This window comes from Neobacillus sp. SM06, assembly GCF_050496765.1.
Lineage (GTDB): Bacteria > Bacillota > Bacilli > Bacillales > Cytobacillaceae > JAEVLT01.
Window position 1 is genome coordinate 115,344 of the sequence record NZ_JBNWEO010000009.1, and the last position, 48,966, is coordinate 164,309.

The following is a 48,966-nucleotide window of genomic DNA, read 5'->3' on the forward strand; positions in this document are numbered from 1 at the left end:
TTTTTCAACGATCCAGTGGCTCTCTACAGGCTACATGCTTGTGAGCGGCGTGTTAATTCCAGCATCAGCCTTTTTAATTACACGCTTTTCTAATCGCGGTTTGTTTATGACATCAATGACGATTTTTACAATAGGGACTGCATTGTCAGCCTTTTCTCCAAACTTTGGGATGTTGCTTACAGGGCGTATGATCCAAGCGGCAGGTTCTTCAGTCATGGGACCTTTATTGATGAATATTATGCTAGTCAGCTTCCCTCGCGAAAAACGAGGCACTGCGTTGGGGATTTTTGGATTAGTAATGATTACAGCTCCAGCTATTGGACCGACATTATCAGGCTACATTGTGGAGCATTATGACTGGCGTTTACTTTTCGAAATGATTTTACCATTAGCAGTCATTACTTTATTATTAGCTTTTTGGAAACTTGAGAACGTCATGAAACAAAGCAAAAATGCTAAACTCGATTACACCTCAGTGGTGTTATCTTCGATGGGTTTTGGCGGATTGCTATATGGTTTCAGTTCTGCAAGCTCAGATGGCTGGACCGATCCAATTGTGATAACCGCTTTACTCGTTGGCGCTGTTGCCTTAATCATCTTCATTTTCCGCCAACTAAAATCGGATGAACCCTTGTTGGATTTACGTGTGTACAAATATCCAATGTTTGCGCTAGCATCTGTTATTGCCATCGTCAACGCAGTTGCGATGTTTTCTGGGATGATTTTAACACCGGCATATGTACAAAATGTAAGAGGAATCTCACCGCTTGACTCAGGTTTAATGATGTTGCCCGGCGCCATTTTGATGGGAATTATGTCGCCCATTACAGGGAGGTTATTCGATAAATTTGGTCCGCGCATTCTTGCTGTATCAGGACTTACAGTAACCGCTGTTTCGACTTATATGTTAGCAAACTTACAAATTGACTCTAGTTATACTTATATAATTCTTGTTTACACGCTTCGTATGCTTGGCTTGTCAATGGTTATGATGCCAATCATGACAAATGGTTTAAATCAATTGCCAACACGATTAAATCCACACGGTACAGCAGTCAACAATACGGCGCAGCAGGTCTCCGGTTCAATTGGTACCGCTGTTCTTGTTACCATTATGAACTCTGCTGCCAAAACAGAAGCTGGACGTCTCATGATGAGTGCTGACCCAACAAGCCTGACACCAGCCGCACAAGCTTTATTAACGCAAAAAGCGTTATTGGTGGGTATTCAATATTCATTCTATGTGGCATTAGGCATTAATATTGTTGCCCTTCTACTAGCCCTATTTGTTAAACGTGTTGATACAAGTAAAGAGGCAGTTAGGGAGTTAAATCGGGCTGGAAATGTACACCGTAAGCCTGCTGAGGCGAACTTAAACATCTTCAAAAATTAAGCAGCGCTGACTGGGGTACGGTACATTTAGTTCTGTTCGAGACAGCGTCAGGAAAATACAGATTTCCACCAATAGTTTTCATTGATAAAAAAGTCGATTTCCTGTTAAGGAGTCGACTTTTTTGGCTAATCAGACAAACTTTGTCCAAAGTAATGGGTTGTCCTTGTCCCCGCTACTGCTTTTTCATTTCGCTTTTAACCGGCTGATGTATGCCTTTTTGGCTAGCGTGCTTTTTTTAATTACAAAATCTATAAAAATGCAAACGAAGATACTAAGATAGAAATAGACAATCAAGAACATATTACACAAAAAATGAAAACGATTACTTATAGTGGTCATTCCAAAATTCCGTTTGCACAACCCACGAAAAGCGAACGTTTCACTAGATTACGATTCCATCAATTAACCACTCTATTGGTTTATAATTGAAAGAAAATGGGGGATTATCAAATGACAACTTTACGGGATGAAGCATTAAAAATGCATAAAGAACATCAAGGGAAAGTGGGGATTTATTCCAAAGTTTCGGTGCGTAATGCAAAGGAGTTAAGCTTGGCCTATTCACCTGGTGTGGCCGAGCCTTGCCTGGACATTCAAGCGGATGAGAGCAAGGTCTATGATTACACTTCAAAGGGAAATCTAGTCGCTGTTGTTTCAAACGGAACCGCCGTACTTGGCCTTGGGAACATCGGTCCAAAAGCGGCGATGCCTGTTATGGAAGGAAAGGCAGTTTTATTCAAATCTTTCGCAGATGTTGATGCGTTTCCGATTTGCTTGGCTACCACTGATACAGATCAAATTGTCCAGACCGTCAAACTTTTGGAACCAACCTTTGGCGGGGTTAATTTAGAAGATATTGCCGCGCCAAACTGTTTTGAAATTGAAGACCGTCTGCGCAAAACTTGTGATATTCCTGTATTCCATGATGACCAGCACGGCACGGCGATCGTAACAGCAGCGGGTTTATTGAACGCGTTAAAATTAGCAGATAAAAAAATAAATGAAATCCGTGTAGTCGTCAATGGTGCTGGTGCAGCCGGAGTGGCGATTGTTAAGCTCTTGCTGCGAATGGGCGTAAAAGATGTTATTTTATGTGATACAAAAGGTATTCTTTATGAGGGCAGGCCGGTTGGAATGAATCCTTTTAAAGAAGAAATGGCAAAGATGACAAACCGGGAACAAAAACAAGGTATCCTTGCCGACGCTCTTGTTGGTGCGGATGTATTTATTGGTGTATCAGTTGCCGGGGCAGTGACAAAAGAAATGATTCGTTCCATGCATCGCGATCCAATTATTTTTGCGATGGCTAACCCGGTACCGGAGATCATGCCGGATGAGGCAAAAGCAGCGGGTGCTCTTGTAGTGGGTACCGGTCGTTCCGATTTCCCGAATCAAGTGAATAATGTATTGGCTTTTCCTGGCATCTTCCGGGGTGCTCTCGATGTTCACGCCAAAGAAATTAATGAGGAAATGAAGTTAGCTGCTGTAAAAGCAATTGCTGGCTTAATTTTAGATGAAGAACTTCATGCAGACTATGTGATTCCGGATCCATTTGATCCTCGGGTTGCAGCACATGTAGCGGCTGCAGTTGCCCTTGCCGCAATGGAAACAGAGGCTGCTCGAAGGATTGTCAATGTAGAGGAAATAAAACAGAGACTCTTGGGACTTTATAAAGAAAACTCGCCGACTGTCGAGCCTTTGGCGGTTCCTAAGGCGTAGTTGCCCGTCGCCACGCTCAAAACGGCACGTCCTGTGCCTTCGCCTGACTAGGGCATCCATGCCCGTCGTGCGTTCAGAATTTATGGTTCTAAATTCTGATTAGCTGAGAAAAGCTACCATTTAATATAAAGGTGTAGACTCCCCACACTTCATTTTTGGGTCGTTCCCCAATTCATAAAAGTTAGGAATTTCTTGATCCATCTAGTATACTAGATGGGGATAAACGACTTTGTTGTTTGCTGAAGAAAAATAATTTTTAGCAATTTAACTAGATATAATGAATCATCAGGAGATTGTGCAGGAGGGGATGGAGTTGGCTATTGCGGTAACAATGGTCGTGTTGGGGATGTTATTAGGATTTGTCGGGGCAGGGGGCTCCGGATTTATTATTGCTATTTTAACTGTTCTTTATAATGTCCCCATTCACACCGCTTTAGGGACTTCATTAGCAGCGATGGTTTTTACTACTATGTCCGGTGCCTTGAGCCATTTTCGGCAAGGAACTATTTCGGTGAAGACCGGATTGCTTGTGGGCGGATTCGGTGCGATTGCCTCTTATTTTGGTTCAAAGCTTGCCGGTTTGATTCCCGTCCAATCCATGCACTGGTTAACAGGGGGAATGTTATTTTTATCGGCTGTTATCTTGGTCGTTCGGTTGTTTATTTTTCAAAAAATAACCGCAAACCATACTACTAAGCAGCAAGGAAAAGGACTTCTTATTCAAAAAGCGGCTGTTGTTGGGATTGTTACGGGATTATTGTCAGGAACGTTTGGGATCGGTTCGGCTCCATTTATTCAAATTGGCTTGCTTGTGATTATGGGTCTTTCGCTTCAAAAATCAGTGGGGACAACCATGCTTGTAATTTTGCCGATTGCTGTCGCGGGAGGTGTCGGCTACTATTTTCAGGGGTTCTTGGATGTTGCTCTGTTATTCGAAGTGGTGGCAGGTACGATGATCGGCTCTTATGTGGGAGCAAAGTTTACTGCACTTGCTCCACAACTGCTTTTAAAAAGTGCAATGGTTCTAACACCTATTGCGGCAGGCGTGATTCTGTTTATAAGTTAAAGAAATTTCAAGACTGCAAAGGCTTTTCTTTAGAAAGCTTTGCGGCCTTTTTGTTTTTGTGTTGACTGAATCTACATGTCCGAATGACAAGGTGAAGAGGAGAATCATGTCTGTCGCCTTCTTAAAAATGGAGGGGAATATGAAAAAGGGAAAATGGAGCCTGCAGTCAGTTATTATTGTTTTTGTATGTGTTGTGGTCACTGGTTCGTTGTTGATAACAGATTTACTAATAAGTTCGAGGGTAGCCTCACAAACTGAAGAGAATCAAGCTGAAAATGCGGCAAACATCGCCCGGATGGTAGCGCACAATCCGCTTGTGATCGAGGCAATGAGTGGACAACGGAATCAAAAAGATATCCAAACATTTGCCAACGAGATGAAAAAAGTTACCAACGTTTACTTTATCGTGGTAATGGATATGAACGGGATCCGCAAATCCCATCCTGATCCGAAAATGGTAGGAAAGCGATTCATAGGCGGAGATGAAGGAACGGTTCTAAAAGGGAAAGAGTATGCATCCATTTCGAAAGGCTCGCTTGGCCCTTCACTACGATATTTTACACCCATAAAGGATAAATCAGGGAAACAGATTGGGGCAGTAGCGGTCGGGATTTCATTAGACAATGTGAAAATAGCCGTTAATAAGAGCCGGATGGGGATTTTTATTGGGACGATAATTGGGCTTTTAATTGGCGTGCTCGGGGCAGTTATTTTAGCAAGGTATTTAAAAAAAATCTTACTTGGACTTGAGCCGTTTGCAATAGCAAAATTATTGGAAGAGCGAAGCGCCATGCTGCAATCTGTGCATGAGGGAATTGTTGCGGTTGACCAGGAATCAAAAATTACACTTGTCAACCGGGCTGCCATAAAGCTGTTTGAACGAGCTGGCCTGCGTGGCAATCCGATTGGGATTAAAATTGATCAATACATACCCTCCACTCGTTTAAGTGATTTACTCAAAACGGGTAAAGTCGACCTTGACGAAGAACAGAATTTAAATGGGTTGACGATTTTAACCAATCGGGTGCCTGTTATTGTAAAAAGTAAAGTAGTTGGAGCAATTGCAACCTTTCGCGATAAAACGGAAATTCAGGTGCTGGCAGAACAGCTAACAGGGGTGCGAACGTATGCGGATGCCCTTCGTGCTCAGACACACGAGTTTATGAATAAGCTCCACGTTATTATGGGGATGATTCACATGGGAAATGACGAGAAATTGATCGAGTACATTAATAAAATGGTGGATCATCGAAAAAATGAAATTGGCTTCGTGACAAAAAAATTTAAGGATCCAGTGCTGGCTGGTTTTTTAATTGGAAAGATGAGCTATGCAAGGGAAGCAGGGGCAGAATGTTTGATTTCTTGTGATCAACCGATCCCTCTACCAGACCATACAGATGTAACACATGAAATGATTACGATTATTGGGAATTTAATTGATAATGCAATCGCTGCGGTGGCCAATTGTGATGTTAAAAAAATAGCTGTAAATTTCGATTTTGCCGATGATATATTAACAATCGAGGTAAAAGATTCCGGAGAAGGGATAAGTGAAGGGCTGCAAAATCAAATTTTTGAAAAAGGATTCTCTACAAATGGTGAAAATCGGGGAATAGGACTCTATCTAGTCTCACAGTCGCTTAAAAAACTGGCGGGGGAAATCATTCTTTCCTCCAAGCCTGGAAAGGGAACAGTTTTTACTGTGTTTTTACCATATAATAAGGCTGAGGGGGGAGAGCATGATCCGGGTAATGATTGTTGAAGATGATCCAATGGTCGCCGATCTTAATAAACGTTATCTTGAGCAAGTAAAAGGATTTACGTTGATGGCGATGGCTGCGTCGGTAGATAAGGCGATAGAGATTCTGGACAAACTTGACATCGATCTAATTCTCTTGGATCTATTCATGCCGGGAAAACAAGGGCTGGTTCTGCTCTCTTATCTGCGGGAAAATGAGAAAGAAACAGATGTGATTGTGATATCAGCCGCATCGGATATGGAGCGAATTAAAAAAGCATTGAGATTCGGTGTGGTTGATTATTTAATTAAACCTTTTGAATTTGAACGCTTTAACATGGCATTAGCTGCATATAAAGAGCAATCAAAGTTTATTCAAACACAACCTGTTATCAGCCAAGAGGAACTCGACCAGCAGCTTTTGCATCGAGAGGATAAGCCGCAGATGGAGGAGCTTCCCAAGGGGTTAACAAAAGATACATTAAACCAAATTTGGAAAGCAATTCAACAATTAAAAGGTGCTCCGTTTTCAACAGAGGATGTCGTACAATTAGTTGGGATTTCACGCGTGTCCGTTCGCAAATATTTAAATTTTTTAAAGGAATTAGGTATTTTAGACGTTAAAGTGATTTATGGTTCTGTTGGAAGGCCTGTCTATCAGCATGAATTTAATCGGTTTAAGGAACATCTGATTAAAAACTTTTTGTAAGCAGCTTAAAACTGCTTACTTTTTTTATTTACAAAACTGCTTATTAAATTTTCATATTCTATGAAAGCGTTTAAATTCAGAATATGATTAATCTATCAAATTGATAAGGGGATGAATCGATGGAAGCAACAAATTTGAAACCGCTTACCCGGGTGGCAGAAGATAGTGAAGAGAAGAAAGGTTTTATAGCCAAATTAGCAAGTAGCAAAATAGGTGTTATTCCTCTTCCGCTTTATATCATTATTGCAGTGGTTGTTTATGCGGCTGCAGTTTATAAGCAGCTCCCTGCAGATATGCTCGGCGGTTTTGCTGTTATTATGGTCATGGGAATTTTTTTAGGCGATATGGGCATGAAAATTCCAATTTTAAAAGATATCGGTGGTCCGGCCATTTTATCTTTATTGGTTCCTTCCATTTTAGTCTTTTTTAATGTTATTAACACATCAGGAATGAACGCTGTTACCCAGCTGATGAAAACATCAAACTTTCTCTATCTTTACATCTCGGTTTTGGTTGTAGGCAGTATTCTTGGTATGAATCGAAGAGTGTTGATTCAAGGGTTTACGCGTATGTTTGTTCCACTTATTGCTGGAACGATTGCATCCGTAGTGGTTGGCGCTTTGGTTGGTTTGCTTTTTGGATATGACATCAAATATACAATCTTTTATATCGTTGTTCCAATTATTGGCGGTGGAATCGGGGAGGGAATTTTGCCCCTGTCATTAGGTTATGGACAGGTGCTTGGAAAAGCGTCCGAAACCTTTGTAGGTCAACTAATTCCGGCTGCCGTTATTGGTAACACAGTCGCCATTATTTGTGCCGGTATTCTTGCACGCCTTGGTGAGAAAAAGCCAGAGCTTACCGGCAACGGCGTTTTAGTAAAAACAAAAGGCGGCGATGGAATTAAAGAAGCAACAACGATTGACAAACCGATTGATTTCCGCTTGATGGGTGCTGGCCTGTTAATTGCTTGTAGTTTCTTTATTTTAGGTGCTCTCGGAAATAAATTCCTTGGCATTCCTGGCCCGGTGTTGATGATTATTGCTGCCGCTGTTGTAAAAAGTATCAAGGTTATGCCGGAAAAAATGGAACAAGGTGCTTTTCATCTATATAAATTTGTATCAGGCAGTTTGACTTGGCCATTAATGGTTGGATTAGGGATGCTTTATATCCCGCTTAAAGATGTTGTTAAAATCGTTACACCTGCCTACGTGATTATTTGTGCCGCTGTTGTTCTAGCGATGATCACTTCCGGTTACTTTGTTGGCAAGCTAATGAAGATGTTTCCTGTTGACTCAGCGATTGTTACCGGCTGTCACAGCGGTTTAGGGGGGACGGGCGATGTTGCGATTCTTTCTGCTTCCGGACGGATGTCATTGATGCCATTTGCCCAAGTTTCCACAAGGATTGGCGGCGCTTCGACTGTAATTTTAGCAATCCTATTGCTAAAGTTTTTTAGCTAAATGAAAGCTCGGGTGGCGTCAGATGTCATAGACCAAGATCCGGCGCTGTTTCGATAGCATCCATCGATTCAGGAGCAGCAAGAAAAAGCCACATCAGAGAAACTATCTAATGCCTTTAAAAAGTACCATCCGACTGTGGATGGTGCTTTTTTTCTTACGTCAAAAACGATCATTGTTGAAGCATTTTTTTATAAAAACCCCCCAACTTTGCATCCCAAAATTCATTTGTTGAAATAATTTATTCCTATGCGAAATATTTTTATACAAATGTTAAATCTAAAAGTGCCAAAGAACTCAAAAAAAGATAGAATAAACAGTGTACTTTTGAAGTTGGACTGCAGTCTATCCTGCCCTTTTTAATTCAAAATGCAAGGAGGACAACCGAGAATCATATTCTGCGAATATTCGAGACAGAGGTATCAAATTACTGGTGGAGAAACTTTTGTCCATCATAGGAAAACCAAAAGGAGCGTCTAAACATGCTAAGGTTGTTTAAGGACTTAAAACCGTTTACCTTAATGATCATCGCCGTACTGGTATTTGTATTTTTGCAGACATTAAGTGATCTTTATCTGCCGACCTTAATGTCAGATATTATCAACAAGGGAGTGATGCAGGGGGATACTGGAAAAATTATCAATATTGGCGGTTTCATGCTATTGATTGCTGCAGGTGGGGCAGTTTGTGCCATTATCGCCAGTTTCTTATCTGCAAAAACCGCAATGGGTTTAGGGACAATCCTGCGCAGCAAGATTTTTGAAAGAGTCGAAAGTTATTCGCTGCAAGAAATTGATCAGTTTGGTACAGCAACACTGATTACAAGAACGACGAATGATATTAATCAAATTCAGATAGTATTAATCATGATTATGCGCATGATGATTAGTGCTCCGATGATGGCCATTGGCGGTATTATTATGGCCTTACGCGAAGACAAGCAGCTCACGTGGGTGCTGGCGATCGCAATCCCGGTATTGGCAGGTGTTATTGCCCTGATTGCCTCCCGGATGATCCCGCTTTTTAAAAAAATCCAAGGAAAGATTGATCGCATAAACCTTGTTTTACGGGAAAAGCTTGTTGGCATTCGTGTTATTCGTGCATTTAATATGGTGGAACATGAAGAAAAACGATTTGAACAGGCAAATATTGACCTAACCGATAATTATATCAAAGTGAATAAAATCATGGCTTTCATGATGCCATCGATTCTGTTGGTTATGAATTTAACCTCTCTAGCTGTTTTATGGTTTGGGGGAATCTTCATTAGTAAGGGCAATATGGACCTCGGGGCATTGTCAGCATTTACTCAATATGCGATGCAAATCATGTTCTCGATGCTAATGCTTTCCTTGATGTTTATCATGGTTCCACGTGCCCAAGCTGCAGCAGTCAGAGTAAATGAAGTTCTGGAAACTCTTCCGGGAATAACCGACAAAACGGAAGTGGAAGACAATGTTACTCAAAAAGGCTATGTTGAGTTTAAAGATGTTACCTTCACATACCAGGGTGCAGAGCAACCCGCTTTGCGGAATATTACATTTGCGGCGAAGCCTGGTGAAGTAACGGCCATTATTGGAGGAACTGGAGCAGGGAAGTCGACTCTGATTCATTTAATTCCAAGATTCTATGATGTGGACAGTGGCAGTGTTTTGATCGACGGGGTAGATGTCAGGAACATGTCGCAGGAGACCCTTCGTGCGAAAATCGGGTTTGTCCCACAAAAGGCTGTCTTGTTTTCTGAAACAATCAGTGAGAACATTCGGTTTGGCAATAAACAGGCTACAGATGCAGAAATAAGACATGCCGCTGATATTGCCCAAGCTACTGAATTTATTGAATCCATGGATGGTGGCTTTGAACACGAAATCGCACAGGGCGGTACAAATGTTTCAGGGGGACAAAAGCAGCGCCTGTCCATTGCCCGAGCATTGGTGAGAAAACCTGAAGTATATGTGTTTGATGATAGTTTTTCGGCCCTTGATTTTAAAACGGACGCACGATTAAGGGCAGCTCTCAAACAGGAAACCAAAGATGCTACAGTCATTCTGGTTGCCCAGCGGGTAGGAACGGTAAAAGATGCGGATCGAATTATCGTTCTGAATGAAGGTCAGATTGCCGGAATGGGAACGCATGAAGAACTAGTAGAAACGAGCCAGGTATACCGGGAAATTGTTTCCTCACAACTGTCTGAGGAGGAGATTGCATGAGTGAGCAAAACAAACATCATAATCGGGAAAGAGGCAAAGGAGCGGGCGGCTTTGGCGGCGGAGGCCACTTTGGTGCACCAGTGCAAAAAGCCAAGGATTTTAAAGGAACGCTTAAAAGGTTGATCAACTATCTGAAACCACATACGTTAAATTTAATCATTGTTTTGATATTTGCGATTGCAAGTACGTCATTTACGATTGCAGCACCAAAAGTCATGAGCAAAGCGATCAACAAATTACAAGATGCATATATGGCAAAAACCTTACTGCAAAAAATGACGGAAGCACAAAAAATAGCAGTTGATCAACTTACCTTGCAAATGAAGCAGATGCAAAAATCTACAAACGCTCAGTCTGCAACTCCACAGCAGCAGGAAAAAGTCAATCCGGAAACAGCCAAAGCGGTACAAGAATTCATCAAACTTCCGATGCTGAATTCGGTAAAAGATGCCAATCAAAAGGCCGATATTGTCCGAAAGATGTTGGACTTAAGCAAAAAAATGCCGAACCAGTCACAATCTGGAGCAAAGAATGTTAAATTGACTCAGGATCAAATCAATGGGGCGATTAAAGCAATTAAGGAAACAAATGGAGAATATGACTTCCGTTCTATTGGCAACATTGCCCTTATTCTTTTAGGAATGTATGTGGTTAGTTCTTTGTTCAGTTTAGTCATGGGGTTAGTGATGTCTGGAGTAGCGCAGAAAACGGTTCGAGATCTGCGCGGGGAGGTTGATCAAAAACTTTCCAAATTGCCGTTGAAATACTTTGATAATCATGCACATGGGGATCTATTAAGCCGCGTAACAAATGATTTGGACACGGTAGCAAACACCTTGCAGCAAAGCTTGACCCAAATTATTACTTCAGTGATCACAATAATTGGTTACATTGTTATGATGCTGACAATCAGTCCAATCCTTACATTGATCATGCTGGTAACGCTGCCTTTGTATGTTGTCTCTACTGCTTTTATTGCCAAAAAATCACAAAAATACTTTGCTTCCCAGCAGAAAGAGTTGGGAGATCTTAGTGGCCATGTGGAAGAAATGTATACGGGACATAAAATTGTAAAGGCATTTGGGAAAGAAAAGGATTCAATTAAACACTTTAATGAAATCAACGAAAATCTATATCGTGCAGGTTGGAAAGCGCAATTTATCTCGGGTATGATGTTTCCACTGATGAATTTTATTAGTAATTTGGGATACGTCGGCATTAGCATTGTCGGAGGCGTATGGATTACAAAAAATCTCCTCGGTTTAGGGGACATCCTGGCTTTTATCCAATACTCACGTTCCTTTACAATGCCAATTGCACAAACAGCCCAAATTGCCAATATCATTCAATCAACGGTTGCTTGTGCCGAACGTGTCTTTGAAATTCTTGATGAACCGGAAGAAATTCAAGATTCTGCAGCTGCAAAAGTAATCGAATTTCCTAAGGGAGAAGTACGGTTTGAACACGTAGATTTCCGCTATAAAGAAGAGGTGCCGCTAATTGAAGACATGAACCTTCATGTAAAACCAGGTCACACAATTGCCATTGTTGGACCTACAGGTGCCGGTAAAACTACCCTTGTAAACTTGTTGATGCGCTTCTATGAACTAAATTCTGGAAAAATCAGTATCGACAATGTGGATATCCGGGATCTAAAACGCAGTGATTTGCGGAAAATGTTTGGGATGGTGCTGCAGGACACCTGGTTATTCAATGGAACGATTAAGGAAAATATTGCCTATGCCAAACAAGGAGCAACAATGGAGGAAATCGTTCGGGCTGCCAAAGCGGCTCATGCCGATCATTTTATCCGAACACTGCCTGAAGGCTATGAAACTGTTGTAAATGAAGAGGGAACCAATATTTCTCAAGGACAAAAGCAGTTGCTTACGATTGCCCGTGCCATTCTTGCTAATCCAACCATTTTGATTCTAGATGAAGCCACGAGCAGTGTTGATACGAGGACGGAAGTGCTGATTCAAAAGGCGATGTCTACTCTAATGGAAGGCCGCACAAGTTTCGTGATTGCCCACAGGCTTTCCACGATTCGTGATGCCGAGCTGATCCTCGTCATGAACAAAGGCAAAATTATTGAAATGGGCAACCATAAAGAGTTGCTGGCTAAAGACGGTTTCTACGCCGACTTGTACAATAGTCAATTTTCCGGACAAAACCTGGATTCGGAAATTGTATAGGGGAATAACAATAGATGATGGTTAAAGTGAAAGTAGCTAAGAATTGAATAAATTCGCATGGAGTTTTCAAAAACGTCCCAATACGATAAACGAATTGGGGCGTTTTTTATTTTGTGAAAAGCCTGCCATTATAACAGCTTAAAGGATAAAGAAGGAAAAGTATGATTGAAAAAAGCGGACTGCTACTAAAACTGTGGCATTCATTTTATCCCTCGTTTTGAAAAGTTAACAAAAAGGTCATAAAAATGCTAGAAAAGTAGATTGATTTTTTTGAACGAGTAAGTTTTAATAAAGTTGTTGATAGCCTCTCGTATTCTCCTAAATTCCCCGAAAGGATGGACCCACATGACAAAAGAATATCTTGATTTAAAAATGGATTTTATGTTTAAACAATTGTTTGGAGATCCACGCCGTAAGTCGATTACCATTGCCTTCTTAAATGATTTGCTTCACCGAAAAGACAATGACCGGATTACAGATGTTGAATATGAAAATACCGAACTCATTAAAGAGGCCCTTGATGGAAAAACGAGCAGATTGGACGTACTTGTGCACACCTCCAATGGCGAAAGAATCAATATTGAGATTCAATTGTCCCATCAGCATGACATGCCAGAACGAGTGCTTTACTACTGGTCCAAGTTGTTTTCTGCATCCTTAGCAAGTGGTGAAGATTATCAACTGCTGCCCCCCACGATCATGATCAACATAGTAAATTACCCGCTTTTTCCTCACGAAACCGATAGCTTTCATACTGTTTTTCACATAAAAGAAGATACTGAACATTTTAGTTGGAGCCCCCACCTTGAATTCCATGCGATCAATCTGTCACAATTTATGGTAAAATGGAAAAAATACAAACGAGAAATGAAGCAGAATCCGCCGAAAGAATTACCGTGGTTGATGATGCTCTCAGCAGCCAATTATCAAAAGAAAATCCTTGACGAAGAGATTTTTCAGGAATTGGAGGTCTTGGCAATGAATGAACAGGAAATTCGAGAAGCCCTAGTCGAGTGGGAAAATTTAAGCGCAAATAAGGAAAATAAGGAACTATACGAAGCCAGGCTGAAATTTTTGCGAGATCAATTATCAAACATACGAGGAGAACGCCGGGAAGGGATAAAAGAAGGAATAAAACAAGGATTAGAACAGGGAAAAGAACAAGCGAGAAAGGAAATCATTCAAAAAATGCTGCGAAAAGGGATGGATGTTGAAACGATCGCCAATATTCTTGATTGCAGCAGGGAAGAGGTTGAACAATATCAAGAGTAGTCAAGTTTCTCTCGTTTTGAAAAATTTCTTATTTGCTTTTCAAAAATAATGTATTGAAGGATGGTTTTTTCCCATGCTTTAGGTATTAGTCGAAAACCCTCGTGACTTCAGTCATGAGATGAATCGACTTCGGACAAGGGTTAGCTTATGCTAACTCAATTGTCCGACATCTCTTTCGTGGCTAAAACCACATATGATATGATAGACATGAGGTGATAGCTGTGTCAAAAGTTATCCACGGTAGAGGGTGTCTATTCGCTTCAATATCATCTAGTGTGATGTGTAAAGTACAGATGAAAGGTACTTGTCAACGAGATTGAGCAATCGTTGAAAGACATTCTTATTGAACTATGCAAAGACCACCAGATAACGATCGAAGAAATGGAAACGGATAAAGACCATATTCATATGTTGATTTCCCTAAAGCCTCAGCATTATATTAGTGAAAATACCGAAGAACAGGTTCGTGGATATATCCAAAACCAAAAAGAAAAATGACTGGAGGTGAACCGAATGCTTGAATTAGTAAATCGTGGCTATGTGTATCGAGCTACCCCTATTTCACAAGAAGTAGAAACTTATTTAAGACAGTGTTTTGGTGCACGCAGAAAGATGTATAACCTCCATGTTGCTCATCTATATCATTATTTGGAAAAGAGTAACTATCAGGCTGGCGATCCATTACCTTCTTTAAAGAAGATGGATATGCCGACTGTTTCTGAATTCAAAAAACAGTGTATAAATGAGGATAATGTAGCCTATCTGTATCTTGTTGACGCATTTGCTTCTAATGAGGCAAAGCAAAATTTCAACAAGGCGATAACTGCCTTTAACAAAATTGCCAATAAGAAACAATACAAGAAATCTGCCTTAAAACGTCAAAAGACACTAGGGGTAGAACCGACATTTCGTGATTTAAAAGGAATGCCAAAATTCCATTCTCGTAAAGGCAACAAAGCTAGCTACACAACATTTAACCAAAACGGAAATATCTACATGGAAGATGGAATAATATATCTTCCCTCAGCACAAAAGTCTTCTGTGAAAGCAGTAGGGTTAAAGCTACATACACATAGACCCTTGCCACAAGGCAGTAAAATTAAAAATGTCACGGTTACTATGAACATAAAAGGACAATTTGGCGTGTCAATTTGTGTTGAATTCCCAAAGGAAATCACAAGCATTGGTACACCTATTCGCATTTTGGGGCTAGATTATTCTCAATCTCACTTTTTCGTAGATAGCGAGGGTAAGAAAGCCAACTACCCTCAATATTATCGAAAAATGAAAGAACGTCTAGCTAAAGAACAACGAGTGTTGGCACGAAGAATAAAAGGCTCTAATCGTTGGGAGGAACAGCGGCTAGTCGTTTCAAGACTTCAAACCAAAGTAGCCAACCAACGAAAAGATTGGATTCACAAGAAAGCATATGCCCTTGCGAATCGCTATGACATGGTTGTAGTAGAAGACTTAGACCTGCGTGTGATTGGACAAAACAAGCATTATGCAAAAAACCAGCAAGATAATGGTTTTGGCAACTTCCGCTTGTATATAAAATACAAACTGGAACAACAAGGGAAATATTTTGTCAAAGCACCGAAAAATTTTGCATCTACACAATTGTGTTCGACTTGCGGTCATAAGAATACGGCATTAAAAGGAAATGTAGATGTTCGTGAATGGGAGTGCCCTTCTTGTGGCGCGCATCATGACCGAGATCGTAACTCTGCGTTCAACCTTAAACAATATGGAGAACGCTATACTAAAGATGAAATTCTACCAAAAATAGTTGGGGCTTAAATGATATAAAAAAGGTTGCTTGGAGCCTAAACAGTACCTCTAGCGTGGTTTAAAGGGCAAGACACTGGTCTTGTTGTCCACTGTAAAATCTAAAGGTCGTAAGACCTTACAAGCCCGTGACTTCAGTCATGGGTTGTTGACTATCAACAGAAAACAAAAAGATGATCCCTGCTTTAACGGGATCATCCTCTACTAAAAAACCTCTTTTTTCGGGTTCATGACCCTAAATAGTTTTGAAACCAATCTCTTATATACCCAAGCCTTTTGATCCGCAGTTCGGGTTTTCCGCTTCTTGAAAGCTCATGATTGGATTCAGGGAACCGGATAAACTTCGCCGGTTTCTTTTGCCTTTTTAAAGAAACAAACAGCTGCTCCGCTTGTTCAATCGGGCACCGGTAATCCTTTTCGCTTTGAAGAATGAGCAATGGGGTTTCGATTTTCTCCGCATACGCCAACGGAGAGTGCTTCCACAGTTTTTCGATATCCTTTAGGTCAGAAAGAATTTGCCACTCCGTGAAAAAATAACCAATATCGCTCACCCCATAAAAGCTGATCCAGTTTGAAATGGATCGTTGTGTTACTGCTGCCTTGAAGCGGTTCGTATGACCAACGATCCAGTTTGTCATAAATCCGCCATAGCTTCCTCCTGTCACGCCCAAACGCTCTTTGTCAATAAAGTGGTAGTTTTCAAGTGCATAGTCCAATGCATCCATTAAATCTTTGTAATCATGGCCGCCATAATCGCCGCGAACGGCATCGACAAATTTTTGGCCATACCCATGACTCCCGCGCGGATTTGCATACAAAACAGCAAACCCTGCAGCAGCGAGAATTTGAAATTCATTCATATACGTATTGGCATACATCGCATGTGGACCGCCATGAATCTCCAATACAAGCGGATATTTCTTTCCTTCTTCAAAATCGGCTGGTTTCATGATCCATCCTTGTACCATAAACCCGTCAGCACCCTGAAATTTGAATGTCTCAGGTTTTGAAAGTGTACGGCCAGCCAGAATGGGATCATTCACATGGGTGAGCTGCTCCTTTTCTCCTGTTTGAAGATTTACCTTGAATAATTCCCCAGGAAGCGTTGGAGTGCTGATTGCACAGATCGCGATGTGGTCTTTTTTGTTTAAAGAAAAGCCGTAAACATGCTGATTCTCATGAATGGCAGGATAAATTTCACCGGAAAGATTTCCGTAATACACAATCGTGTTGCCATGATCCGAAACGGTGAAGTAAAAGCTTTGGCTATCTTCGGCCCAAACAATGCCCGGAAGCGCGGCACCTTGCTGGAAATCTGCAACGACATAGTCTCCGACCGGCGCATCCAAATCGCTTGTGAAGCAATGCAATTGTTCGGTTTTGACTTCATAAATCCAGACTTTGCTTTGAGTCGCGTTTTTAAATTCCTGCTGGCTTCCTAAAAATGAAAAATAGTTGCTATCTGGTGACCATGAGCCTTGATAATAGTCATTCTCTCCGCTTGTAATCGCTTGGACTTTTTTTGTTTTAACATGATAAAAATAGAAATTTGAGTTAAACGAGAAGTCGAGATCTTCCGATAAATCTGCATGGTATGCAATATAGTTTCCATCTGGGGACCAGGAATCAAGTTCAACATCATTTCTCCCGCTCGTTAATTGCTTTAGTTCATTTGTTTCCAAATCCAGTATCGCAATATGGGTAAATTTTTCATTCTCTAAAAATCCACCGCTATCCGACTTGTATTTCATCTGATCAACTTCAAGCGGCTGCAGTTCTTTTTTCTCCGTTTCTTTTACTGCCCGATCGTTGATAGACTCCTCTTTTCCAATTGCGGTTGAAAAAGCGACCTTCTTCCCGCACGGAGACCAGATGAAATTTTTCACCCCGTTTTTGCAGTTGGTCAGTTGTTTTGCTTCACCGCCATTCGCGGATAGTGCAAACAGTTGGGGAAGACCGCTGCGCGTAGAAATAAATGCAAGACGGCGACCATCCGGCGACCATCTTGGCGAGAAGTTGCGGTGATTTCCATACGTCCATTGCCATGTCTTGTTATCTTCTAGGTTGATGTAATGAAGATTGGATACATAATCCTTTTTTTCTTGGTCTATGTATGTTTGTACATAAATGACTCCTGTACCGTCAGGCGAGAGCTGCGGGTCGGTCAGCGACTTCAATTCATATAAATCTTCCGGTTTGAGTTTTCCTTTATTTTCCATAATTAGCCACCTTCTACCTTGTTTTGTCCTAACAATGTCAAATTTGTCATCGGAAGTGTCGGAATGAATTCCTTTATTGAAAATAATTCGATATCCGAAGGAATTATTCCTCTTTTTCTACTATTTTTTCATCAAGAGGGAGGTGATGTTCGTAGTCTGGCTAAATTCAACTCCTAGCATCAAAGAAGTAATTCGTTTTCATACAGAATATCCTCAACCGCCTCTTTCATCAATTCGGGAAAATTGCTTGGGAAAAAGTGGCCTAAACCTTCTAGTACAATAAATTTGCATGGTATGTTGTGTACTTTGAAAATCGGGCGCAGTTCAAGTGTTTTTTGATAAAATGGGTCTTGATCTCCTGTAATGATGCAGCCTTTAACGTTTTCAAACCGCTTTTCTTTTAAAAGACTTTCAATTGAAGATACATCTTTAATCGCTGGAATGACGGCAATAAATCCTTTTATATTTGAAAGTGTATTGCTAAGGCTTAATTCAATCGATAATTTCCCTCCTTGGGAAGCTCCAGCAAGAATCGTGTGTTTTGCGTTATTTTTTTTCTGAAACTCTTTAAATGCTAGGGCGATTTCCTTATAGGCAATTACTTGATTATCCCAGCAATAGGAATGGTACCCATAGACCTGTGATGATTGAGGGAAACCGAAAAAATAGTTTTTTACCATATGATCGTTTAACCAATATGGAGCAAAATCTTTCACATTCGATGCCTTCCAATGCAATGAAAAGATCGCTGTTTCTGAATGGTTGTTCCCAAAGATAAAAAGGTGTGACTTGGAACTTTTTTTCTCTCTTTCGAATAGGGCCTCACATTTTTTCACGATCATTTGGAATTCTTTACGATTTTGTAAGCCTTTTAAATCAGGATCCTGAATGAATGTAGTAGGATGCCACCACACCCCTTGTTGGATCCCCTCGTTCAAAACTTTAATTGCAGTTTCCGCTTGGTCTTGACTGGCAAAAAAGCAGGCTTTCCAAAAAGTGGTTTGAGCTAATTTTTCAGGAAATTCTTGCTGTGCTTTTTCCAAAAGTGAATAAGCAGCGGCCAAATTTTCATTTTCAACCAAACGAAAAAGCGCTTTTTGCAGTTCGACAAATTTCAATTCCACCCAAAGACACCTCCTAACATATTTTTTTGAAATTATACCATTCCCTTGACTACTTGGATTCATGATAGGTGCAAAAATTTCAGTCTATTTAAAAAAGCAGGCACCTGAAAAAAAGATACCTGCTTCATTGTTGGTGCTGGGAAAATCGATTTTGATTTTTTTCAGGCTTTACTTTCCTTCACCTCCGGATCCATTTCCGCTAATTGTTCAAAATTCTTTTTAAAACGGTCTGCCAATTCATTTGCTTGAAGGTCATAGGCCAATTTATCTTCCCACGTGCTGCGAGGATTTAAAACATTCCAAGGTACCCCCGGACAAAATTCAGGTATAAAGAGGCCGAATATCGGATCAGGGTTAAACGCAAACTTTTCCAATTCACCCGTGATCGCAGCTGTGATCATGGCACGCGTAAACGATAAGTTCATCCGCTTCCCAATGCCATATGGCCCGCCGCTCCATCCAGTGTTCACGAGATAAACTCTCGTATTGTGCTGGTCAATTTTTTCACCGAGAAGTTTGGCGTATACACTTGGCTTTAATGGTAAGAAAGGGGCTCCAAAGCAGGTGGAAAAAGTCGCTTCAGGCTTTGTGACGCCTCTTTCGGTTCCAGCGAGCTTGCTTGTATAGCCGGAAAGAAAATGATACATGGCTTGCTCTTTCGTCAGTTTGGAAATCGGCGGCAGCACACCAAATGCATCTGCCGTTAGAAAAATGATAACGTTCGGATGACCGGCGAAACTTGGAATTATAGCATTTTCAATATGATGGATTGGATAGGCGACACGCGTATTTTCGGTTAAACTCGTATCATCGTAATCGGGTTCCCGTGTTTCGTCATTAATGGGAACATTTTCAAGTACCGCGCCAAAACGAACGCTATTGTAGATTTGCGGCTCCCTTTCCGCTGTTAGGTGGATGCACTTCGCATAACAGCCGCCTTCGATGTTGAATACCCCCGCATCACACCAACCGTGTTCATCATCGCCAATCAAATAGCGATTTGGATCAGCAGATAAGGTAGTTTTTCCGGTACCCGAAAGACCAAAAAACAGGGCGACATCGCCTTTTTTGCCAACGTTTGCCGAGCAATGCATTGAAAGAACGTTTTTTTCAGGTAGTATCGTATTCATCACGCTAAAAATCGATTTTTTCATTTCACCCGCATATTCTGTACCGCCAATTAACACGAGTCTTTTTTCAAAATTAACAATAATAAACGTTTCGGATTTCGTTCCATGCACGGAGGGATCCGCATGGAAACCTGGAGCAGATACAATCGTAAATTTGGGTTGATGATGCTTTATGTCTTCTTCAGTTGGCCGAATGAAGAGCTGATGGGCAAATAAATTATGCCAAGCGTATTCATTCACAACCGTAATCGGCAGCCGGAACAGAGTGTCAGCACCTGCAAAGCCGTCAAAGACAAAAATTTCTCTTTCTGATAAATAATTGAGGACATCGCTGTAGAGGAGATTGAATTTGGCCGGATCGAAGGGTTGATTGACGTTTCCCCAGGCGATTTTGTCGGCAAATAGTGATCCAGGTACAATAAATTTATCCTTTGGCGACCTTCCTGTATATTTCCCGGTTACCACTCTTAATGCACCTGTGTTTGTGAGTGTTCCTTCGCCGCGTTTAATTGCAGCTTCAATCAGCTTTGGTACAGACACGTTCCGATAGACAGTAGAGCTCTCCAATACTTTCTCAAGCGTTAACCCTGTTTTGGTTTTCATAAAAACTCCACCTCTTTGATTGAGTTAAAAAACCTTTCTTGAGAAAATTATATGCCAAAAGCGGGAAAATTTGTGAAGTGTTTCACAAATATTCACAAACACTTCAAAAAAATTAGTCTTTAAAATTACAAAAATCAAAACTAATGAAAGGAACTCATTCAAGAGGATCATTTTCATGGTAGTATTAATCGAAATAATGAGTATGTTTTTGGAGATAATTCCCAGATGTTTAAAAAAGGCTGAAAAGAGAAAGCTTTTCCTCTTTTCAGTCAGTGTATTATGCGGTTTTCGAAATGATTTGTTTACTTTCTAGTAATCTTCTTGATTCTTCATTAGCAGGTTGATATCCTTTTTCAATCAATTCCTTGATATAAATTTTATTGTAAACAAAGGAAAATACTACACCGCTTACCCAAGCTCCAATGCCAAGGGTAAATGACCCCAACACAAGCTCAATTACAACCAATATTGCAGCCCATTTTAAGTCACCGCGGAATAAGGCTGGAAAAAAGCCGAAGAAGAAAGTTGTCCAGCTGAATCCTACTTTTACTTCTTTTGTTACACCACCAGAATTTTTTAACAAAGCTTTCATTACCGAAACCTCCTTTATCAATTATTAGGAAAAGCGTGTAAAGATTATTGAAAGGAATAAGACCTATGTATAAATTTTCGCTTTTCCACTTTAATAGAATACCACAAATTATCCATAATGGTAATAATATCAAAGGGAAACAATGGGTTAAGTGTTTATAAATTCATGAATTTTTAACATTTTCTTGGATATTGTTTGATACTCAAGTAATCGTTGTGAAAGAGATTTGGCCTCATAAATGATATAATATGTTGTAGAAAAACATTGTTTCAGCGAAGCGGGTGAACGATTTGGACAGGCTCCTATTTAAAGTGAATAGAGAATTGTTTGATTTAAATGCGATGGAAATGGATCCGGTGTTGATCCACTTTTTTAAAAAAATCGATATTGCCGGGCAGTCGTTTGAAATGGAAAATGACAAAGGCGTACGCCGGAAGTTCTCAATTGATTGGAATGAATTGCTGCTGCAAGGAAGAGGAATCAAAGGTTTTTTCTCTCCGTATTCATCAGAAGTGTTAGCCATTGAATGTACAGATGACGGCAGAATCTACGTAACACCTCCTGTTCGCATAACTAGCGACTCTCTTGGCAAAGAAATAGTTAATAAAGAACACAGCAAAGAGGTGTTAGGCGCGCTAGCCGGTTTTTCGAATCATCCCGACAAATGGTTTCAATTGTACCAAATCTCCAAAACGTTCAAAGTCGCTGCCAGTCAAGAAGAGTTGATTTGTCTGCCCTATGTCCGGGAAATTGAGGCGTTTGACTACCAAATTAATACCGCAAAAGCAGTTATTAACCGCTTTAAAGGGCGTGTATTATTAAGTGATGAAGTGGGACTTGGCAAAACAGTCGAGGCCGGGCTAACGATGCTTGAATATATTATGCGTGGCTTGGTCAAGAAAGTTTTAATTCTCGTTCCTCCCTCACTCGTTGGTCAATGGGAAAATGAAATGAAAAGGAAGTTTAACCAAGACTTTATCCGGGCAGATCATGCCGATTTTAAAAACATGGGAGAAAAAGCATGGGCATACTTCCCAAAAGTAATTGCATCCATCGACATGGCGAAACGCAAAAATCACCGCGAAGCCATTTTTGCGCAGCATTATGATTTAGTGATCGTCGATGAAGCTCACCATCTAAAAAACAGGGCGACACAGAAATGGCAGTTTGTAAACGGAATTAACAAAAAATATATTTTCCTGCTAACGGCAACCCCTGTACAAAACCATCTCGAGGAACTGTACAATTTAATCACACTGTTAAAACCTGGGCAATTACGAACGTATAGCTATTTTAAAAAGAATTTCGTTGAAAGCAAGGATGGAATAGAGGTCAAGAATGCCGATAAATTGAAGAACTTGCTGGCGGATGTGATGATCCGCAACAAACGCAGCAATGTCGATGTCAAGTTTACCAAACGATTTGCCTATACGAAAACCGTTGCTCTTTCAACAGAAGAAAAGCTTCTCTATGATGACATGAGCAACTTTATTCGCCAGTATTACAACAAGCAGCATCCTGTCTTCAACCGTTTTTTGCTTAAAACGCTTCAAGAGCAAATCGGCAGTTCCATGGTTGCCGTTGTTCCTTCCTTAGAGAGGCTTGTAGTGAACGGCAAATTATCTGAATTTGATCGCAAAAAAATTGACCGATTTCTTCACCAAGCCACTGCCATTGTTCAAAACAACGGTGAAAAGAACAGCAAACTTGATGAACTTGTCGCGATCCTCGAACGTTTTAACGATAAAATGCTTATTTTTACAAAATTTGCTTCAACACAGGCCTATTTAAGTAAAATGCTCAAAGAACGTGGCTTTCAAGTGGCAGAGTTTCATGGCGGCTTGCGCCGAAAGGAAAAAGAAGAGCAAATTGCTTACTTTCGCGAAAAGGCAGATGTGCTCGTTAGTACGGAGGTAGGCGGAGAAGGGCGGAATTTACAATTTTGTCACGGGATGATTAATTTTGACTTGCCATGGAATCCAATGGCGATTGAACAGCGAATTGGGCGGATTCACCGGATTGGCCAAGAACGCGATGTGTATGTCTACAACCTCGCATCCAGCGACACGATTGAGTACTATATATTGGATTTATTGGATCGAAAAATTAACATGTTTGAACTGGTCGTTGGTGAGGTCGATGCGATTCTCGGTGACATTGAAGAAAAGGAAGATTTTTCGGAACTGGTGATGAATGCCTGGGTAAATGCTGAATCAATGGAAGAAGTGGAATCTGAACTGGATCAAATTGGCCAAGTGCTTCTTGAAAATAAACAAAAGCTGGCAAAGCAAAAGCAGTTAGATCAGGATTTGTTCTAAGATGGAGGTGTTACGATGCAATTGCAGCAATTTGTTACGGAAGTGATGGAGGAAATCGGCGGGATCGTCGAGCCCCTAGAATATGCGTTGTGCAGTGTGCTCATTCCTGAACCTTATACATCTTACTTTCAAAACCGGTCGGAAATGTTACTAGCCTTTGATTTTGAAGTGGCTCAAGAAAATCCGGAGGCTGAATTTGTGACATTTGGAAGTTATATATTGGAGCAAGTCCTCGTCATTTTGGAAAAACAGGCAGTGAGCACGCTCCGCTTTGCGGAGGTCGAGCGCTTAGAGGTCGGTAACTCTTTGAAAAAAATTTCGGAGTTCCTGCTAAATGAGCATGGCCGGATCAAGATTGAAGAGGAAAGGCCAGTTTTGGGAATTTGGGCGGTGTTCAATTATCAACTATCCTACATTTCAGATGAAAAAATGGAAAAGACCGATCAAGTTTGGGTGAATTTACTGACAGGTGAAATTAGCTTGACAATGAAGGAAGAGCAAAATCGCATTGTCTATAAGCAAAAGCCGCTGTATACCTATCCGGTACCCGTTCAAATAGATCTCTCCAAAGCATTGAGCATCGCTACCGATTTTTTGAAAGAACAGGCAGAACAAGAAAAGAATACTGAATCACAATCAGTTGCCTACAAAAAAGATGTCATGAGAATTACAAACTATTATATGGATCTACTAGCGGAAAATGAAAAGCGGGGAAGACGAGCAGGACTTAGCGAGGAGAAGCAAAAAGAAATAAAAGCAAAGTCTGCTGCGATTGAACTTGAACGGGACAAGCAGCTGCAGGATATTTACAACAAATACCATGAACAAACGGAAATACGGCTGGATAATGGAATTTTGTATTTTATTCCGCTGTTAGAATTTAAAGTGGCTATTGAATTCAGGAGCGACCACACGCAAAGAATACTTTACTATAATCCAATTACAAAGCAGTTTTTTGAAAGGCGTGTCGAAACGGCAATGGTTTAAGTTTGACAAGATGATGGATTGAATCTGTAAATTCGCCATATGGTAAAATAAATGACAAATCTGCAGGTAAAAGGGGATGGAAAAATGGGATTAGCTGAGAAGCACATGGTCTCATTCGACGAGTTTCTAAAGATGCGGGAAACAAGCGAAAACAGGTTCGAATATATTGATGGGACTGTTTATATGTCACCATCTCCCTCAACAAAGCATCAAAGGGTATCGGAAAACCTGCAATTAAAGCTCGGAATATTTCTTGAATTTTCTAAGCGGAAAATGTAGCGGGTTGGAACATCTTCACCAATGTGGAGGTGTTTTTTGTTCAATCCAATTACCCTTTAATCCCTTTAACACGAACATTACGATAAAATTTCTAATAAATGTTCATATTTTGCTTGATTCTCGATTGTAAATTTGTTATATTAGCAAAGTAATAATCTTAAATATCATAACTCGTATATGCTCGGTAATATGGTCTGAGCGTCTCTACCTGGTTCCCAATGAAAGAACCGGACTACGGGGTGAAGTATTTGGCTGTCTGTTTTTTGGAAACAGCCAGTTCATAATTGGCATATCATTTTGCCCAATTATCAATACTTTAACTTTCGTAGGTCTAGAGGGGTAGAAACGATTTCTACATTTCTGGACTTTTTTATTTGGGAAAAATTCATCGAGTGACGAACAACAGTGGGAGGAGTGGTTATTTTGAAAAAGAAAATGCGATGGAATTCTGTCTTGCTCGCAGCAGTTGTTGTCCTTTTGCTATCGTTTGCAGTGGAAAAATCCGCTTTTCAACAGCCAACGAAAGCTGAAGGCGCCCAATGGCCGATCATCATTGAAGGGGCCATGCCAATCGAAGCTGAAAATTTTGCTCAACGGTTAGAAAAAGTAAAGCAAGAACAATCGGGGAATTTTGTGTTTTACAAAGGAACTTTAAATAAATACCCTGTCATTGTCGTTAAAACAGGGAAAGGGATGGAGAATACAGCAGCTGCAACAACGCTTGCGATTGAAAAATACAACCCGGTTGCCATCATCGACCAAGGGACGGCCGGAGGGCACGATCCGAATTTAAACGTATTTGATATTGTTTTAGGAAAAAGGGTAACCAATATCGGTTCATTAAAAACTGAACCGAAAGATAAAAACCAAGGAATGGATCCGTCTCAATGGATTCCAATGGACTTAATGGCTTCTGAAGGAAGCGGGTCCGATGCCAATGCTGAAAAAATCCGTTACTATGATGGTGATAGCGGCCTGCTTGCAGCTGCAAATGCGGTGAAAGAGAAATACACAAAGGGGAAAGTGGTAGAAGGGACAATCGGTTCTGCAGACGTTTGGAACAATGAAGTGGACCGGATTAACTGGTTCCATACCACATATGGTACTTCTGCTGAAGAGATGGAAGGGGCTGCAGCCGCGCAAATGGCTAAAGCGTATAATGTGCCGTTTTTGGATATTCGGATTCTGTCCAATAATAAAACAAACGGTGGCAAGTACAACCCGAACACCGCAGTAGCTAACCAAGAATTTGTTTACGAAGTCGTGAAAAAATATATCGCTTCAATAAAAAAAGAAAAATAGGGTCCAGACTTCCGTATGGGAGCAAATGGGTTTGACCCGTTGAACAAATATGCTAGAATTTAAAATTATCGTACAATGATTTAAACATGCAATGATCGTTATGGGGAAAAACTATAGCGGGAGCAATTTCTGGAGAGTCCGCAAATTTTGCGGCGCCGAAGGGTTCACAATCTCAGGCAAAAGGACAGAAGTATAAGAAGATTGTTTTGCTATTCTTCCGGATAGTATAAGACGATTTTCTATTCTGACGTCGAAAGAGATTGGAGCATACCAATCTCTTTTTTTTTTTACACTATCATTAAGGGGGAATGAAACGTGGCACAGCAAGAGCTAAAAAGAGATCTAAAAAATCGGCATGTTCAACTAATAGCGATTGGGGGCACGATCGGGACAGGCTTATTTTTAGGATCAGGTAAAGCAATTCAATTGGCAGGGCCTTCTATTTTATTCGCTTATCTGATTGTCGGAATTGCGGTCTTCTTCGTCATGAGGGCTTTAGGTGAATTGCTTCTATCAAATGCCGGCTATCAATCGTTTACGGATTTTGCCACCGATTATATCGGGCCGTGGGCTGGTTTTGTAACAGGATGGACGTATTGGTTTTGCTGGATTATGACGGCAATGGCGGATATTATCGCTGTTGGGGTGTACGTACGATATTGGTTTAATATTCCGCAATGGATTCCCGCGTTGGTCATTTTAATTATTTTGCTGGGCTTTAATTTATTGACAGTCAAACTTTTTGGAGAGTTAGAGTTTTGGTTCGCTATCATTAAAGTCATTACGATTCTTGTTTTGATTAGTATTGGTGTTGTTTTGCTTATTGCCGGCTTTAAAACAGAAGCAGGATCGGTTTCGGTGAAAAATCTTTGGTCTTATGGGGGCATGTTTCCGAATGGGGTATCCGGGTTTTTATATTCCTTCCAAATGGTTGTCTTTGCGTTTGTGGGGGTTGAATTAGTCGGTGTATCAGCTGCGGAAACTTCCAATCCGAAAAAGAACATCCCATCTGCCATTAATAAGATTCCGGTAAGAATCCTGTTTTTCTATGTGGGAGCACTTTTCATTCTCTTAACGATTAACCCATGGAACGAATTAAATGCAGCAACAAGCCCGTTTGTCAAAACATTCAGTTTAGTCGGGATTCCGATTGCCGCAGGTATTATTAATTTTGTTGTCTTAACATCTGCAGCATCGGCATGCAATAGCGGTTTGTTTTCGACGAGCCGGATTTTATATAACTTAAGCATCCATCAAGAAGGGCCGGCCAATTTTGCCAAATTAAATAAGAATAAAGTCCCGAGCAACGCTTTGGTGACTTCCGCTATCGTCCTTTCTGTTGGCGCCCTTTTGAGCAAAATCATTCCGGAGCAGGCTTTCGGAATTGTGACAACGATTAGCGCCATTTGTTTTATTTGGGTCTGGGGAATCATTTTGGTTTCACATTTACGCTATACAAAAACACGCCCGGATTTACGAAAAAAATCGATTTTCAAAGCGCCTTTAACACCATTTATGAACTATGTTGTCCTTGCGTTGTTTGTTTTTATCTTAGCGATCATGCTGTTTGCTGAATCAACTCGTGCCGCCTTATTGCTGACACCTGTATGGTTTATCGTATTGTTTATTTTGTATTTTGCAAAAAGAAAAATGGTTGCTAGTTTAGAATAAGTAGTGTGTAGGTCGAATTCTTCTTGAAATGCGTCGAATTCATCTGAAAGTGCGTCGAATTCATCGGAAAGTGCGTCGAATTCCATCGGAAGTGCGTCGAATTCATCGGAAAGTGCGTCGAATTCATCGGAAAGTGCGTCGAATTCATCTGAAAGTGCGTCGAATTCATCGGAAAGTGCGTCGAATTCCATCGGAAAGTGCGTCGAATTCATCGGGAAGTGCGTCGAATTCCACCGGAAAGTGCGTCGAATTCATTGGAAAGTGCGTCGAATTCATCGGGAAGTGCGTCGAATTCCACCGGAAAGTGCGTCGAATTCATTGGAAAGTGCGTCGAATTCATCGGAAATGCGTCGAATTCCATCGGAAGTGCGTCGAATTCATCGGAAAGTGCGTCGAATTCATCGGGAAGTGCGTCGAATTCATCGGGAAGTGCGTCGAATTCCACCGGAAAGTGCGTCGAATTCATTGGAAAGTGCGTCGAATTCATCGGAAAGGAAGTCGAATTCCTGTCATCCCGTAAGGTTGACGCAAGTAAAAAGAAAAAGCTCAGCTGATTTTTAATACAGCCGAGCTTTTTTTATCTTTTTAGAAGGCGATAATCATCCCGTTTTTCCCAGCATAGGTTCCCATGGTCGCTCCCATCTCATTTACGATGACTTCTTTTGGCTGAAACCGGTTCAGGAGTTCCTGCTTCATTACTTCGGCTTCATCTAAATTGCCAGTGTGAGTAATCCCAAAAGTGACAGTGGAAAAGTCCATCCCTCTTTCTTCAATGATTTCAATGACTCTACTAAGCAATTTACGCTTTCCGCGAACTTTTTCAAGGATTTCCACTTTTCCTCCATTCACTCGCTCTAAAATAACCTTAATATTGAGGATTTTGGCTAATGAACCTTGAAACCTGCTAAGGCGCCCTCCTTTTACGATATTTTCCAATGTGTCCAGCAAAACAAGAATATTCATCTTTTCTCTGTAAACGGTTAAGTCTGCAATGATTTCTTGAATGGAATACCCTTTTTCTGCAAGGTCAGCCGCACGGATCACTTGCATTCCATGACCAATTGATCCGGCCAGTGTATCAAAAATGGTGACATTTGCATTGGATAACTCTTTTCCAATGCATGCGGATTGATAGGTTCCACTCAATCCGGACGAAATGGTGAAACATAACAGTTCTGTATCTTTCTCGAATTTACTAAAAGTATCAGCAAAAACAGCCGGTGATGGCTGGGAAGTTTTCGGGAGTTCATCCGCAGCAAACATTTTTGTAAAAAATTGTTCCGGCGTCAAATCGATTTTTTCCAAATAGTCCTGCCCCTCAATTGTAACCGTCAACGGGACGATTGTTAGATCATAACGTCTTACCAATTCCCATGGTATATCTGCCGAACTGTCAGTAATGATTTTAATCATTCTCACAAAACCCCCTTGAATTCAGTATAACAGTTCAAAGTGTAATGTAGCTATGTGGGTTGGAACGGAGAATAATTTGTAAACAACTTGAGATTAAGGGAAAAATAAATAGGAATACTGCTAAAATAGGATTAAAACAAGGAGCTGTTACAGTGGATAAAATAACATGGTAGAAAAAGACTTCAACGATGGGGAACTCTTAATTGCAGAACGGGATATAGCTCAGCTGAAAGTTCCTAATTATATTGAAAATGCATACATATACAGAGTTCAATAAAGTTGCAAACTACTGGTTATACTAAAAAATTGTCCAGTTTTCTCTTGTGATTATCGGGTTTTATGGCGGAGTGGGTGCGGTGTTTAAAAAGAATAAAAAATTTAATCACTCATATTAGCTGTATTGCATTGATTGGAATCCTAGCGGAAATGGCTAGGATTCTGCATTTTTAAATAAATTGAATCCCCTCTATACAAAGGAAGGTCTAGATCATTTGTAGCAATTCTTCAATTATTATTTGTTCGTTAGTTGCTTTCGACTTTTTTTTATACGCCATCAATAAACCGTATAGCCATTCATATACGTCATCTGAAATATGTTCAATGATTTCAGAATTACTTTCATTCAAAAATGTTTGGACTCCTTTCAAAAATCCCAATCCAAACAATTTAAATTCTGTTAACATATGTAAACCTTTAAATCGATCCATTTGGGTTGCAAAAGGTTTAAGCGTCTCTTCAATTACCTCATAGGCAGCTTCTGCTGGTTCGACATATTTAAAGCGGCGGGATCCAGGCCGTTCATAAATATCATCTAGCGTCAATTTATCTAATGCCTGGTATACTTCCGCAGCAAGCGAATCAACATTGATTTTGAGTAGGTGTTTTTGTACCTTTTCCTCAAGTTTTTTTGCAAGAGAGAGGTCTTCTTCAGCAATAATATGTAATAATTGCCTCGATTCTTTCTCTGTTAACATGGTTAAAAGTGAATTCATCTAGTTTTATCCTTTCGTTTTTTGCTACAAAGTTTATCGATAATTCCAAAACCAGTCATTATAGTCATCCAATAAAGTAAAATTCGAATCATTTTCTCTAAGCTCTAATTCTGCTATAGAGATGTACAGCTTTTTTCTACCTTGTTTGGCTTCGCAAATTATTCCGTAAAAATCATCGTAATCTTCCGTTAGCTTGATCACCTTTACGTGGTTCTCCTTTGTTGCAAAAGGTCCAACTTCACGGCTATAAGTTGCTTCGAAGGGAAACACTAATTGGGTTTTTAAATAATGAAAGTATAGTTATAGTGTTGTATCTGTAACTTGGGGAAGATTCTCTTCACTGTAATTTTCTTCAATCCCTAGAATTGCACCGACTCTTTTTTTCCAGTCTTCAGCCACTTTATGGCACCTCATCCAAATTAATAGCATTGTCATTTAACGGTTTCCACATAGACTTCCCTATTCATTATATCAGCAATGTCAAAAGGTAGCAGTTAAAAATTCATTTTAACTAATTGCTGTTATTCACTTAAGGATTTACAAAAGTTTACTTGCATTTAATATTCTATTAATAATTCGTGATTATCATAAAACCATAAACTGAATAGATACGGTTACAAATTGAGAGATCTTAAATCGAATGGATGAAGGGAATTTGATTTAAGATTTTTCTATTTCTTTTCATTCAGTGCAAGCATACAAAGAATTAGATACTGTACGAAGTTCTGAAAAATAAAAAAACAGGGTGATGACGTATGAAAAAAGAAATTTGTTATTCGGATTTACCGCTGATTACGAATGATGTTTTCGAAAACATGAATAAACTAATTGCTATGGACGCGGATAAAGTTGAATTGTTAATGGATGGCGATAAATGGGATGAAATGGAGCGGCTGTTTGCTGATTTTGCCCCGAAGTTAAAAGCATTGCCTGTCGGCTATACCGTTCATCCGCCAGCATGGGATACGAATCTAACAAGTGAAAATCAAGCGATTCGCGAAGCATCTTTTAGCGAATATAAGAAAGCCATTGAGTTTGCGTCGATGATTGAAGCAGACCATGTTGTCATTCATCCTGGCTTTTGTTTCTCACCTGTTTTTAATAAGGAGCTTGCAAAAGAACGGGCAATCGTATCAATTCAGCGGTTAGCCGAAGTCGCCAAACCTTTAAATGTGAAACTTGTGATCGAAAATGTCGGATATAATGGGAGCTCCTTATTCACTCAAGAGGAATTCACCAGATTTCTAGATTCCTTTGATGAGACGGTTGGGTACTTAATTGATGTGGGACACGCCCATTTAAATCATTGGGATATTCCCAAGCTGATAAGGGAAACAAAAGGTCGACTTCTGGCGCTGCATCTACACGATAATAACGGAGAAGCAGACGAACACTTACCAATTGGCGAAGGAACCATTCAATGGGAAGGAATTTTTTCCGCAATGAAAGAGGTGCCAGACCATTGTCAGTTAATTTTAGAATATGCTCCAAAAACATCATTAGAAAAACTGCGAGATGGGAAAGAACTTCTATTAAAAGAGGTTTTGCAACAAAAGGTGGAGTAATCGTTTGGTAAATATTCATGATTTTGATGCATTCTGCTTTGATTTAGACGGGACGATTTATGTAGGGGATCAACTTTTGCCCGGTGTAAAGGAAACAATTGATCACTTAAGAGAAGCGAACAAAAAAATTCTATTTATTACAAATTCGCCGACATTAACGAGAGCGGATTGCCAAAAGCGGTTAATTCGAATGGGGATTGCGGCTGATCTTGAAGAAGTGCTGACAGCGACTTTTCTATCAGCTCTCTATTTTCAGGAAAACCATCCGCAGGCCTCTATTTTTGTCGTTGGCGAAAAAGCGCTTGAGGAAGAGCTGAGTCATATAGGACTTCATGCGACGAAGGATCCTATGAAGGCAACACATGTCCTTGTCGGTATGGATCGTGATTTTACGTACGAGAAGCTGAATCTGGCAATGAATGCGGTTCGCAATGGCGCAAGCCTCGTTTTGACCAATCCCGATCCAGCTTGCCCAGTTCCCGGCGGATATATCTCCGACACGATGGCGATTGCACGAGCTATTGAAGCTGCATCCGGCAGGCCAATTGATCATGTCGTTGGGAAACCATCACCTTTTTATGCCAAAAAAGTGCTTGAACGATTGCAGCTTCCGGCCGATCGCTGCCTGATTATTGGCGACCGCCTCGAAACAGATATTATGCTGGGAAAAGCCGATAATTTCCGAACTTGCCTTGTTTTAACAGGATCATCTTGTAAAGAAGATGTTGGAAGGGTAAAAATCTTTCCCGATTATATTGTAGAAAACTTGGAAATCTTTTTTTCAAAAAGAAGGAGAAGGCGTTCGATTTCCATTTAAAAATTGCTTATTTTCTCCTGAAAAAGGGTATGAAACTAAACAACCTTTCGAAAGGAGGGAGTGCGCAAACCAGTGGTACAACAACATTCATGAGGGAGGTGGCACTTCGTGAAATTGGAAGTAAAATGTGATGTTGAAAACTGCAAATACTGGGCACACGGGGACCAATGTGTTGCGGATTCCATCTATATCATCGGCCTCCACGGCGAAAAAGCAGCAAATGTCGGAGAAACAGCTTGCAAAACATTTGAACATCGAGAATAAATAGGGAACTTTCTTTTGAGCTGGACGTAAAGAAATCGTCCAGTTTTTTTCTGCCGTTATTTGGCTTCAAATTCTTTTAAAAAAACTTATACTAATAGAAAACAAACTATTTTTGCGGAGGAACGGTATGGGAAAAACATTCGCTAATTTAAAATCAAAAGCAAGAAAGCTCAAGCAGGATCTTTTTGTTTTAGTAGAGGCATATAAACATCCGGCGACGCCGTTATATGTTAAAATACTGGCGGTCATGATTGTGGCATATGCTTTCAGCCCGATTGATTTAATCCCGGATTTTATTCCAGTGCTTGGCTATTTGGATGATCTGATACTTTTGCCACTCGGAATCATGCTCGTATTAAAATTAATTCCGAAAGAGATCCTGGAGGACTGTCGGGAAAAAGTGGAAAAGTCTGAAAAAGTGAAAAAGAAAAATTGGGTTGCAGGAGCAATCATTTTGCTGCTTTGGGCAGGGATCCTTTATTGGATCGTTGTACTGATTTTAAACAAGACAACTTGATTAAGTCTACAAAGATTGGAAATAATTATACTATGAACAGAACAAAATGGGAGTTGAATCCTCCTTTGAACTGTGTTTCTATTTAATTATGGAAAAAAGAGTGAAGAGCCGGAAACGCACGAACCATCCCCGTGTTTCCAATGGAGGGTAAGAAGTGGGAAACTTATTAACGGAGAGAACGATTAAGGATTTGGTTACGGATGCAATTTATCGCCGCGGCAATTCTTATTTTAGACAGGGTCGTGTACGAGATTTGTTTTTTGATTTTTCGAGGGGAATTTGGCATGCAAAAGTAAAGGGATCCAAGACCTATAAGGTTGAGGTTCGAATTAATGAAGATGGGATCGAGGGGGATTGCAATTGTCCGGCGTTTGATCAATATTGGCATCCATGCAAACATATTACGGCCGTGCTCCTTGAAATCCTGGATAGTGAGTCAAGTAATTCGGAAGATTCCGAGACTTATTCAATGTATGTTCGGCAACAGGAAAGGGATCAAGAACGGCAACGGGAATTGATGAAAGAAAGGCAGCGGGAACTAATAAAGCAGCAACAAGAAAGGCAAAATCAATATGTCAAACAACTGACAGAGCAGTTTATCCAAAGTTTTGCCCTTTCCCGGCAAGAAACGGTGGATTCAGCGCCCAATCGACCGAAAGAACCACTGCTGGTGGAATGGATTTGTAAGATCACCAAACCATATTATACCGGGAAGCCGATGATTTCCATTGAAATGAAAGTTGGCTTAAAACGCCCGTATGTGGTGAAAAAAATAAAAGAGTTTTTAAAAACTATTCAAGCGCAAAACCAGTACGTTTTTACGAAAAATTTTACGTATGATCCGACGGAGCACAAATTTATCGAGGAAGACGAAGAAATCATTCAATTGCTGCAAAATGCATTGAAGCAGGAAGAAATTTATCAGGAATTGCAATCTTCCCATTTCTATTATGCTTCGTCGACCGATGAGCGCTATCTGATTCTTTCGCCAATGATTGCCGACGAAGTGTTGCGATTGCTAGAAAAAGGAAATGTTCGGTTTGAAAATCGCGATAATGCGTTTGATCAAATCGAGCTAAGGGATAGCGAATTACCTTTAGCACTTCAACTTGATAAAGGAAAACAAGCTGGATTTCAACTCGATTTATCCGAATTTCTCTTTCTTGATTATTTAGAGCATTATGGATATGTCCTTAAGGACAATGTTTTCAACAAACTTACCATCAAGCAGCAAGCCATCATTAAAGAAGTAACCCAATTAGTGGCCAAAACGAATAATCCGCTGTTGCCAATTGATCAGAACCAAATTGAGCCCTTTCTTACGCATGTGGCACCGAAGATCAATACGGTAGGAAATTTAAAGATTGCCAGCTCCATTTCAAACCAAATCATGAAGTTTCCTTTAGAAGCAAAGGTATTTGTGGATCATGTGGATGGTTTGCTTCATGTCTCGCTAGAATACCATTACGGTGAGAACAAAATCGATCCGTTTGAGCCTTCCAATGAAAACAACGGAAAAAGCACGATTATCGTGCGTGATGCTGAAAAAGAACAGGCGATTATGGATCTAATGGAGTCGGCTGATCTAAAATTCAACGGAGAACTGCTCTATGTTAACGAGGAAGAAGGAATGTTTGATTTCCTATTTGAAACACTCCCGCAGCTGGAGGACAAGGCAGAGATTTACTTAACGAATCGGGTAAAATCGGTTATTTTTCCAAAAGAGCACGCACCCGTTACGACTGTTGATGTTGATTCATCGGGCAACTGGTTGGATATAAGTTTTACAATGGATGGAATTGGCGAAGAAGATATCCAAAACATTTTGCAAAACGCGGTGGAGAAGAAAAAGTTTTATCGCCTGCCGAATGGTGCGTTCGTATCGTTGGAAACAGAGGAATTCCAAACGATTCAAAACATAATGGCTGAATTTCATCTTAAACCATCACACTTGAAAAAAGATTCCCTCAAGCTCCCATTATATCGAGGGATGCAGTTGGAAGAGCTGGCTGGTCAAAATCAAGGCAATGTCAAATATGGAAAGCAGTTCCGTCGCCTGTTGAACCGGATCAAAAACCCGGAAGAACTCGAATTCGAGGTGCCTGAATCGCTTCATGCCGAGCTAAGAGACTACCAGAATTATGGTTTCCAATGGTTAAGCATGCTGAAATTTTACCAGTTTGGGGGGATTTTAGCAGATGATATGGGGCTTGGTAAAACGCTGCAAAGCATTGCGTTTCTTTTATCGGAAAAAGAAAGAACGAAGCAAGTGAAGCCAGCGTTAATCGTGGCGCCAGCATCGCTGATCTATAACTGGAAAAATGAATTTCAAAAGTTTGCCCCATCATTAAGTGTGGAGGTAGTGGCGGGCGCACCGCAAGAAAGAATGGACATGCTGCAGCAAGCTGCCGTACCGGATGTTTGGATTACCTCCTATCCTACTTTAAGGCAGGACATTGAGCATTATGCGAAGCACGCATTTCATACAATGATTTTGGATGAGGCGCAAACGATTAAAAATTATGCAACAAAGGCCGCGAAGGCGGTAAGAGACATTCAAACCGAAACGTGCTTTGCTTTGAGCGGCACACCGATTGAAAATTCGGTGGATGAGCTGTGGTCGATTTTTCAAACAATCATGCCGGACTTTTTCCCAAGCCAAAAAGTTTTCCGCCAGCTGGAGCCGGAAAAGATTGCAAAAATGATACGGCCATTTTTGCTGCGGCGGGTGAAAAAGGATGTACTGAAGGAATTGCCGGATAAAATTGAAACAGTCGATTATTCCGAGCTTTCGAAAGAGCAAAAAGCATTATACCTTGCTTATTTGGAAAGAATCCAAGCGGAAACAAAAGAATCGCTGCAAGGAGAAGGATTCCAAAAAAGCCGGATCAAAATTTTAGCTGGTTTAACACGCTTGCGGCAATTATGCTGTCACCCTTCATTGTTTTTGGAAAATTACCAAGGAGACTCGGGGAAGCTGGAGCAATTAATGGAGATCGTTGGGAATGCTGTGGAAAACGGGCGCCGCTTGCTGATTTTCTCACAATTCACCAGCATGCTTTCGATCATCCGTTTGGCCTTGGCGGATGCTGGCCTAAGTTTCTTTTACCTGGACGGTCAGACCCCGTCAAAAGAACGGGTTCAAATGGTGGATCAATTCAATCAAGGGGAAGCAACTGTTTTTCTTTTATCGTTAAAAGCAGGCAATACCGGTTTGAATTTAACCGGAGCCGACACGGTCATCTTGTATGATCTTTGGTGGAATCCGGCTGTTGAAGAACAGGCGGCAGGACGCGCCCACCGCATGGGTCAGAAAAATGTCGTCCAAGTGATTCGCATGATTGCCCAAGGAACGATTGAAGAAAAAATCTACGAATTGCAACAAAACAAACGGGAACTGATCGAAACACTGATCCAGCCTGGCGACCAGGCGCTCTCAAGGCTCACCGAAGAAGACATCCGGGAGATTTTGAGTATCTAACAGCTTGCATATGGCGAGTGACAAAGGCAATGCCCTTAAGCGGGTATTGCCTTTTGTACTACGATCCGAATTGATATCGTAATTTACCATCCTCTTTTCCGTTCACAAACCCTTCACAAAGAAAACGGTTTAAGTGGATATTCAAATTTTAGTCACAAATTATGTGAAAATATTCACATTCTTGGTGCTATACTTTCAATATCAACACAGTAACAGTAATAACTGTTTACGTATGAAATACATGAAAAAATGGTTATTTGAGAGGAGAATGTCATCATGAATTACGGAAAAGTCAATCGGGTTGTATTAGTTGGAACGGGTGCAGTCGGCTGCAGCTACGCTTACTCCATGATCAACCAAGGTGTAGCAGAAGAACTGGTACTTATTGATGTAAATGAAGCAAAGGCTGAAGGCGAAGCAATGGACCTAAACCACGGAATGCCGTTTGCTCCATCGCCGATTAAAGTTTGGAGCGGAACGTATCAGGACTGTGAAACGGCCGACTTGATTGTCATTACTGCAGGATTGGCACAAAAGCCTGGCGAAACACGGCTACAGTTAGTGGAAAAAAACACAAAAATCTTTAAAGACATTGTTAAAAACATTATGGCAAACGGATTTAACGGAATTTTCCTTGTCGCAACCAATCCGGTTGACATTTTAACCTATGTAACCTGGAAAGAATCAGGACTGCCAAAAGAACGGGTCATTGGTTCTGGAACGGTACTTGACTCAGCGCGCCTCCGCTTTGGACTGGGTAAGTACTTCAACGTCGATACACGAAATGTACATGCCTACATTATTGGTGAGCACGGAGATACCGAACTTCCTGTCTGGAGCAAAGCATCGATTGGCGTTGAGCAGCTTGAATCCCTTTTAGCAGAAAAAAATGAACTGAAAAAGGAAAGCCTTGAAGATATTTTCATCAATGTCCGCGATGCCGCTTATCACATCATTGAGCGCAAAGGAGCAACATTCTATGGAATTGGAATGTCCCTCGTCCGGATCACAAAAGCAATTTTAAACAATGAAAATAGCATTTTAACGGTTTCTTCTTATTTAGATGGACAATACGGACACGAAGATGTGTATATCGGCGTTCCAGCCATCATCAACCGAAACGGCATCCGCGAAGTCATTGAAATCGACTTAAATGAAAAAGAAAAAGAGCAATTTGACCGATCTGTCGCTGTATTAAAAGAAACAATGCAGCCTGTTATTTAAAAATGACCTTAAGTCATAATGGCAAATTATAAACAGAAGGTGACACCATGGAAACAATGAATCAGACAAAAAAAGGGTATTTTATGATGGCCGTGCTGTGGCTGGCATATGTAACCTTTGCGATGAACTGGGTTGCTGGTTCCTCGCTCACACCGCAAATCACAAAAACCTTTTTCGGCGGGTCAGTTGATCCCCTTATTTCACAATTGGTCAACTATTCGATTACAACTGCCCGGGTATTTGCCAATATCTTAGCTGCGGTCATCCTGATGAAATTAGGACCAAAAAAAGCCGCTGGAACTGCGATTGGCCTTCTCATGATGGGTCTTGTCGCCATCTATCTTCCAAATTATTGGGCCTATACAGCGGCTCGAATGGTCATGGCAGTAGGGGGATCAATGGTCATTGTCTACATGAATCCAGTTGTCGCCCACTATATTACAAACTCAAAAGTCAAATTGCGCATCAATGCAGCCAATACCGTTGCCTATAACGCAGGAGCTTTCATCGTCGCAATTCTTTTTACACTTTTCGCAAACCAAATGGTGGCAAACTGGCGCTTAACCTTAACCGCCTTTGCCTCCTTAACACTCTTGTTTTTCATCGGCTGGCTTTGGAAAGCGGACAATTTTGAAACAAAAGAAGCAAACAGCAACCGAACCGAAACCTACGGATATAAAGACGCCCTTAAAGATGGATTCCTATGGCGTTACGGCTTGGCCTTTGCATCATTCCTAACGCTCTACGTCTTATCACTTGTCAGCTTTAAAGCGATTTTCGATCAATATACCTTATTAAATGGCTCAGTCACAAACCTTTTAATCTCAGGATTCGGCATCGTTGGAACCTTTGCCGGAATCGCAATCGGCAACAAAGGCGTACCGCGCAAACCAACACTTATGGCTTCAGGCATCGTCATGGTCGGAACCTTTGCGCTCGCCCTGGTTTTTGCCAATAAACAGCCGCTGCTTTCCTATATCCTGATCGCCATATCCGGCTTTGCCATGTACATTCAATACCCAATCTTCCTGAACCTCCCGCACGAACTAAAAGGGATGACACCGCAAAAGTTGACGATCCTGTTCGGCCTCTTCTGGGCACTTGCCTATGCCGGCCAAACGATCGCAACCATTATCTGGAGCTATCTCCTGGGCGCAGCAGGCTACACCCCGGCCATGATCTTCTTCATCGCCGCATCAAGCCTCTACATTTTCATGGTCGCCACCTTCCCCGAAACCCGGGAACGAAAAGCCGCCAGCAGCAAAGCCGCCTAAAACACAAGTCCTCGAACCCCCGAGGGCTTTTTTTATGGAAAAATGTACACCATTTTGCCCCCTCTACCCGTTGAAATTAACATAGAGAGGAATTCACATTTTACTAAGTTCCCATACTGCATACCTCGCAAACATCATCGAAATTCATCTGGTTTTGTTGAAAAAAAGTTCATCAAACGTTTGATGAACTAACAGGCAGCGCCGGAAAAACGGAGCCTATTTCGATTCGACAAAAACCGCCTGGAATCATTCCCTACCACCGTTAAAGGTTTCAATTTTGCAAAAGGAGCATTCCTGTTAGAAGGATTTTCGGGGACTTGAACAAAAAGAGCCCTCTTGGTATGATGCGGGGTGTCAAATCTCGACGAATTAACCCCTAATTTGTTAACCAAGGAGGACTCCATAATGGATTTTAAACAAAATCAAAAAATAAATCAAGTTACCGAGAAAACACTTGTTGTCGGAATCGACATTGCTAAGCGTACACATTACGCTTGCTTTGTAGATGACCGCGGCCGAGTGCTCCAAAAGTCATTTGCAGTTTCGCAGTCTTTTAACGGTTTCGAGTTTTTCTATCAACGTATTTTGAGTGCGATGAAAGAACATGAAAAAACAGAAGTCATTGTAGGGATTGAACCTACAGGACATTACTGGCTCAATTTAGCCTACTTCCTTGAGGAACGAGGCATTCCCTTAGTCATGACGAATCCTATGCACGTCAAACGATCAAAAGAGTTGGACGACAATCTGCCAACCAAGCATGACCGCAAAGATGCGCTGGTGATCGCTCGTCTTGTAAAGGACGGACGCTTTAGTTATCCACGGATACTTAAAGAGATGGAGGCCGAACTTCGTGTTGGCTCAACCTTCCGAGGCAAGTTGACAGAGGAATTAGGCACTGTCAAAAACATGATGATTCGCTGGCTAGATCGCTATTTCCCTGAGTTCACTCAAGTATTTCCATCCTTCGGAAAAATGGCCATGGCTGTACTAGAATGTACCCCATTTCCAAGTGATCTTCACGAGAAACAACCCGATGAAGTTTTAACCCTTTATCGAGAGGTTGAGGGGCTCAAATCCCCCCAAAGACCAAAAGCAATACGTCTTATAGAATTAGCAGCTAACTCTATCGGAGTAACAGAAGGACGTGAGATGGCCCGTATTGAAATTGCCACACTCGTCAGCCGTTACCATCAGTTAGAAGAAGATATCGAAAACATTACCGGGCACTTGGTTGAGCTAGTAAAAACGTCTGTAGAGTACGAATGGTTATCAACTGTACCAGGGCTTGGAGATACAACGATAGTTGATCTATTAGCGGAAATCGGAAGCTTTTCACACTACGAAGACCCACGCCAAATAATCAAACTTGCGGGATTAACGTTACGTGAAAATTCCTCCGGTCTGCATAAAGGACAAAAGCGAATCTCCAAACGGGGCAGAAGGAAGCTGCGCGCCCTCCTGTTCCGAGTGATGATGCCAATGATTCGCCATAACGAAGCTTTTAGAAAGCTACATGAGTATTACACGAACCGTCAGGTTAACCCGTTACGTAAGAAGCAATCCATTGTGGTCCTATGCGGTAAGCTATTAAAAGTATTACATGGAATTAGCACGAAGCACAAAGCGTTCGACGCACAGCGAATGATGAGGGATATTCCTAGTCTCGCAGAGGCTATGTAAAGCCCTACATCCCCTTTAATAGACCTAGACAACAGGATGACACGGAGAAGCTGGCATTATATTTTCCATTCGACCTCGAGTCCCTAAAGGAGCTTCGCTAGCCTCTGCCTTATGACTAGACCGAACGAAGGAATGTAGGCACACTGATGCCCAGAGACATGGGAGGGTACGTCATCATAAGCTACGCAGAGATCCATTGTGCATCACATAAATTCCTTTCACTACTTTCCACTAATATCCAGTAGTGACCGCGTAGCGTACCCATATGGTGGAATAGTTTCACATATAATGAAAATACTGTAGGGGACTTTGTCGAAAAATATTTTTTTGACACCGTACCAATGGCTCAAACCCTTGGTACATCAACATTTATAGAGGGAGGGCAAAGAAACGTACGTACAAGGTACATACCAAAACAAAAGGAAGAAAGGGGAAGGTTTATGGCTCAAAATGAAGCACGCCAGCTGGACTTGCCAGCTGCCGCACCAGATCCGGAAAAAATCACACTGAAAGAAAAAATCGCCTACGGAATTGGCGATGTCGGCAACAACTTTTTATTCGACCTCGGTCAGATTTATTTGCTGAAATTTTACACCGACTCTTTAGGAATCCCATCGACCATTGCGGGACTGGTCTTTTTGATCACAAAAATATGGGATGCTTTTGCCGACATTTCGGTCGGCACGTGGATCGACAATCGTAAGAACATTGGACCAAAAGGGAAATTTCGGCCGTTTATTTTATACGCAGCGATTCCGCTCGCTTTAATGGATATAGCCAGTTTTATCAATCCAGGCTTTTCGCTTACGGGAAAAATTGTCTGGGCATTCGCAACCTATATGATTTTTAGTACAGTCTACAGCATTTCCAATGTGCCATTTGGCTCAATGGTTCCAGCAATGACAAAGGATCCGCATGAACGCGCCCAATTGGCATCGTTTAGACAAGCTGGCTCGAACCTTGGGCTCCTGATTAGTACAGTCGGTTTCATGCCCATTGTTTTGATGATGAATAACAAAACAACAGGCTATTTGATGGCAGTTGCCATTTTTTCTGTAATGGGCGTCTTCCTTCAATGGTATTCCTATAAAAATATCAACGAACGATATGTCGAAGCCAAACCGAAAGCAACAAAAGATTCGATAAAGGCAGGGCTGAAGAATATTTTTAAAAATACGCCGCTCTTGATCCTTTGTACCGCAAACTTGCTGACTTTTACGGCTTTCAGCGTCAAGCTTGCCGTCCAGGTTTATTATGCACAGTACGTTTTGAAGGATGTTTCAATTGTTCCATACATGGGCTTTTTCAGCATTGGAAGCGTGTTTGTCGGAGTCGCTCTTGTTCCATATCTTGTGAAAAAAATCGGCAAAAAGGGAACCTTTATCCTCGGGGCAGCGATCTGGACTGCTGCCGATCTAATCGCCTACATGGTGGCCAAGGATGCTGTCGTCTTTATGATCTTCGCCTGCTTTGCGTTTTTTGGAAGTGCCTTTATTAACAGTTTAAACTGGGCGCTCGTTTCCGATGCTGTGGAATATGGGGAATGGAAAACGGGCAGCCGCTCGGAAGGGGTCGTTTATTCGTTCTTCACCTTTTTCCGCAAATTGTCCCAAGCCTTGGCCGGCTTTATTCCCGGACTTGTCCTAGGCCTTGTCGGCTACGTGCCAAACGCCCAGCAAAGCGCGAAGGTAATCGCCGGCATCAAAGATCTGATGTTCATTTATCCAGGCTTACTGGCCTTCATCACCATTATCGTCATGGGCCTTTTCTACAAATTATCGGATGACCGGTTTAACGAAATTGTCGCAGAACTCGGCAAACGGAAAAAGTTTACCGGCAACCGGCCTGTCGTGGTCGAGACGGGGAAGTAATCGATTATAACTATAGAGAAAAACCGAGCAAGAGTCTTCTGCTCGGTTTTTACGCTAAAAATGCCAGTACGTTTTGTACGGCAGCTTCCCCTTGTTCAATGCAGTCAGGTACCCCTATGCCATCATATGAACTCCCTGAAAGGAAGATCCCTGGTAATTCTTGAGCGAGGGAATCCCTTACATTCTTCATCCGCTGCAAGTGCCCAACCGTGTATTGCGGCATCTTCTTGTTCCAGCGGGAGATTACGTGAAAGAGCGGCTGCTCCGTAATATTCATTGTTTTATTTAAATCCCGTAACACGATTTGAATGATTTCATCATCCGCTAAATGGACGGCGTCCTGGTCATTTGGCTTTCCCACATAGCAGCGCAAAAGCGCCATGTCTTCAGGAGTCGTTCCCGGCCATTTTTTATGTGTCCATGTGCAGGCCGTAATGCGAAAATCACTGTTGCGGGAAACCAAAAATCCGGTTCCATCAATATCCTGCTTAATGGCTGCCTTTGGAAAGGCCATAGCAACGTTTGCAACAGAATAGGCCATCATGCCGCCAACTACTTTCATTAATGGATAATCGGAAAGCATTTGTTGGGCAGCGTAAGATTCTGTTGTGATGATAACACTTTCGGCTTGTTCAACACTTCCGTCCGCCAGCGCAACATTATAGTGGTTTCCGTCTTTTGTGATTTTTTCGACAGGGGCATTTTTCATCACGGTACTTGAATCAAGCTTTTTTAACACTGCTTCAATCAATGTTTCAAGCCCGCCCGCTAAAGAAATGAACATGCCTTTTTTGGCCGGCAGTTTTTTCGCGGCTGTTTTTGACCGAGACGGCATCGTTTTTTTCAAACCGAGAACAAGGCTTCGGTGGGTCTGTTCCAGCTGATAAAACATGGGGAACAAAGACATTAAGCTCAATTCGTCGATGTCACCGGCATAAATGCCGGATAACAGTGGATCAATCAAGTTGTCGACGACTTCATTTCCAAGTCTCCTTCTAAAAAATTCGCCAAGCGATTGGTCCGCTTTTTCTTTCCCTTTTGGTAAAATAAAATCGCCTGCAGCCCGCAACTTTCCGAATGGTGAAAAAAGACCTGAAAATAAAAAAGGAGTGACTTCGGTAGGGATGCCCATAAACGCGCCTTCTGGCATTGTATGAAGTTTTCCTCTTGCAACTATGTATGATTTCCCTGCAGTATTGGAAACGACTTGATCTTCCAAACCAACTTCTTTGATCAATTTCAGTGCGCTCGCTTTGCGCGCAAGCATCGAGTCAGGCCCTTTTTCAATGATGAATCCCTCTTTTTTCAAGGTGTGAATCGCTCCGCCAAAACGGTTGCTTGCTTCAAAAAGCATGACCTGATAGGGAAGCTGCTTTTCTTTTATTTCTTTTTGAAGATAATAAGCTGCTGATAACCCGGTGATTCCTCCACCAATGATAACAATTTTTTTCCTCTCCATTCAGCATCAGCTCCGGCCACTACTTGTTCATATTTTCACAATCTGAATTTTAAAACAAAGTTTTTAGTTTTTCCCCACCTCTATTGTATACTTTTAAAATAAAAAAAATGAAAATTTAAACATTTGTAAGAGAAAGTTCATGAAATGCCGCTTCTATATGGAACGGAAAGAAAGATTTTTACCATGATTAGGGCTAAAATAAAAATAGTACATAGCAGAGGAGAGGTTCAAATGGATTTGCAATTAAATGGGAAAAATATCTTGATTACCGGCGGTTCGAAAGGAATTGGCAAAGCGATTGCCCAAGCTTTTTTGGCAGAAGGAGCAAATGTCGGAATCGCAGCGCGCGACAGAGAAATTTTACAACTAGCAAAAGAAGAACTCGGTGGAAATGTCACTATTTTTCAAGCGGATATATCGAAAGCAGCTGAACGGGAAAGTTTGATTCAAGCATTCACTCAAACCCAGGGTGGTTTGGATGTTTTAGTTAATAACGCGGGCGGCAGCAATGGAGCCGGAGCAACCGAAACGGAAATGGCGTTATTTTACGAAGCGATGGAACTGAATTATTTTTCCGCAGTGCATTTAAGCAAATTGGCTGTTGAGCAAATGAAACAGACCGGCAGCGGCTCGATCATTAATATCACCTCGGTCTTCGGCAGGGAAAGCGGCGGCAAAGTGACCTACAACAATGCCAAATCAGCCTTGATCAGCTTTACAAAATCGCTCGCAGATGAAGTGATTCCGTACGGGATTCGCGTCAACAGCGTCGCCCCCGGCAGCATCCTTCACGAAACAGGCAACTGGAAAAAGCGCCTTGAGGCCAACCCCGAAGAAATCAACGCCTTTGTCAAAAATGAAATTCCGGCCGGCCGCTTCGGCACCCCAGAGGAGATCGCCAACGTCGTTGCCTTCCTCGCCTCAACCAAAGCCTCCTGGATCATCGGCGCCAGCATGAACGTTGATGGCGGGCAATCTAGGATGAATTTTTAGGGGGGGTAGACAAAATAGATGCTGAAAACTAAAAATGCATAAATGAAGTTCTTAAAAAATTATTTTATGATAATTATTGACAATTTTAGTTAAAAAATTCAAAATGAAGGTAGATAAAATTTTGGAGCTTGTCGAACTTAACCATCATGTGAAGCAGAAGAATAACACCTGAATTACGGGTGACTTCTGCTTTTTTCATTAATCTTATGAGTTTTCCTAATGGAGGGATTGGATGAATTTTATCGCTCACATTCGTGAAAGTGACAAGACAATACAAACTGTTGAAGAACATTTGTTGGCAGCTAAAGAATTAGCAGAAACGTATGGAGATAAGTTGGGGGTGAAGCATTTAACTGGTCTAGCCGGAATGCTTCATGATCTTGGTAAATATTCAAAGGAATTTAGAGAATACATATTACAAGCCGTCAATAATCCGGAAGCACCTCCCAAAAGAGGAAGTGTAGATCATTCGACAGCAGGAGGAAAATTATTATACGAATTATTTCATAAAAAAATTACTTCACGATATAAGGGAATAGTTGCTGAAGTTGTCGGAAACGCCATCCTTTCACATCATTCGTATTTGCTAGATTTTTTGAATACGGAATTCGAATCTAATTATTTAAGTAGAGTGCGAGATAAGGATCTAAAAAACTTTGAGATAACAAAAAGAATATTTTTGAAAAGGTAATGAGCGAAGAATATTTTCATGACTATGTGGATCAAGCGGCATCAGAATTAGAAACGTTTTTGGCAAAAAAAAAGTTCGGAAAACAATGAAAAACAATTAATGTTTTTAACAAAATTTGTTTTTAGTTCTTTGATTGATGCAGATCGAACGAATAGAGATTATTTGAAGAAAATAAAACTGGCGAAGAAGCTGTTGACCATGAAGAATTAGTTTCAGCGTATTACGAAAAAATTATAAATAAAATCAATTCTTTCAAAAATCACCCGAATGCTGATCATCCGATTAATATTTTAAGATCAGAAATGTCAGACCAATGTGATGAATTTGCGAAGAAACCCTCAGGGATTTACACATTATCGATACCGACGGGTGGGGGGAAAACGCTAGCAAGTTTACGATATGCTCTTAAACATGCCAAACTTTTCAAATAAAAAAGGATTTTCTATGTTGTTCCCTACACCACTATTATTGAACAAAATGCGGAAGAAGTTCGTAATATTTTAAAAGATGATGGGAATATTCTGGAACATCATTCCAATGTGATTGGTGATGAAAATGATAACGATGAAATGCAAGATGGAGTTATGAGTGTTCAGCAAAAGTTGAAGCTTGCAAAAGATAACTGGGATTCACCAATTATATTTACAACAATGGTTCAATTTTTAAATGTTTTTTATGCAAAAGGAAGCAGAAACATAAGGAGGTTGCATAATCTAGCTGAATCGGTAATTATCTTTGATGAAGTACAAAAAGTTCCAATTTCCTGTGTTTCTTTATTTAATCAGGCTTTAAACTTTTTAAAAACTTATGGACAGTCTAGTATTGTTTTATGTACTGCAACTCAACCAGCCTTGGATTTTGGAAAATAAGTTGGAAATAAATCCAATGCCGAGATTATTGGTAATCTTGATCAGGTAATTGAAGCTTTTAAGCTAGAGTAGAGATTATCGACATGGCAACAAATCAAACTTTTAATAATGAGAAACTAGCAGATTTTATTGAAGATAAAATTGAGGATGTACAAAGTATTTTAGTCATTTTAAACACGAAAACTGTAGTCAAAAATCTATACAATCTTTTAAAAGAAAGAAATTTCAATGTTCCTGTTTATCATCTTAGTACATCGATGTGTGCAGCCCATCGAAATAATATATTAAATGAAATCAGACAGCATCTTCTTACCAAGAATAAAATCATTTGTATCAGTACCCAACTGATCGAAGCTGGAGTCGATGTAAGTTTTGAATGTGTCATTCGTTCTTTAGCCGGTTTAGATTCTATTGCTCAGGCTGCTGGAAGGTGCAATCGTCATGGTGAAAAAGATATTCAAAATGTTTATGTTATTGATCATGAAGAAGAAAACTTAAAGTACTTAAAAGAAATTAAAGGTGGGAAACAGATTTCAAAAAGAATTTTAGTCGACATAAAACAAGATGCATCAAGCCACGGAGGACATATCTTATCAAAACAGGCAATGGAAAGGTATTTCAAAGAGTTTTACACTAAGTTTTCATCTGATTTAAATTATTTTATTCCTGGTTTAAATAAAACTATGACCGAACTATTGGCAGCTAAGAAAAGTAAAAATGGATTTTATTGTGCTTACAAGGCGAGAAATGATGAGGTTCCTCCTTTATTTATTGCCAATAGCTATAAAACAGCAGCAGAAAACTTTCACGTTATTGAAGATTTGACGACATCAGTGATTGTACCTTATGAAGATGGCAAAGAAATCATTACAAAACTAAACAGTGATGGTTCCATTGATCGACCTTACTCGATTGCTGCGCAAAGCCCAGCAGTATACAATCAATTTTTTAAATATGAACTTGACCAATTATCGAAAAATGACGGATTGGTGAGTTATCTAGATGGGAAAATTTTTGCGTTAGAAGAAGGGGCTTATGACAATGAATTTGGGCTTAATTTAGACAATGATAGTCAGTTTACCTTGAGTATATATTGAAAAACCTATCTTTAAATGAAGATAGGTTTTCAAATAATATACTATATATTTCAATCCGCGCTAAAAAAGCGACAACTAATTATATCATGTAAAAGAATGTTTACAAAAAGTTCATATAATATATTATTTACAATACTCCTAAAGAGATGTATTGTTTAATTGTAAAAAATATTTTGAATTTTTGGAGGTGAATTTATGAGGAATGAGATTGAGTTTGAAGTCTTTGGAAAATATGCCTTATTTACAGATCCTTTAACTAAGATGGGTGGAGAAAAACTTTCCTATCAAATCCCGACATACCAGGCACTTAAAGGAATTGTAGAATCAATCTATTGGAAACCCACGCTGCTTATGATAATAGATGAAGTCCGAATAATGAATCCAATTCAGATGGAGTCAAAGGGTATTCGACCGATTGAATATGGCGGAGGAAATACGCTTGCCAACTATACATACCTAAAAGATGTTCGCTATCAAGTACGTGCCCATTTTATCTTTAACCCTTATCGACCAGACATGTCATTTGATCGAAACGAGAATAAACATCATAACATCCTTAAACGATCTCTCCAAGCTGGAGGGAGAAGGGATATTTTCTTAGGCACAAGGGAATGTCAAGCATATGTGGAACCATGTGTTTTTGGTGAGGGTGAAGGTTTTTATGATCAGGGTGAAATCCATTATGGAACGATGATACATGGGATTAACTATCCTGATGAAACTGGAAAAAATGAAATGGAAGTTCGCCTCTGGAATCCTGTGATGAAAAAGGGAATTATCAAGTTTCCGCGTCCTGACCAATGTACTCAAATAAGAAAAATTACAGAAATGTATCCAAAGAGTTTTACAAATATCCAGTCACAGATGGCTCTTCAGTCAATTAGAGGAGGGAGGGAATCAATGAGCTGGCTATTGAACTTATATGAAACATACGAATCAAATTTGGATCAAGTTGGAGTAGTAGAAAAGAAATCGAATGAC

General features: G+C 40.7%; 33 protein-coding genes, 4 pseudogenes and 2 riboswitches (1 of these 39 cut by a window edge). Of the genes and pseudogenes, 28 read left to right on the forward strand and 9 right to left on the reverse strand.

Features of this window, described 5'->3' with window-relative positions; genetic code table 11:
* The 11 genes and pseudogenes from ACQYAD_RS03070 to ACQYAD_RS03120 all read left to right on the forward strand — a co-directional run.
* Positions 1–1,393, forward strand: partial view of a DHA2 family efflux MFS transporter permease subunit gene (locus tag ACQYAD_RS03070; RefSeq protein ID WP_430235418.1) — the 3' portion only. It extends 140 nt beyond the left edge of the window; the window shows 1,393 of its 1,533 coding nt (coding positions 141–1,533); its start codon lies beyond the left edge, outside the window; its stop codon occupies positions 1,391–1,393.
* Positions 1,394–1,843: 450 nt separating this feature from the next.
* Positions 1,844–3,112 carry an NAD(P)-dependent malic enzyme gene (locus ACQYAD_RS03075; protein WP_430235421.1) on the forward strand — a complete coding sequence of 423 codons (1,269 nt, stop codon included), beginning with the start codon at positions 1,844–1,846 and terminating at the stop codon, positions 3,110–3,112.
* A 313-nt stretch (positions 3,113–3,425) separates the two neighbouring features.
* Entirely contained in the window at positions 3,426–4,178 is a 753-nt protein-coding gene (locus tag ACQYAD_RS03080; RefSeq protein WP_430235423.1) for a sulfite exporter TauE/SafE family protein, read from the forward strand.
* Positions 4,179–4,317: 139 nt separating this feature from the next.
* Entirely contained in the window at positions 4,318–5,940 is a 1,623-nt protein-coding gene (gene dcuS / locus ACQYAD_RS03085; protein ID WP_430235426.1) for a DcuS/MalK family sensor histidine kinase, read from the forward strand.
* Complete coding sequence (locus ACQYAD_RS03090) at positions 5,918–6,625, forward strand: response regulator (RefSeq protein WP_430235428.1); 708 nt, start codon at positions 5,918–5,920, stop codon at positions 6,623–6,625. The genes dcuS and ACQYAD_RS03090 overlap by 23 nt, the downstream gene beginning before the upstream one ends.
* A 119-nt stretch (positions 6,626–6,744) precedes the next feature.
* Positions 6,745–8,088: a 2-hydroxycarboxylate transporter family protein gene (locus ACQYAD_RS03095; protein ID WP_430235431.1), complete on the forward strand. Its 1,344-nt coding sequence runs from the start codon at positions 6,745–6,747 to the stop codon at positions 8,086–8,088.
* A gap of 479 nt (positions 8,089–8,567) precedes the next feature.
* A complete protein-coding gene (locus ACQYAD_RS03100) occupies positions 8,568–10,295 on the forward strand; it encodes an ABC transporter ATP-binding protein (RefSeq protein ID WP_430235433.1) in 1,728 nt (575 codons plus the stop codon).
* Positions 10,292–12,490, forward strand: a complete 2,199-nt coding sequence (locus ACQYAD_RS03105; protein WP_430235435.1) for an ABC transporter ATP-binding protein — start codon at positions 10,292–10,294, stop codon at positions 12,488–12,490. Before ACQYAD_RS03100 ends, ACQYAD_RS03105 begins: the two co-directional genes overlap by 4 nt.
* 345 nt (positions 12,491–12,835) lie before the next feature.
* On the forward strand, positions 12,836–13,762 hold the full coding sequence (locus tag ACQYAD_RS03110) for an Rpn family recombination-promoting nuclease/putative transposase (protein WP_430235438.1): 927 nt from the start codon (positions 12,836–12,838) through the stop codon (positions 13,760–13,762).
* Between the two features lie 221 nt (positions 13,763–13,983).
* A pseudogene (tnpA, locus tag ACQYAD_RS03115) lies at positions 13,984–14,260 on the forward strand (IS200/IS605 family transposase).
* Positions 14,261–14,275: 15 nt separating this feature from the next.
* A complete protein-coding gene (locus ACQYAD_RS03120) occupies positions 14,276–15,562 on the forward strand; it encodes an RNA-guided endonuclease InsQ/TnpB family protein (protein ID WP_430235440.1) in 1,287 nt (428 codons plus the stop codon).
* 215 nt (positions 15,563–15,777) lie between these two features.
* Here the strand turns inward: ACQYAD_RS03120 and ACQYAD_RS03125 are convergent, their stop codons facing one another.
* From ACQYAD_RS03125 to ACQYAD_RS03140, 4 genes are all read right to left on the reverse strand, one after another.
* Complete coding sequence (locus ACQYAD_RS03125) at positions 15,778–17,769, reverse strand: S9 family peptidase (protein WP_430235444.1); 1,992 nt, start codon at positions 17,767–17,769, stop codon at positions 15,778–15,780.
* A gap of 179 nt (positions 17,770–17,948) precedes the next feature.
* Positions 17,949–18,893, reverse strand: coding sequence for a DUF3089 domain-containing protein (locus ACQYAD_RS03130; RefSeq protein WP_430235447.1), 945 nt, complete (start codon positions 18,891–18,893; stop codon positions 17,949–17,951).
* A 161-nt stretch (positions 18,894–19,054) separates the two neighbouring features.
* Positions 19,055–20,626 (reverse strand): phosphoenolpyruvate carboxykinase (ATP), encoded by a 1,572-nt coding sequence (pckA, locus tag ACQYAD_RS03135; RefSeq protein ID WP_430235450.1) that lies wholly within the window; start codon positions 20,624–20,626, stop codon positions 19,055–19,057.
* A gap of 277 nt (positions 20,627–20,903) precedes the next feature.
* Positions 20,904–21,218, reverse strand: a complete 315-nt coding sequence (locus tag ACQYAD_RS03140) for a DUF2628 domain-containing protein (RefSeq protein ID WP_430235453.1) — start codon at positions 21,216–21,218, stop codon at positions 20,904–20,906.
* Positions 21,219–21,541: 323 nt separating this feature from the next.
* On the opposite strand from ACQYAD_RS03140, the gene ACQYAD_RS03145 reads away from it, so the two are divergent.
* The 5 genes and pseudogenes from ACQYAD_RS03145 to ACQYAD_RS03165 all read left to right on the forward strand — a co-directional run bounded on the left by ACQYAD_RS03145 (position 21,542) and on the right by ACQYAD_RS03165 (position 27,775).
* The gene (locus ACQYAD_RS03145) at positions 21,542–23,536 is read left to right on the forward strand and encodes a DEAD/DEAH box helicase (protein WP_430235456.1); all 1,995 of its coding nucleotides are present in this window, start codon (positions 21,542–21,544) and stop codon (positions 23,534–23,536) included.
* 15 nt (positions 23,537–23,551) lie between these two features.
* Positions 23,552–24,523, forward strand: coding sequence for a hypothetical protein (locus ACQYAD_RS03150; RefSeq protein ID WP_430235459.1), 972 nt, complete (start codon positions 23,552–23,554; stop codon positions 24,521–24,523).
* Between the two features lie 105 nt (positions 24,524–24,628).
* Positions 24,629–24,802 (forward strand): Uma2 family endonuclease, encoded by a 174-nt coding sequence (locus ACQYAD_RS03155; protein WP_430235515.1) that lies wholly within the window; start codon positions 24,629–24,631, stop codon positions 24,800–24,802.
* Between the two features lie 151 nt (positions 24,803–24,953).
* Positions 24,954–25,057, forward strand: a riboswitch (purine riboswitch).
* A 279-nt stretch (positions 25,058–25,336) separates the two neighbouring features.
* Positions 25,337–26,104, forward strand: a pseudogene (locus tag ACQYAD_RS03160) (5'-methylthioadenosine/S-adenosylhomocysteine nucleosidase); the annotation flags it as partial.
* Positions 26,105–26,223: 119 nt separating this feature from the next.
* A riboswitch (glycine riboswitch) is annotated at positions 26,224–26,302 on the forward strand.
* Positions 26,303–26,419: 117 nt separating this feature from the next.
* Entirely contained in the window at positions 26,420–27,775 is a 1,356-nt protein-coding gene (locus tag ACQYAD_RS03165) for an amino acid permease (protein ID WP_430235463.1), read from the forward strand.
* A 208-nt stretch (positions 27,776–27,983) separates the two neighbouring features.
* Here ACQYAD_RS03165 and ACQYAD_RS03170 read toward each other — a convergent pair whose 3' ends face one another.
* The 4 genes and pseudogenes from ACQYAD_RS03170 to ACQYAD_RS03185 all read right to left on the reverse strand — a co-directional run.
* Positions 27,984–28,241: a hypothetical protein gene (locus ACQYAD_RS03170; RefSeq protein WP_430235467.1), complete on the reverse strand. Its 258-nt coding sequence runs from the start codon at positions 28,239–28,241 to the stop codon at positions 27,984–27,986.
* Positions 28,242–28,360: 119 nt separating this feature from the next.
* Positions 28,361–29,188, reverse strand: a complete 828-nt coding sequence (locus ACQYAD_RS03175; protein ID WP_430235469.1) for a DegV family protein — start codon at positions 29,186–29,188, stop codon at positions 28,361–28,363.
* Positions 29,189–29,670: 482 nt separating this feature from the next.
* Complete coding sequence (locus tag ACQYAD_RS03180) at positions 29,671–30,180, reverse strand: hypothetical protein (protein ID WP_430235470.1); 510 nt, start codon at positions 30,178–30,180, stop codon at positions 29,671–29,673.
* Positions 30,181–30,213: 33 nt separating this feature from the next.
* Positions 30,214–30,459, reverse strand: a pseudogene (locus ACQYAD_RS03185) (calcium-binding protein); the annotation flags it as partial.
* Between the two features lie 476 nt (positions 30,460–30,935).
* On the opposite strand from ACQYAD_RS03185, the gene ACQYAD_RS03190 reads away from it, so the two are divergent.
* From ACQYAD_RS03190 to ACQYAD_RS03230, 9 genes are all read left to right on the forward strand, one after another.
* A complete protein-coding gene (locus tag ACQYAD_RS03190; protein ID WP_430235473.1) occupies positions 30,936–31,745 on the forward strand; it encodes a sugar phosphate isomerase/epimerase family protein in 810 nt (269 codons plus the stop codon).
* A gap of 4 nt (positions 31,746–31,749) precedes the next feature.
* On the forward strand, positions 31,750–32,562 hold the full coding sequence (locus tag ACQYAD_RS03195) for an HAD-IIA family hydrolase (RefSeq protein WP_430235476.1): 813 nt from the start codon (positions 31,750–31,752) through the stop codon (positions 32,560–32,562).
* 108 nt (positions 32,563–32,670) lie between these two features.
* Positions 32,671–32,826, forward strand: a complete 156-nt coding sequence (locus tag ACQYAD_RS03200; protein ID WP_430235478.1) for a DUF1540 domain-containing protein — start codon at positions 32,671–32,673, stop codon at positions 32,824–32,826.
* Positions 32,827–32,953: 127 nt separating this feature from the next.
* Positions 32,954–33,343 (forward strand): YkvA family protein, encoded by a 390-nt coding sequence (locus ACQYAD_RS03205; RefSeq protein ID WP_430235481.1) that lies wholly within the window; start codon positions 32,954–32,956, stop codon positions 33,341–33,343.
* A gap of 154 nt (positions 33,344–33,497) precedes the next feature.
* Positions 33,498–36,824 carry an SNF2 helicase associated domain-containing protein gene (locus ACQYAD_RS03210; protein WP_430235483.1) on the forward strand — a complete coding sequence of 1,109 codons (3,327 nt, stop codon included), beginning with the start codon at positions 33,498–33,500 and terminating at the stop codon, positions 36,822–36,824.
* Positions 36,825–37,100: 276 nt separating this feature from the next.
* The gene (locus tag ACQYAD_RS03215) at positions 37,101–38,048 is read left to right on the forward strand and encodes an L-lactate dehydrogenase (protein ID WP_430235486.1); all 948 of its coding nucleotides are present in this window, start codon (positions 37,101–37,103) and stop codon (positions 38,046–38,048) included.
* 47 nt (positions 38,049–38,095) lie between these two features.
* Positions 38,096–39,322 (forward strand): MFS transporter, encoded by a 1,227-nt coding sequence (locus ACQYAD_RS03220; protein ID WP_430235489.1) that lies wholly within the window; start codon positions 38,096–38,098, stop codon positions 39,320–39,322.
* A gap of 405 nt (positions 39,323–39,727) precedes the next feature.
* Complete coding sequence (locus ACQYAD_RS03225; RefSeq protein ID WP_430235492.1) at positions 39,728–41,005, forward strand: IS110 family transposase; 1,278 nt, start codon at positions 39,728–39,730, stop codon at positions 41,003–41,005.
* Between the two features lie 440 nt (positions 41,006–41,445).
* Positions 41,446–42,876: a glycoside-pentoside-hexuronide (GPH):cation symporter gene (locus tag ACQYAD_RS03230; RefSeq protein ID WP_430234335.1), complete on the forward strand. Its 1,431-nt coding sequence runs from the start codon at positions 41,446–41,448 to the stop codon at positions 42,874–42,876.
* A gap of 49 nt (positions 42,877–42,925) precedes the next feature.
* Here ACQYAD_RS03230 and hemY read toward each other — a convergent pair whose 3' ends face one another.
* Positions 42,926–44,335, reverse strand: a complete 1,410-nt coding sequence (gene hemY / locus ACQYAD_RS03235; protein ID WP_430234333.1) for a protoporphyrinogen oxidase — start codon at positions 44,333–44,335, stop codon at positions 42,926–42,928.
* A 231-nt stretch (positions 44,336–44,566) separates the two neighbouring features.
* Here hemY and ACQYAD_RS03240 point away from each other — a divergent pair, with 231 nt between their 5' ends.
* The 3 genes and pseudogenes from ACQYAD_RS03240 to cas5c form a co-directional block, all read left to right on the forward strand.
* Positions 44,567–45,328, forward strand: a complete 762-nt coding sequence (locus ACQYAD_RS03240) for an SDR family NAD(P)-dependent oxidoreductase (RefSeq protein ID WP_430234331.1) — start codon at positions 44,567–44,569, stop codon at positions 45,326–45,328.
* Between the two features lie 232 nt (positions 45,329–45,560).
* Positions 45,561–47,985 (forward strand): annotated as a pseudogene (gene cas3, locus ACQYAD_RS03245) (CRISPR-associated helicase Cas3').
* Between the two features lie 195 nt (positions 47,986–48,180).
* Positions 48,181–48,966 (forward strand): type I-C CRISPR-associated protein Cas5c (gene cas5c, locus ACQYAD_RS03250; RefSeq protein ID WP_430235495.1); only part of this gene is annotated, 786 nt, incomplete at its 3' end.

Coding starts and splice junctions, on each gene's coding strand:
- ACQYAD_RS03075 (WP_430235421.1), top strand. CDS start 1,844: ATGACAACTTTACGGGATGAAGCATTAAAAATGCATAAAGAACATCAA.
- dcuS (WP_430235426.1), top strand. CDS start 4,318: ATGAAAAAGGGAAAATGGAGCCTGCAGTCAGTTATTATTGTTTTTGTA.
- ACQYAD_RS03090 (WP_430235428.1), top strand. CDS start 5,918: ATGATCCGGGTAATGATTGTTGAAGATGATCCAATGGTCGCCGATCTT.
- ACQYAD_RS03095 (WP_430235431.1), top strand. CDS start 6,745: ATGGAAGCAACAAATTTGAAACCGCTTACCCGGGTGGCAGAAGATAGT.
- ACQYAD_RS03100 (WP_430235433.1), top strand. CDS start 8,568: ATGCTAAGGTTGTTTAAGGACTTAAAACCGTTTACCTTAATGATCATC.
- ACQYAD_RS03105 (WP_430235435.1), top strand. CDS start 10,292: ATGAGTGAGCAAAACAAACATCATAATCGGGAAAGAGGCAAAGGAGCG.
- ACQYAD_RS03110 (WP_430235438.1), top strand. CDS start 12,836: ATGACAAAAGAATATCTTGATTTAAAAATGGATTTTATGTTTAAACAA.
- ACQYAD_RS03120 (WP_430235440.1), top strand. CDS start 14,276: ATGCTTGAATTAGTAAATCGTGGCTATGTGTATCGAGCTACCCCTATT.
- ACQYAD_RS03125 (WP_430235444.1), bottom strand. CDS start 17,769: ATGGAAAATAAAGGAAAACTCAAACCGGAAGATTTATATGAATTGAAG.
- pckA (WP_430235450.1), bottom strand. CDS start 20,626: ATGAAAACCAAAACAGGGTTAACGCTTGAGAAAGTATTGGAGAGCTCT.
- ACQYAD_RS03140 (WP_430235453.1), bottom strand. CDS start 21,218: ATGAAAGCTTTGTTAAAAAATTCTGGTGGTGTAACAAAAGAAGTAAAA.
- ACQYAD_RS03150 (WP_430235459.1), top strand. CDS start 23,552: ATGCAATTGCAGCAATTTGTTACGGAAGTGATGGAGGAAATCGGCGGG.
- ACQYAD_RS03155 (WP_430235515.1), top strand. CDS start 24,629: ATGGTCTCATTCGACGAGTTTCTAAAGATGCGGGAAACAAGCGAAAAC.
- ACQYAD_RS03170 (WP_430235467.1), bottom strand. CDS start 28,241: ATGAATTCGACGCACTTTCCGGTGGAATTCGACGCACTTCCCGATGAA.
- ACQYAD_RS03175 (WP_430235469.1), bottom strand. CDS start 29,188: ATGATTAAAATCATTACTGACAGTTCGGCAGATATACCATGGGAATTG.
- ACQYAD_RS03180 (WP_430235470.1), bottom strand. CDS start 30,180: ATGAATTCACTTTTAACCATGTTAACAGAGAAAGAATCGAGGCAATTA.
- ACQYAD_RS03190 (WP_430235473.1), top strand. CDS start 30,936: ATGAAAAAAGAAATTTGTTATTCGGATTTACCGCTGATTACGAATGAT.
- ACQYAD_RS03205 (WP_430235481.1), top strand. CDS start 32,954: ATGGGAAAAACATTCGCTAATTTAAAATCAAAAGCAAGAAAGCTCAAG.
- ACQYAD_RS03215 (WP_430235486.1), top strand. CDS start 37,101: ATGAATTACGGAAAAGTCAATCGGGTTGTATTAGTTGGAACGGGTGCA.
- ACQYAD_RS03220 (WP_430235489.1), top strand. CDS start 38,096: ATGGAAACAATGAATCAGACAAAAAAAGGGTATTTTATGATGGCCGTG.
- ACQYAD_RS03225 (WP_430235492.1), top strand. CDS start 39,728: ATGGATTTTAAACAAAATCAAAAAATAAATCAAGTTACCGAGAAAACA.
- ACQYAD_RS03230 (WP_430234335.1), top strand. CDS start 41,446: ATGGCTCAAAATGAAGCACGCCAGCTGGACTTGCCAGCTGCCGCACCA.
- hemY (WP_430234333.1), bottom strand. CDS start 44,335: ATGGAGAGGAAAAAAATTGTTATCATTGGTGGAGGAATCACCGGGTTA.
- ACQYAD_RS03240 (WP_430234331.1), top strand. CDS start 44,567: ATGGATTTGCAATTAAATGGGAAAAATATCTTGATTACCGGCGGTTCG.